This window comes from Streptomyces sp. WAC05374 (assembly GCF_004353505.1).
Lineage (GTDB): Bacteria > Actinomycetota > Actinomycetes > Streptomycetales > Streptomycetaceae > Streptomyces.
This window is the reverse complement of the sequence record NZ_SMNQ01000004.1, coordinates 285,681-339,760: the sequence shown is the minus strand read 5'-3', so window position 1 is coordinate 339,760 and position 54,080 is coordinate 285,681. Positions and strand designations below refer to the sequence as shown.

At 74.0% G+C, this 54,080-nt stretch carries 59 protein-coding genes (2 of these 59 cut by a window edge); 28 read left to right on the top strand and 31 right to left on the bottom strand.

Annotated features, from left to right (window positions below; genetic code table 11):
• Positions 1-224: the start of a 3-hydroxyacyl-CoA dehydrogenase family protein gene (locus E2B92_RS11955; RefSeq protein WP_126884270.1), read on the bottom strand. 1,561 nt of this gene lie to the left of the window's left edge; only the first 224 of its 1,785 coding nucleotides appear in the window; it begins with the start codon at positions 222-224; the stop codon falls past the left edge of the window.
• Between the two features lie 329 nt (positions 225-553).
• On the opposite strand from E2B92_RS11955, the gene E2B92_RS11950 reads away from it, so the two are divergent.
• A complete protein-coding gene (locus tag E2B92_RS11950; protein ID WP_126884269.1) occupies positions 554-1,153 on the top strand; it encodes an adenylosuccinate lyase in 600 nt (199 codons plus the stop codon).
• Between the two features lie 163 nt (positions 1,154-1,316).
• On the opposite strand, the gene E2B92_RS11945 is transcribed toward E2B92_RS11950, so the two are convergent.
• The 4 genes from E2B92_RS11945 to E2B92_RS11930 form a co-directional block, all read right to left on the bottom strand.
• Entirely contained in the window at positions 1,317-1,844 is a 528-nt protein-coding gene (locus tag E2B92_RS11945; RefSeq protein WP_312846111.1) for a GNAT family N-acetyltransferase, read from the bottom strand.
• Positions 1,841-2,254, bottom strand: coding sequence for a RidA family protein (locus E2B92_RS11940; RefSeq protein ID WP_126889394.1), 414 nt, complete (start codon positions 2,252-2,254; stop codon positions 1,841-1,843). The genes E2B92_RS11945 and E2B92_RS11940 overlap by 4 nt, the downstream gene beginning before the upstream one ends.
• 38 nt (positions 2,255-2,292) lie before the next feature.
• Positions 2,293-3,876 carry an alpha/beta hydrolase gene (locus tag E2B92_RS11935; RefSeq protein WP_126889395.1) on the bottom strand — a complete coding sequence of 528 codons (1,584 nt, stop codon included), beginning with the start codon at positions 3,874-3,876 and terminating at the stop codon, positions 2,293-2,295.
• Positions 3,877-3,986: 110 nt separating this feature from the next.
• Positions 3,987-5,033, bottom strand: coding sequence for an Rv2578c family radical SAM protein (locus tag E2B92_RS11930; RefSeq protein ID WP_126889396.1), 1,047 nt, complete (start codon positions 5,031-5,033; stop codon positions 3,987-3,989).
• A 144-nt stretch (positions 5,034-5,177) separates the two neighbouring features.
• Here E2B92_RS11930 and E2B92_RS11925 point away from each other — a divergent pair, with 144 nt between their 5' ends.
• From E2B92_RS11925 to E2B92_RS11910, 4 genes are all read left to right on the top strand, one after another.
• Positions 5,178-5,621: an SRPBCC family protein gene (locus E2B92_RS11925; RefSeq protein ID WP_126889397.1), complete on the top strand. Its 444-nt coding sequence runs from the start codon at positions 5,178-5,180 to the stop codon at positions 5,619-5,621.
• 351 nt (positions 5,622-5,972) lie between these two features.
• Positions 5,973-8,840, top strand: a complete 2,868-nt coding sequence (locus tag E2B92_RS11920; RefSeq protein ID WP_133087505.1) for an MFS transporter — start codon at positions 5,973-5,975, stop codon at positions 8,838-8,840.
• Between the two features lie 134 nt (positions 8,841-8,974).
• Positions 8,975-11,428: an ATP-binding SpoIIE family protein phosphatase gene (locus E2B92_RS11915; RefSeq protein ID WP_133087504.1), complete on the top strand. Its 2,454-nt coding sequence runs from the start codon at positions 8,975-8,977 to the stop codon at positions 11,426-11,428.
• Positions 11,429-11,563: 135 nt separating this feature from the next.
• The gene (locus E2B92_RS11910; protein ID WP_126888579.1) at positions 11,564-12,295 is read left to right on the top strand and encodes a class I SAM-dependent methyltransferase; all 732 of its coding nucleotides are present in this window, start codon (positions 11,564-11,566) and stop codon (positions 12,293-12,295) included.
• A 39-nt stretch (positions 12,296-12,334) separates the two neighbouring features.
• On the opposite strand, the gene E2B92_RS11905 is transcribed toward E2B92_RS11910, so the two are convergent.
• Complete coding sequence (locus E2B92_RS11905; protein ID WP_126888580.1) at positions 12,335-12,898, bottom strand: hemerythrin domain-containing protein; 564 nt, start codon at positions 12,896-12,898, stop codon at positions 12,335-12,337.
• Between the two features lie 188 nt (positions 12,899-13,086).
• Between E2B92_RS11905 and E2B92_RS11900 the strand changes: the two genes are divergently transcribed.
• Both E2B92_RS11900 and E2B92_RS11895 read left to right on the top strand, forming a co-directional pair.
• Positions 13,087-13,602, top strand: a complete 516-nt coding sequence (locus E2B92_RS11900) for a hypothetical protein (protein WP_126888581.1) — start codon at positions 13,087-13,089, stop codon at positions 13,600-13,602.
• A gap of 145 nt (positions 13,603-13,747) precedes the next feature.
• Positions 13,748-14,893: a carboxylate-amine ligase gene (locus E2B92_RS11895; RefSeq protein ID WP_235023791.1), complete on the top strand. Its 1,146-nt coding sequence runs from the start codon at positions 13,748-13,750 to the stop codon at positions 14,891-14,893.
• Here E2B92_RS11895 and E2B92_RS11890 read toward each other — a convergent pair.
• The gene (locus E2B92_RS11890) at positions 14,880-15,623 is read right to left on the bottom strand and encodes a 2OG-Fe dioxygenase family protein (protein WP_126888582.1); all 744 of its coding nucleotides are present in this window, start codon (positions 15,621-15,623) and stop codon (positions 14,880-14,882) included. The genes E2B92_RS11895 and E2B92_RS11890 overlap by 14 nt on opposite strands.
• A 161-nt stretch (positions 15,624-15,784) precedes the next feature.
• Here E2B92_RS11890 and E2B92_RS11885 point away from each other — a divergent pair, with 161 nt between their 5' ends.
• From E2B92_RS11885 to E2B92_RS11870, 4 genes are read left to right on the top strand one after another with little or no spacing between them, the layout of a single operon-like run.
• Entirely contained in the window at positions 15,785-16,618 is an 834-nt protein-coding gene (locus tag E2B92_RS11885; protein WP_126888583.1) for a M55 family metallopeptidase, read from the top strand.
• The gene (locus E2B92_RS11880) at positions 16,611-17,948 is read left to right on the top strand and encodes a M20/M25/M40 family metallo-hydrolase (protein WP_126888584.1); all 1,338 of its coding nucleotides are present in this window, start codon (positions 16,611-16,613) and stop codon (positions 17,946-17,948) included. Before E2B92_RS11885 ends, E2B92_RS11880 begins: the two co-directional genes overlap by 8 nt.
• Positions 17,949-17,965: 17 nt before the next feature.
• The gene (locus E2B92_RS11875) at positions 17,966-19,951 is read left to right on the top strand and encodes a prolyl oligopeptidase family serine peptidase (RefSeq protein ID WP_126888585.1); all 1,986 of its coding nucleotides are present in this window, start codon (positions 17,966-17,968) and stop codon (positions 19,949-19,951) included.
• A complete protein-coding gene (locus tag E2B92_RS11870) occupies positions 19,948-20,880 on the top strand; it encodes a S66 peptidase family protein (RefSeq protein ID WP_126888586.1) in 933 nt (310 codons plus the stop codon). Before E2B92_RS11875 ends, E2B92_RS11870 begins: the two co-directional genes overlap by 4 nt.
• A 282-nt stretch (positions 20,881-21,162) precedes the next feature.
• On the opposite strand, the gene E2B92_RS11865 is transcribed toward E2B92_RS11870, so the two are convergent.
• The 3 genes from E2B92_RS11865 to E2B92_RS11855 all read right to left on the bottom strand — a co-directional run bounded on the left by E2B92_RS11865 (position 21,163) and on the right by E2B92_RS11855 (position 24,606).
• Positions 21,163-22,230 carry an AI-2E family transporter gene (locus tag E2B92_RS11865; protein ID WP_126888587.1) on the bottom strand — a complete coding sequence of 356 codons (1,068 nt, stop codon included), beginning with the start codon at positions 22,228-22,230 and terminating at the stop codon, positions 21,163-21,165.
• A gap of 258 nt (positions 22,231-22,488) precedes the next feature.
• Positions 22,489-23,586, bottom strand: a complete 1,098-nt coding sequence (locus E2B92_RS11860; protein ID WP_126885381.1) for an adenosine deaminase — start codon at positions 23,584-23,586, stop codon at positions 22,489-22,491.
• Between the two features lie 261 nt (positions 23,587-23,847).
• Positions 23,848-24,606 (bottom strand): GntR family transcriptional regulator, encoded by a 759-nt coding sequence (locus tag E2B92_RS11855; RefSeq protein WP_126885383.1) that lies wholly within the window; start codon positions 24,604-24,606, stop codon positions 23,848-23,850.
• Positions 24,607-24,889: 283 nt separating this feature from the next.
• On the opposite strand from E2B92_RS11855, the gene E2B92_RS11850 reads away from it, so the two are divergent.
• The 3 genes from E2B92_RS11850 to E2B92_RS11840 all read left to right on the top strand — a co-directional run bounded on the left by E2B92_RS11850 (position 24,890) and on the right by E2B92_RS11840 (position 27,366).
• On the top strand, positions 24,890-26,350 hold the full coding sequence (locus E2B92_RS11850; RefSeq protein WP_126885380.1) for an MFS transporter: 1,461 nt from the start codon (positions 24,890-24,892) through the stop codon (positions 26,348-26,350).
• A gap of 93 nt (positions 26,351-26,443) precedes the next feature.
• Positions 26,444-26,779, top strand: a complete 336-nt coding sequence (locus E2B92_RS11845; RefSeq protein ID WP_126885379.1) for a hypothetical protein — start codon at positions 26,444-26,446, stop codon at positions 26,777-26,779.
• 20 nt (positions 26,780-26,799) lie between these two features.
• Entirely contained in the window at positions 26,800-27,366 is a 567-nt protein-coding gene (locus E2B92_RS11840) for a GNAT family N-acetyltransferase (protein ID WP_126885378.1), read from the top strand.
• A 52-nt stretch (positions 27,367-27,418) separates the two neighbouring features.
• Here E2B92_RS11840 and E2B92_RS11835 read toward each other — a convergent pair whose 3' ends face one another.
• The 13 genes from E2B92_RS11835 to E2B92_RS11775 form a co-directional block, all read right to left on the bottom strand.
• Complete coding sequence (locus E2B92_RS11835; RefSeq protein ID WP_126885377.1) at positions 27,419-27,592, bottom strand: CsbD family protein; 174 nt, start codon at positions 27,590-27,592, stop codon at positions 27,419-27,421.
• 124 nt (positions 27,593-27,716) lie between these two features.
• Positions 27,717-28,127 carry a gas vesicle protein K gene (locus E2B92_RS11830; protein ID WP_126885376.1) on the bottom strand — a complete coding sequence of 137 codons (411 nt, stop codon included), beginning with the start codon at positions 28,125-28,127 and terminating at the stop codon, positions 27,717-27,719.
• Complete coding sequence (gene gvpJ / locus E2B92_RS11825) at positions 28,111-28,377, bottom strand: gas vesicle protein GvpJ (RefSeq protein WP_126885375.1); 267 nt, start codon at positions 28,375-28,377, stop codon at positions 28,111-28,113. Before gvpJ ends, E2B92_RS11830 begins: the two co-directional genes overlap by 17 nt.
• Entirely contained in the window at positions 28,374-29,219 is an 846-nt protein-coding gene (locus E2B92_RS11820; RefSeq protein WP_126885374.1) for a GvpL/GvpF family gas vesicle protein, read from the bottom strand. Before E2B92_RS11820 ends, gvpJ begins: the two co-directional genes overlap by 4 nt.
• Positions 29,216-29,734, bottom strand: coding sequence for a gas vesicle protein (locus E2B92_RS11815; RefSeq protein WP_126885373.1), 519 nt, complete (start codon positions 29,732-29,734; stop codon positions 29,216-29,218). Before E2B92_RS11815 ends, E2B92_RS11820 begins: the two co-directional genes overlap by 4 nt.
• Before the next feature lie 27 nt (positions 29,735-29,761).
• Complete coding sequence (locus E2B92_RS33795; protein WP_126885372.1) at positions 29,762-30,910, bottom strand: SRPBCC family protein; 1,149 nt, start codon at positions 30,908-30,910, stop codon at positions 29,762-29,764.
• Entirely contained in the window at positions 30,907-31,539 is a 633-nt protein-coding gene (locus tag E2B92_RS11805; RefSeq protein ID WP_126885371.1) for a hypothetical protein, read from the bottom strand. Before E2B92_RS11805 ends, E2B92_RS33795 begins: the two co-directional genes overlap by 4 nt.
• Before the next feature lie 22 nt (positions 31,540-31,561).
• Positions 31,562-31,813 carry a gas vesicle protein GvpG gene (locus E2B92_RS11800; RefSeq protein WP_126885370.1) on the bottom strand — a complete coding sequence of 84 codons (252 nt, stop codon included), beginning with the start codon at positions 31,811-31,813 and terminating at the stop codon, positions 31,562-31,564.
• A 14-nt stretch (positions 31,814-31,827) separates the two neighbouring features.
• Positions 31,828-32,541 (bottom strand): GvpL/GvpF family gas vesicle protein, encoded by a 714-nt coding sequence (locus tag E2B92_RS11795; RefSeq protein WP_126885369.1) that lies wholly within the window; start codon positions 32,539-32,541, stop codon positions 31,828-31,830.
• A gap of 3 nt (positions 32,542-32,544) precedes the next feature.
• The gene (locus E2B92_RS11790; protein WP_126885368.1) at positions 32,545-33,009 is read right to left on the bottom strand and encodes a gas vesicle structural protein GvpA; all 465 of its coding nucleotides are present in this window, start codon (positions 33,007-33,009) and stop codon (positions 32,545-32,547) included.
• A 47-nt stretch (positions 33,010-33,056) separates the two neighbouring features.
• Positions 33,057-33,389, bottom strand: a complete 333-nt coding sequence (locus E2B92_RS11785; protein WP_126885367.1) for a gas vesicle protein GvpO — start codon at positions 33,387-33,389, stop codon at positions 33,057-33,059.
• 108 nt (positions 33,390-33,497) lie between these two features.
• Positions 33,498-33,845: a VOC family protein gene (locus E2B92_RS11780; RefSeq protein WP_126885366.1), complete on the bottom strand. Its 348-nt coding sequence runs from the start codon at positions 33,843-33,845 to the stop codon at positions 33,498-33,500.
• Positions 33,846-33,892: 47 nt separating this feature from the next.
• Positions 33,893-34,699, bottom strand: a complete 807-nt coding sequence (locus E2B92_RS11775) for a methyltransferase domain-containing protein (protein WP_126885365.1) — start codon at positions 34,697-34,699, stop codon at positions 33,893-33,895.
• Between the two features lie 315 nt (positions 34,700-35,014).
• On the opposite strand from E2B92_RS11775, the gene E2B92_RS11770 reads away from it, so the two are divergent.
• Complete coding sequence (locus tag E2B92_RS11770) at positions 35,015-36,385, top strand: NAD(P)/FAD-dependent oxidoreductase (protein WP_126885364.1); 1,371 nt, start codon at positions 35,015-35,017, stop codon at positions 36,383-36,385.
• Position 36,386: 1 nt separating this feature from the next.
• The gene (locus E2B92_RS11765) at positions 36,387-38,249 is read left to right on the top strand and encodes a transketolase (RefSeq protein ID WP_126885363.1); all 1,863 of its coding nucleotides are present in this window, start codon (positions 36,387-36,389) and stop codon (positions 38,247-38,249) included.
• A gap of 64 nt (positions 38,250-38,313) precedes the next feature.
• Here the strand turns inward: E2B92_RS11765 and E2B92_RS11760 are convergent, their stop codons facing one another.
• The gene (locus tag E2B92_RS11760; RefSeq protein ID WP_126885362.1) at positions 38,314-38,850 is read right to left on the bottom strand and encodes a GNAT family N-acetyltransferase; all 537 of its coding nucleotides are present in this window, start codon (positions 38,848-38,850) and stop codon (positions 38,314-38,316) included.
• 83 nt (positions 38,851-38,933) lie between these two features.
• Between E2B92_RS11760 and ligD the strand changes: the two genes are divergently transcribed.
• The 10 genes from ligD (at position 38,934) to E2B92_RS11710 (ending at position 44,258) form a co-directional block, all read left to right on the top strand.
• Positions 38,934-39,845 carry a non-homologous end-joining DNA ligase gene (gene ligD, locus E2B92_RS11755; RefSeq protein ID WP_126885361.1) on the top strand — a complete coding sequence of 304 codons (912 nt, stop codon included), beginning with the start codon at positions 38,934-38,936 and terminating at the stop codon, positions 39,843-39,845.
• 67 nt (positions 39,846-39,912) lie between these two features.
• Positions 39,913-40,281 carry a gas vesicle protein GvpO gene (locus tag E2B92_RS11750; RefSeq protein WP_126885360.1) on the top strand — a complete coding sequence of 123 codons (369 nt, stop codon included), beginning with the start codon at positions 39,913-39,915 and terminating at the stop codon, positions 40,279-40,281.
• Positions 40,282-40,298: 17 nt separating this feature from the next.
• The gene (locus E2B92_RS11745; protein ID WP_126885359.1) at positions 40,299-40,688 is read left to right on the top strand and encodes a gas vesicle structural protein GvpA; all 390 of its coding nucleotides are present in this window, start codon (positions 40,299-40,301) and stop codon (positions 40,686-40,688) included.
• A complete protein-coding gene (locus E2B92_RS11740) occupies positions 40,685-41,401 on the top strand; it encodes a GvpL/GvpF family gas vesicle protein (RefSeq protein ID WP_126885358.1) in 717 nt (238 codons plus the stop codon). Before E2B92_RS11745 ends, E2B92_RS11740 begins: the two co-directional genes overlap by 4 nt.
• A gap of 16 nt (positions 41,402-41,417) precedes the next feature.
• Positions 41,418-41,654: a gas vesicle protein GvpG gene (locus E2B92_RS11735; RefSeq protein ID WP_126885357.1), complete on the top strand. Its 237-nt coding sequence runs from the start codon at positions 41,418-41,420 to the stop codon at positions 41,652-41,654.
• Positions 41,651-41,980, top strand: a complete 330-nt coding sequence (locus E2B92_RS11730; protein ID WP_126885356.1) for a gas vesicle protein — start codon at positions 41,651-41,653, stop codon at positions 41,978-41,980. Before E2B92_RS11735 ends, E2B92_RS11730 begins: the two co-directional genes overlap by 4 nt.
• Positions 41,977-42,825: a GvpL/GvpF family gas vesicle protein gene (locus E2B92_RS11725; protein WP_126885355.1), complete on the top strand. Its 849-nt coding sequence runs from the start codon at positions 41,977-41,979 to the stop codon at positions 42,823-42,825. The genes E2B92_RS11730 and E2B92_RS11725 overlap by 4 nt, the downstream gene beginning before the upstream one ends.
• Positions 42,822-43,034, top strand: a complete 213-nt coding sequence (locus E2B92_RS11720) for a gas vesicle protein (RefSeq protein WP_126885354.1) — start codon at positions 42,822-42,824, stop codon at positions 43,032-43,034. Before E2B92_RS11725 ends, E2B92_RS11720 begins: the two co-directional genes overlap by 4 nt.
• On the top strand, positions 43,031-43,306 hold the full coding sequence (locus tag E2B92_RS11715; protein WP_185923591.1) for a gas vesicle protein K: 276 nt from the start codon (positions 43,031-43,033) through the stop codon (positions 43,304-43,306). Before E2B92_RS11720 ends, E2B92_RS11715 begins: the two co-directional genes overlap by 4 nt.
• 196 nt (positions 43,307-43,502) lie before the next feature.
• Positions 43,503-44,258, top strand: coding sequence for a hypothetical protein (locus tag E2B92_RS11710; RefSeq protein WP_126885353.1), 756 nt, complete (start codon positions 43,503-43,505; stop codon positions 44,256-44,258).
• A gap of 75 nt (positions 44,259-44,333) precedes the next feature.
• Here E2B92_RS11710 and E2B92_RS11705 read toward each other — a convergent pair whose 3' ends face one another.
• From E2B92_RS11705 to E2B92_RS11675, 6 genes are all read right to left on the bottom strand, one after another.
• The gene (locus E2B92_RS11705; RefSeq protein WP_126885352.1) at positions 44,334-45,842 is read right to left on the bottom strand and encodes a bifunctional phosphatase PAP2/diacylglycerol kinase family protein; all 1,509 of its coding nucleotides are present in this window, start codon (positions 45,840-45,842) and stop codon (positions 44,334-44,336) included.
• A 100-nt stretch (positions 45,843-45,942) separates the two neighbouring features.
• A complete protein-coding gene (locus tag E2B92_RS11700) occupies positions 45,943-47,109 on the bottom strand; it encodes a baeRF2 domain-containing protein (RefSeq protein ID WP_126885351.1) in 1,167 nt (388 codons plus the stop codon).
• Between the two features lie 66 nt (positions 47,110-47,175).
• The gene (locus E2B92_RS11695; RefSeq protein WP_126885350.1) at positions 47,176-47,763 is read right to left on the bottom strand and encodes a TIGR03086 family metal-binding protein; all 588 of its coding nucleotides are present in this window, start codon (positions 47,761-47,763) and stop codon (positions 47,176-47,178) included.
• 430 nt (positions 47,764-48,193) lie between these two features.
• Positions 48,194-48,751 carry a type 1 glutamine amidotransferase domain-containing protein gene (locus E2B92_RS11690; RefSeq protein WP_126885349.1) on the bottom strand — a complete coding sequence of 186 codons (558 nt, stop codon included), beginning with the start codon at positions 48,749-48,751 and terminating at the stop codon, positions 48,194-48,196.
• 46 nt (positions 48,752-48,797) lie between these two features.
• Complete coding sequence (locus E2B92_RS11685; protein WP_126885348.1) at positions 48,798-49,172, bottom strand: DUF2795 domain-containing protein; 375 nt, start codon at positions 49,170-49,172, stop codon at positions 48,798-48,800.
• A gap of 477 nt (positions 49,173-49,649) precedes the next feature.
• Positions 49,650-51,440 carry a thiamine pyrophosphate-requiring protein gene (locus E2B92_RS11675; RefSeq protein WP_126885347.1) on the bottom strand — a complete coding sequence of 597 codons (1,791 nt, stop codon included), beginning with the start codon at positions 51,438-51,440 and terminating at the stop codon, positions 49,650-49,652.
• A gap of 291 nt (positions 51,441-51,731) precedes the next feature.
• On the opposite strand from E2B92_RS11675, the gene E2B92_RS11670 reads away from it, so the two are divergent.
• Positions 51,732-52,526: an RNA polymerase sigma factor SigF gene (locus E2B92_RS11670; RefSeq protein ID WP_126885346.1), complete on the top strand. Its 795-nt coding sequence runs from the start codon at positions 51,732-51,734 to the stop codon at positions 52,524-52,526.
• Here the strand turns inward: E2B92_RS11670 and E2B92_RS11665 are convergent.
• The gene (locus tag E2B92_RS11665) at positions 52,504-53,652 is read right to left on the bottom strand and encodes a PAS domain-containing protein (protein WP_126885345.1); all 1,149 of its coding nucleotides are present in this window, start codon (positions 53,650-53,652) and stop codon (positions 52,504-52,506) included. The two genes, E2B92_RS11670 and E2B92_RS11665, sit on opposite strands and share 23 nt — an antisense overlap.
• A gap of 91 nt (positions 53,653-53,743) precedes the next feature.
• Between E2B92_RS11665 and E2B92_RS11660 the strand changes: the two genes are divergently transcribed.
• A protein-coding gene (locus E2B92_RS11660; RefSeq protein ID WP_126885344.1) for an ANTAR domain-containing response regulator crosses the window boundary here: on the top strand, positions 53,744-54,080 show its start. The gene runs 380 nt beyond the window's last position; 337 of the gene's 717 nt are visible here — the first part of the coding sequence; it begins with the start codon at positions 53,744-53,746; the stop codon falls past the right edge of the window.

Genomic DNA, 54,080 nt, shown 5'->3' with positions numbered 1-54,080 from the left:
GTGCGGAAGCGGGCGAGGATGTCGCGCCGCTCCTCCTCGGTGATCCGCTCGCGCGCCACGGAGCGGGCGGTGGCGGCCTCCAGGGTCGTGATCGCGCGGGCGGCGGCGGCCTCACTGATGTCGATGCCGATGACCTCACGGCCGGCCCGGGTCAGGACCTCGGCGATACCGGTGCCCATCGTGCCGAGACCGACGACGGCGATGGTGGAGAGAGGGGTGTCCATCACGGGACTCCAGGGATGAGTGACGACTGATGAGGGTGCGCGCACAGATGCACGGGCGTACGTCCGGGAGGCGGGTACACGGGTGCGGGCGCGTCGCGCGCAGGGCGTGCTGTCGCGGTGAGGAGGACCGACGGACTCTGTCCCGGAGTCACGTCGTACAAGGTGCCGAACCGACAAGGCACTCGCGGCGGCTGCGTCACCAGGCCGCCGTGAGGGGTGCGGGGGGTACCCGCTCACCTGAGATTAACTGGCGGGTAACGAGCGCGCCAGTCCTGGGAAGTGGCCGGAACGTGTGATCTGGATCGCGGTGGCGCTGGATACTGACAGCCATGGACGCCGACGGTACGGACGGTACGGACGAGGAGTTCAGGTCGCTCGCGCACCGGCTGCGCGACGAGGCCGGCGGGTCACCCGCGTACGAGCGGCTGCTCAGCGCCCGGGACCCCGACGAGCTGGCCGCCGTCCTCACCGGGCCGGCGCAGCCGCTGTGGGCCCGGGAGCTCGCCGCCTTCCGGCTCGGCCTCGCGGGTGACCGGCGCGCCTTCGAGGCACTGGTCCTGCTCCTCAACCACCGGGACCCCGAGCGCTGCGTCTCCGCCGCCCACGCCCTGACCCGGCTGGGCGACCCGCGCACCCCGAGGGCCGCGGCCGCCCTCGCCACCAACGAGCTGCGCGTCGCCTACGCCCTGCTGCCGGTCCGGCTGCTCGCGTGCCTGCGCGCACCGGAGTCCGTACCGGCCCTGATCACCGTCCTGGAGCGCCGCCTCCCGGCCGGTGACCCGTACTGGCGGGTGGGCGTCGCCTGCGCGGAGGGGCTGGGCGCCCTGGGCGACCCCCGCGCACGCCCGGTCCTCGAAGCCGCCCTGGCCCACCCCCGCCTGGCCGCCGCGGCCGCCGAAGCCCTGCGCCGCCTGCCGGCCCCGGCCTGACGGGCGGGCGCGGGGGCGGGGCCCCGGGGCGTGCCGGGCACGGGGCGGCCGGGCCGCGCGGTCCCGTCGGCGGCGCCGGGGCGCCGGGGCGCTGGGTCCTGGGGGCGTGCCGCCGGGCCGCGTCGTCCCGTCGGCGGGGCCGGTCCGCCGGGGCGGTCAGCGGTCAGGGGGTGAGGCGGCGGGTGCAGCGGACCTCCGGCACCGTGGTCCCCGCCACGTGCCAGGGCTCCTCCGCCCCGTCCGGCGCGAAGCCGGCCCTCTCGTAGAAGCGCCGGGCACGGGCGTTGTCCTTCAGCACCCACAACCGCATCGCCCCGTACCCCTCGGCGGTGGCACGGCTCACCGCCTCGGCCATCAGCGCCCGCCCCACGCCCGTGGAGAGCTGGTCCGGCCGTGCGTACAGCGCGTACAGCTCGGCCGCCCCGGTCGGGGCCTGCCCGTCCCGGCAGGGCCCGTAGCAGGCCCAGCCGACCACCGAACCGCCGCGCTCGGCGACCAGGTTGACCGCACGGGTGCTGTCCTGGGCGAAATGCTTGCGGCGGGTCTCCGCGTCCGCCTCGACGGTCATCGCCGCCAGGTACCACGCCGGTATCAGCCCCTCGTAGGCGAACCGCCAGCCGTGCACCCGGACCTCGGCGACGGCCTCGCAGTCGGCCACCACCATGTCCCGCACCCGGACGGCGTCCGTCACGGCCGGGGCCCCTCGGGGAGGACCGCGAACGCCTCGATCTCCACCAGCAGTTCGGGCCGGAACAGTGCCGACACCTGGACCGCCGAGCTGGCCGGCGGACGGGTCGTGTCGATCACCTCGTCGCGGGCCGCCCGTACCGCCGGCAGGTGGGCCACGTCCGTGACGAAGTACGTCAGCTTGACCACGTCGTCGAACCCGGCGCCCGCCGCGGCCAGGCACCGCCGCAGGTTGCCGAAGACCTGGCGGGCCTGGGCACCCGGGTCTCCCTCGCCCACCACCCGGCCGTCCGCGTCCAAGGCGCACTGCCCGGATATCGCGATGAACCGGCCGCTGCCCCAGACGACATGGCTGTAGCCGGAACCGGGGGCGACCCCGTCAGGGGCGTGCACATGGGTGAGGTGATCGCTCATGCGCCTCATCCTCGCGCACGCCACTGACAATCGGCCGGTCAGCCCCCGTGGCCCAGCAGCCCGTGCAGCGCCGCGGCGCCGGTCCGGCCCGCCGGAGCCGCGTCCCGTGCCGCCTTCGCCGGCCGCGGGTCGGGCACCGCCGCGCACACCGCGTCCGCCGCCCCCCGGCCGCCGCCCCGGGGCACCGCGCCCGTCTCCAGGTAGCGCACGAGGTACCGGTCCAGGCAGGCGTTGCCGCCCAGCGTGACCGCGTGGTTCCCGCCGCCCTGCTCGACGACCAGGCTGGAGCCGCGCAGTTCGCGGTGGACGGCCACGCCGCCCTCGTACGGCGTGGCGGCGTCCTCCGTCGCCTGGAACAGCAGCACCGGCGGCAGCGCGTCGTTCGCCGGCTCCGGTGCCGACAGCGACTCCACGGGCCAGAAGGCGCAGGGCGCGTTGTACCAGGCGTTGTTCCAGGTGGAGAAGGGGGCCTTGCCGTACACGTCCCAGTTGTCCCGGTGCCAGACGCCCCAGTCCTGCGGCCACCGGGCGTCCCGGCACTGGACGGCCGCGTAGACGGAGTAGCTGTTGTCGCTCGCGGCGTCGGGCGAGGACAGGGTCCGGTGCGCCGCCACCAGGGGGTCGGGGTCCTTGTCGTTCACGTACGCCGAGAAGGCCTCCGCGAGCGTGGGCCAGAAGCCGTTGAAGTACCCGCCCGGCAGGTAGGTGTCCTCCAGCTCGGCCGGGCCGATCTTCCGGCCCGCCGGCTTCTTGCGCAGTGCCTCCCGCATCGCGTACCAGCGCGCCTCCACCTTCGCCGGGTCGGTGCCCAGCCGGTACGTCCGGTCGTGCTTGGCCACCCAGGCCATGAACGCCTTGTGCCGGGCGTCGAAGGCCCGGTCCTGCGCGAGGTTGAGGCGGTACCAGACCGCGTGCGGATCGACCACGGAGTCCAGGACGGCCCGCCGTACCCGGTGCGGGAACAGCTTGGCGTACACGGTGCCGAGGTACGTGCCGTAGGAGTACCCGAAGTAGCTGATCCGCTCCGCGCCCAGGGCCTGCCGGACGAGGTCGAGGTCCCGGGCCGTGCTGACGGTGCTCATGTGCCGCAGCAGGTCGCCGTACTTGTCGCCGCACGCCCGGGCGAAGGACGCGGCCCTGGCCAGGTTCACCCGCTCGTCCCGCTGGTCGCGCGGCACCGAGTCGGGCCGCACGGGCGTGAAGTAGCCCGGCTTGCAGTCCAGCGCGGGCCGGCTCGCGCCCACGCCCCGCGGGTCGAAGCCGACCACGTCGTACTGCGCCGCGACCCGCTCCGGCAGCGAGGCCGCCACGAACCCGGCCATCGAGCGCCCGCTGGCCCCCGGGCCGCCCGGATTGACCAGCAGCGGTCCCTGGAAGGTCTTCGCGGTGTGCGGGACGCGGGACAGGGCCAGGGTGATCCGCTGCCCGCCGGGGTCGTCGTGGTCCAGCGGCACCCGCACGGTCGCGCACTGGAGCCGGGGGTACTGCTTGGTGGCGCACCCCTTCCACGCGAGCGGTGCGGACGGCTCCCCGGCGGACGGCTCGGCCGCCGACGGTACGGCGGTGACCGCGCCCGCCAGCAGCGCCCCGGCGGCGATCAGCACTCCTGCGCGTTTCTGCATACGGCCTCCCGAGCGAGCGGAACGATGGGCTGCGAGGGCGTACCGCCCCCTCGGCGGATCGTCCCCTCATTCCGGCCCGGACGGGCACGGCGCGGGCAGACTTGACCCGATCAGAGGAGGGTGAGCTGGGTGGGCCCGGGCTCCGCGACCCGCCGCTCCGGGAGCGCGGGCGGCGGCGTGCCCCGCCGGTTCGCGCCCCTGCGCCCCGGGCCCATGCCGAACTCGTGGGCCAGTTCGTGCACCTGACGGGTGATCCGGCGCTGGTACCACGTCGGGGCGTAGGCGCCGTCCGCGTACAGCCGCTCGTAGCGCCGCACCAGGTGCGGGTGGTGCCGGTGCAGCCACGCCATGAACCACTCGCGCGCCCCCGGCCGCAGGTGCAGCACGAGCGGGGTCACCGACGTCGCCCCGGAGGCCGCGATCGCGCGCACGGTGGCGCGGAGCTGGTCGGGGTGGTCGCCGAGGAACGGGATCACCGGGGCCATCAGCACCCCGCAGCCGATCCCGTGGTCGGTCAGCGTGCGGACGACGTCGAGGCGGCGCTCCGGGGCGGGGGTGCCGGGCTCGACGGTCCGCCACAGCTCGTGGTCCGTGAAGCCGACGGAGACGGAGATCCCCACCTCGGTCACCTCGGCGGCCTGGACCAGCAGGTCCAGGTCGCGCAGCAGCAGGGTGCCCTTGGTGAGGATGGAGAAGGGGTTCGCGTGGTCGCGCAGCGCGGAGATGATGCCCGGCATCAGCCGGTAGCGGCCCTCGGCGCGCTGGTAGCAGTCGACGTTCGTCCCCATGGCGATGTGCGCGCCCTGCCAGCGCGGCGACGCGAGCTGCTTGCGCAGCAGCTCCGGCGCGTTGATCTTCACCACGATCTGCGAGTCGAAGCCGATGCCGGTGTCGAGGTCCAGATAGCTGTGCGTCTTGCGGGCGAAGCAGTACACGCACGCGTGCGTGCAGCCGCGGTAGGGGTTGACGGTCCACTCGAACGGCATGCGGGAGGCGCCCGGCACCCGGTTCAGGATCGAACGCGCGCGCACCTCGTGGAAGGTGATCCCGCTGAACTCCGGGGTGTCGAACGTACGCGTGGTCACGGCGTCCGTGCCGAACAGCGCGGTGTCGCCCCCGGGTGCGGCGGGGCGGTCGTTCAGGTTGTCCCAGCGCATGGACGCCTCCTCGGTAGCACTGGACCACACAATAGAACACCTGTTCCCATGATCGCCTCCGCCGGGCCGTCCCGGATTTGGGCGGCCACGACACAGGTGGTTGGCTTGTGCCTCCCCTTAGGAACGAGTGCTGGAGGACATGGCATGGCGCAGGTCGAGGCCACGACGGAACGGGTCATCGCGGCGGACGCGGAGACGGTGTTCGACGCGCTGGCCGACTACAAGGAGACCCGCGGGAAGATGCTGCCCGAGCACTTCAGCGAGTACGAGGTGCGCGAGGGTGGCGACGGCGAGGGCACCCTCGTCCACTGGAAGCTCCAGGCCACCAGCAAGCGCATCCGTGACTGCCTGCTGGAGGTGACCGAGCCCAGCGACGGCCGCCTCGTCGAGAAGGACCGCAACTCCTCGATGGTCACCACCTGGACCGTCACCCCGGCCGGCGAGGGCCGGTCGAAGGTCGTCGTCACCACCGTCTGGAACGGCGCGGGCGGCATCGGCGGCTTCTTCGAGCGGACCTTCGCCCCCAAGGGCCTCGGCCGCATCTACGACCAGGTGCTCGACAAGCTCGCCGCCGAGGTCGAGAAGTAACACCCGCTGGTCACCGGTTCGGGTGGTCTTCCCGTCGGCTTCCCGGCGTGCCCGCACGGCCCGGCGCGCGGGGAGCCCTCGGGAAAGCGCCTGATGAGCGCCGGGGCACTCCCTCCGCCCGGCGCCGGACCGGGCCCGTGACCCCGTAATGCCCCGCTTGCTCCCCCTCGGCGCCCAATGCGAAGAATGGCGCGCCGCGTAGGCGCGACCGAGGGGAGCAGGTTCGTGGGTGGGAGCACGCTGGCGGACGACGGCCACACCACACCGCCCGCCCGCCGCCGGTCCGGACCGGCGGCGCAGGGGCCGGGTGTCCGGCCCCCCTCCCATGGGCCGGGTCCACACCCCCCCTCCATGGCACCGGATTTCCCCGCCGTCTCCGGTTCCGGCCCCGGCCTCCCGGCCACCCCCGGCCCGGGTTCCGGCCTCCCCGCCGCCCCTGGCCCGGGTCTCTCCGCGACCTCCGGCCCCGGCCTCCCCGCCACCCCCGGCCCCGGTTCCGGCCTCCCCGCCACGCCCGGCCCCGGTTCCGGCCTCCCCGCCACGCCCGGCCCCGGCCTCCCCGCCGAACCCGTCCCCGGGCTCGTTCCCGAGCCGTGGGATCACGTGCCGGGCGGCCGGGGGCCCTGGGACCGGGTTCCGGGCGGCGAGCGGGTTCCGGGTGGCGACCGGGTTCCGGCCGGTGCCCCGGCCGGCGATCAGGAGCCCTGGGACGCGGCCGCCGCCGGTACCGAGCCGCCGGACGACCCATGGCGGGGCGCCGGGACGGCACCCTGGGAGACGGCCACCGAGACCGCGCCACCGGAAACCCGCACCGCCGCACCGGAGGCCCCGGGGCGGGGAACAGGCAGCACGAACCGGTCCGATGAGCCGGCCGCCCCGGACGGCGGGGCCCCCGGCGCGGGCGCGCCCGGCCCGGTGGCCGAGCCCCTCGCGCCGCGCCGCGTGCGCGTCGCCTTCCTCGGCCTCGTACTCGCCCTGCTGCCGGCCCTGCTGCAACAGCTCGTCACCCTCACCGCCCTCCCGGCGATCCGCAGCGACCTGCCGGGCCCGGACACCGCGCCGGGAAGGGCCCTGGGGGTGGCCACCGCCTACCTGCTCGCCGCCCTGGTCACCCTGCCCGTCCACGCCAAGCTCGGCGACCTCCACGGGCGCAGGCGCCTGTTCCGGTACGCCCTGGTCGTCTTCGTCGCCGGCTCGGCCCTGGCGGGCTGGTCGCGCACCATGGACCAGCTCATCGCCTGCCGGGCCCTCCAGGGCGCCGGTGCGGGCGGCCTGCTGGCCGGCGCGCACGCCATCGCCGCGGACCTCGTCCCGGCCCGCCGGCGCGGCCGGTTCCTGGGCCTGACCGGCGCCGTTCTCGGGCTCGCCGTACTGGCCGGTCCGTCGGTCGGCGGGCTCGTCACCGAGCAGGTGTCCTGGCGCTGGTGCTTCTGGTCCGCCGCCTGCCTGGGCCTGGTCGCCCTGCTCCTCGCCGGCACGGCGCTCCCGCCGCTCCGGCCCACCGCCCGGGGCCGCCTGGACGTCCTCGGTGCCCTCCTGCTCGCCGCCGCCTCCACCTTCCTGGTGCTGCTGGTCAGTTGGGGCGGCAGGGACCACCCGTGGGACTCCCGGGTCGTGCTGGGGCTCGCCTGCGGCGCGGCGGGCAGCCTGCTGCTGTTCGTCGTCGTGGAGAACTACGCGCCGGAACCGATCCTCCCGCTCCCCCTCCTGCGCGACCCCACCTTCGTGGTCGGCGGACTCGTCGGCACCCTCACCGGTGTCGCCCTCTTCGGGGTCGCCGGCTGCCTGCCCTTCTACTTCCGGCTGACCGGTGGCGCGGACACCGCCGAAGCCGCCCTGCTGACCCTGCCCCTGGCGGGCGGCATCGTCTGTGCCTCCCTCCTGTCCGGACACGTCATCAGCCGGACCGGCCGCTACACGGTCCACCCCGTCCTGGGCGGCGCCGTCTCGGTCGTCGGCATGTGGCTGCTGTCCCGGCTCGAACCGGACACCCCGCGCCTCACGCACAGCGTCTGGCAGGCCGTCCTGGGCGCCGGTATCGGCCTCGTCCTTCCCGCCCTCGTCCTCGCCGTCCAGAACGCCGCGCCACCCGCCGCCCTCGGCACCGTCACCGGCGCCCACACCCTCGTCCGCTGGATCGGCTGCTGCGCCGGAGCCGCCGCCCTCGGCGCCCACGCCGCCCACCGCCTCGACCTCGCCCTCGCCGACCGGCTCCCCGCCGGCACCGGCCTGCCCGGCCCGTGGTGGGACGCCCCCCACGCCGTCCGGGCCGTGCCGCCCGCCCTCCGCGACGCGTACCTCGGGGCCTACGCGGAGACGATGCCGCGGACCTTCCTCCACCTGGTGCCGGTCCTCGGCCTCGGCCTGCTCATCGCCTTCTTCCTCAAGGAGAAACCGCTGGTGACCCAGAACGCCTCCACCGCCGCCCTGCCCGCGCCCCGCACCGAGCCGGCGCCCCACGCGGGCGTGCCGGTCTGCGGCACCGTCCAGCACCACGACGGGACGTGTGTGCCGCGCGCCGCCCTCACCCTCATCGACGTGCACGGACAGCAGGTCGGACGCGGCGCCACCGGCGAGGACGGTCGCTACGCGCTCAGCGTGCCGGGCACGGGCTCCTACGTGATGATCGCGGCGGCCGGGGGCCACCAGCCCCAGGCCGTGCCCGTCACCGTCGGTGACCGGCCGGTCGAGATCGACGTGGTCCTCGGCGGCGCCGGCCGGCTCGCCGGAACCGTCCGCACCGCCGACGGGACGCCGGTGCGCGACGCCACGGTCACCCTCACCGACGTACGCGGCGAGGTCGTCGCCAGCACCCGCACCGGACGCGACGGCGCGTACGTCCTCACCGCGCTCGTGGCGGGCGAGTACACGCTGGCGGCGAGCGCCCCCGCGTTCCGGCCCGTCGCCCTGCCGGTGAGCGTCCAGGCGGCCCGCGAGACCCGGCAGGACGTCGAACTCGCCGGCGGGGCCGTGCTGCGCGGCACGGTACGGGCGCCCGGCGGGCGGCCCGTGGAGGACGCGCGCGTGACGCTGCTCGACGCCGCCGGGAACGTCGTCGACACACTCACCACGGGCCCCGACGGCACATTCCGCTTCCTGGACCTCTCGTCCGGCCAGTACACCGTGATCGCGGCCGGCTACCCGCCGGTCGCCACCGTGCTGCACATGGCGGGCGGCGGGCGCACCGAGCGCGACCTGCGCCTGGGGCACGAGGACTGACGCCGCGTCGGCGCCGGGCCAGTTCCCTCGATGCCCGGCGCACAACGGCGCACGCGCCGTACGGTGGAACACGGCCGGGGGGTCCGCAGCGCGCGGGGGACATCCGCGGCGCACGGGGAAGGAGCCTTCCAACCATGGACAGTGGCGTTCCGCGGCCGAGGGCCGCGACGGACGCGGCAGGCGCAGTCGGCAGGATTCCGCTTGCCGTGGTCGTCGTGGACGGCGACGGCCTCGTGTCGCACTGGTCGACCGGCGCGCGCGGACTGTTCGGCCACACCAAGGAGACCGCGCTGGGGGAGCCCGCCACGGAAATCCTCCCCGTCTCCGGCGCCCTGGAACAGGACCGTCCGTTCGACACGGACGACGGCCCGGGACCGGCCCTGGACGACTCCGTCGGCGGGCTCACCTCGTACCCCGCGGCCGGCCGGGCCCGGATCTCCCGGCACGGACCGGAGCGCACCGACGTCCTGTGGTGGGCCTACCCGCTCGTCGGCCCCGGCCCCGAACGGCTGCTCGTCCTGGCGGCGGACGCGGCACGGCTGCACGCCGACACGGCCGGACAGGAACGCTTCGAGCGCATCGCACCCGGCTTCGCCCTGCACACCGACTTCCCCGGCTCCGACGAACTGGCCCGCCGGCTCCCCGAGATCCTGCCGAACATGAGCGTCCGCCAGTCCGCCCGGATCGTCTCCCAGGTTCTCGAACTGGGCTATCCGGTCCTGGAATTCAGCCACCACGCCCGCGTACCCGTCACCCCCGACTGGGGCGTGCCGCGTCGCGCGGAGCGGGCCGCACGCGCGCGTGGCGACGCCCAGGACACCGGTGCGGCAGGCGCGGAGGCGCCCCGGGACGGCGCGGACGCCGGTACGGGCAGCTCGCCGGACCGGGACATCGAGCACGCCGCCGTGCGCGAGCGGCTGGAGTTCCTCAACGAGGTCAGCGGCCGCATCGGCTCCTCCCTGGACCTTCCCCGTACGGTCCAGGAGGTCAGCGAGGCCGTCGTGCCCCGCTTCGCCGACTTCGCCGGCACCTACCTGCGGGAGCAGGTCGTCGCGGGCGAGGGCTTCCCCGACGGCACCCCGGACGCGACCACCTGGTGGCACCGGGTCGCCGTCGAGCACGTCGACCCGCCCGGCCGGTGGGACGACGTCGTACCGGTCGGCGAGCCCATGCAGGTCCCCGCCCACACCCCGTTCTTCCAGTGCATGACGACCGGCGAGCCCGTCCTCGTACCGACGATCGGCGAGGAGGCGGGTACCGCCATCGCCTCGCAGTTCGACAAACGCGACATCCGTCCGCTGGTCATCGGGCGGTCCATGCTGGTCGTCCCCCTCAAGGCCCGGGACGTGGTGCTGGGGTTCATGATCCTGCTGCGCCACCCCGGCCGGGCCGTGTTCAACGACATGGACCGCGTGACGGGCGCGGAACTCGCCGCCCGGGCCGGGCTCGTCCTCGACAACGCCCGCATGTACGCGTACCAGGAGAGCGTCGCCGAGCTGCTCCAGGACTCGATGCTGCCCCAGGTCACCCCGCGCCTGGCGGGCTGCGACACCGCCACGCGCTACCTGCCCGGCACCCTGCTGGGCCGCGTCGGCGGCGACTGGTTCGACGCCGTCAAGCTCCCCGGCTCCCGGACCGCCCTCGTCGTCGGCGACGTCATGGGGCACGGCCTGAACTCGGCCGCCATGATGGGCCAGTTGCGGACGGCCGTCCAGACCATGGCCGGGCTCGACCTGCCGCCCGCCCAACTGCTGCGCAACCTCGACGACCTGGCACAGCGGCTCGGCGAGCACTACCTGGCCACCTGCCTGTACGCCGTGTACGACCCCGTCGCCGGTGAGCTGCTGATGGCGAACGCCGGCCATGTGCCGCCGGTGATCATCCGCGCGGAGGACGGGTGCGGCGACGTCCTCGACCTGCCGACGGGAGCCCCGATCGGCGTCGGAGGGGTGCCGTTCGAGACCGTGCGCGTGCCGGTCGCGCCCGGCGACCGGCTGGTGATGTGCACCGACGGGCTGGTCGAGGTGCGCGGCGAGGACCTCGGCGCGGGCCTCGCCGCCCTGTGCGAGTCGGCCGCCCACCCCGCCGCCTCCATGGACGACGCCTGCGACGCCATCATCAAGGCCCTGGGGGCCCGGGGCGGGGGCAGGGACGACGTGGCCCTGCTGATGGCGCGGCTGAACGGCATCGCCGCCGAGGACGTCGCCCGCTGGGAGCTGGCCCCGCGCCCTGCGGAAGTCGGACGGGCACGCCGGCTGGTCCGGGAACGGCTGGCCGGATGGGGACTGGACGAGCACGCGGAGACCGCGCGGCTGCTCGTCAGCGAACTCGTCACCAACGCCGTACGGCACGCGGACGGCGCACGCCGGATCGAGGTGCGCCTGGTCCGGGCGGACGCGCTCCTGTGCGAGGTCACCGACGACGGGCACACCCTGCCCACGCTGCTCGAGCCGATGCCCGCCGACGAGTACGGGCGGGGACTGCGCGTGGTGAGCGCCCTGGCGGGCGAGTGGGGCGTGAGCCGGGCGGGCCGGGGGACGTCCGTGTGGTTCGAACTGCCACTGCCGGGGGAGAAGGCCGGGCCGTGACCGCGACCGGGCCGGGTGGGGAGCGCGACCGGGCCGGGTGGGGAGTGCGACCGGGCCGGGTGGGGAGCGCGACCCGTTGCCGAGGAGAGCGGCGGGCCGTGAGGGTGATCCATCGCCGAGGGAGAGGACCACGCCATGAGTGTGACCCGACGCTACCGGGACGCCTGGGAGGCCTTCTGGGAGGAAGCGCCCCCTGAGGAGGGGGCCGTCATCTGGGACGCCGCCCCGTCGCTGACCGCCGGCCGCCACCTGGAGCTCTTCGCGCCCCATCTGACGGCACCCGGCCTGCCACTGGTCGACCTCGGCTGCGGCAACGGCACCCAGACACTGTTCCTGGCCGGGCGGTACGCGCGCGTGGTGGGCGTCGACGTGGCGGCCGCGGCGATCGGGCACGCCCGCCGGAGGGACGGCCGGGCCGGCGCCGCCGCCCGGTTCCGGGTGCTCGACGCCGTGGACACGGCGGCCGTGCGGGACCTGCACGCCGAGCTGGGCGACGCCAACGTCTACATGCGGGGCGTGCTGCACCAGGCCGAGCCCCGGGACCGGCAGGCCCTGGCCGATGCCATAGCGGCCCTGGTGGGGGAGCGGGGTCGGGCGTTCGTCGTGGAGCTGGCCGAGGCCGCCGGAACGGCCCTGCGCGGCCTGGCCGGGAGTCCCGCCGGTCCGCCCCCGAAGCTCGAGCCCGTGCTGCGGCACGGCATCGCCCCGGCCGGGGTGGTGGACGCCGACATACCGGAGTACTTCCGCACGGCCGGTCTGGGCGTCCTGGCCTCCGGCGCGATGCCCCTGGCGACGACGGAGCACGCCCCGGACGGCACGCGCGTCGACCTGCCCTCGCTCTGGCTGGTGGCGGGCCGCGACGCCTGACCGCCCGCCCACGAGTGGCCGGGGCGGGGCCCGCCGGCCTCAGGAGGTCGTGCCGCGGCCCGTCATCGCGTCGCGCAGGCGGTCGACCATGCCGACGCCGGGGGCGAGGAGCTTGTTCGCCGGGGGCTTGTCCGGGGCGGCGGGATGGGGCCGGGTCGGAGCCGTCCGCTTGGCCTGCCGCACCTTGTCGCCGAGGTCGTCGAGCATGTCGGGGGAGCAGGCGTCCAGCAGGCGCGGGAAGAGGTTGTTCTCCTCGTCCGTGATGTGCGACCGGATCTCCGTCATCAGCCGGTTCACCAGGACGTCGAATTGCGGGTGTCCCGCGTCGCACCCCTCCAGCTCCTTCATGAGGCGCTCGGCGGCCGCGTGATCGGCCAGCTCCTTCTCGGCCAGGGCCTCACCGCCGGGCACGTGCTCGCGCACCGCCGGGTACAGGTAGGCCTCCTCCGCGACGGAGTGGCGGACCAGCTCCATGGTGACCTGGTCGGCGTACTCCTTGCGCCGGTCGTCGCCGGGCGGCAGTTCCTCGATGGTGGTGAAGAGCTCCTCCACCTCCTCATGGTCATTGGTCAATTCCGTGATGACGTCTCCACCGTGTGCCATGCCGTCGCTCCTTCGCGCGGGTCTCGCCGAATCGCCGGATTCCCCATGAAACGCCGCCGCGCCCGTCCCCCGCGTATTGCCACGGGCTCAGCGTGTCGTGCCACGTGAGGTGCGTCATTTCCTCCCCGGAATTCCGGCGGTACCGTTTCGGTCCAATCCGCCCCCTCCCGCATTCGGATGGATCAGCCGTGCCCGCAGATTTCTCGCTCTCCCCGCTCATCGCGGCGACCGCGCAGTGGCTGACGCGCGCCTACCCGCCCGGCGGCGGTGCGCTCGACCACGCCCTGGCCGAGGCGCAGGCCCGGCAGGCCGTCACCGTCGCGGCATGGCTGCGGTACCCGACCGCGATGGACGCCGCGCTGGTCGCCGTGGCGGGGCCGGGCGGCTCGTCCGGGCTCGACCGGGTCACCGGCGCCGACGGCACCGAGGCCGCGGCCGGGGAGCCCGACCCGTGGCGCACCTGGGTGGACGAGGTCGTCGCGAGCTGGGCCGCGTCCCTGCTCAGCACGCCCGGGCTGGCGGCGGCCGCCATGGAGGCCCTCGCCGGGTCCCCGCACCTGGAGGGGGCACCGGTGGAGTTCCGGCGGCTGGTCGACCCCGACGAGCGCGACCGCCGGGCCGCGCCGCTGCTGCGCCACCCCGACCTGCTGGCCCCCATAGCGGCGCTGCACCGCGACCAGCTCCTCCTCCGCCTCGCGGCCTGAGGCGCCGCACCGGCTCCACTCCCGCCTCGCGGCCTGAGGCGCCGCACCGGCTCCACTCCCGCCTCGCGGCCTGGGCGCCTCCGGACGTGCCGCCTCTCTTGCCGCTCCCCGCGACACGGCCGCCGCGGCGCGTGATGCTGAAGCGGTGGACGGTCAGGAGAAGCGGGAGAACCACGTGTGGAACGGCGACGCGCCCACGCTCGGGGTCGAGGAGGAGTACTTCCTCGTCCACCCCGGCACGCGCGGCCTGGAGCCCGCCGGCGCGCGGGTGGTCGCCCGGGCCGCCGCGACGGCCGGTGAGGCCGTCACGGGCGAGTTCACCCAGTACCAGGTCGAGGGCAGGACCGTGCCGTGCCAGGGCACCGAGGAGCTGCGCGAGGAACTGCGCCGGGTGCGGGCGGCGGCCGTGACGGCCACCCGGGCGGAGGGCCTGGGCCTGTGCGCGTCCGGTACACCGGTCCTGGGCGCCTCCCGCCGGGAGGACATCGGTGACCACCCCCGCTACCGGGCCGGATCCGACCAGTACCGGGCCATGCTCGACGACTTCGCCGTCAGCGCCTTCCACGTCCATGTGCACCTGCCCGAGCGGGAGCTCGCCGTCCTCGTGGGCAACCACCTCCGCCCGTGGCTCCCGCTGCTGGTGGCGCTGAGCGCGAATTCCCCCTTCCACGAGGGCCTCGACACCGGCTACGCGAGCTGGCGGGCCGTGATCAGGGGCCGCTTCCCGTGCCTGGGGCCGCCGCCGTACGCCGAGTCGCTCGACCACCACGAGCGGCTGGCCACCGCCATGGCCGAGTCCGAGGCGATGCTGGAGCCCGGCATGCCGTTCTGGGACGTGCGGCCCAACCCGCGCCTGCCGACGCTGGAGGTCCGCTCCATGGACGTCCTCGCCGACATCGACGACACGGTCGCCCTGACGGTGCTGATCCGGGCGCTGGTGGTGACGGCGGCCGACCGGGTGGTACGCGGCGACCCCGGCCCGCGTGTCGGCGCCGAGCTGCTGCGCGCCGCGTACTGGCGGGCGGCCCGGGACGGCTGGCCGGGCAGCGGTGTGGACGCCCTGAGCGGGCGCGTCCTGCCCGCCCCCGAGCAGGCGGAGCGCCTCGTCCGGCATGTGCGTCCGGTTCTGGAGGCGTACGGGGACATGGGCGAGGTGTCGGCGTTCCTGCGGCGGCTCGCGGCCCGGGGGACCGGTGCCGAACGGCAGCGCGCCTGGGCCCGGGACGGCGCGGGGCCGGCCGGGGTGGTGGACGCGCTGGTGCGCGCGACCGACTGCGTCAGCGTGCCGTGAGCGTGATGACCAGGACGTCCCGGTGCGCGGGCCTCGCCGTGTCGAGCGGCCGGACGGGCGACACGCCGTGGAGGGTGGCGCGGTCGTCGCTCAGGAGCAGCGTCCCAGGCTCGGTGAGCGTGGTGGTCAGCACTTCCCCGCCGCCCGGGTCGTACACCGTGCTCTCGCCGCCGGTGACGTTGTCCCTGCCGACCAGTAGTGACGTCACCAGCGTCACCCCGTCGCGGTGCCTGCCCTCCGGGGTGGGCGCGCCCTGACTGTCGGCCGAGGCGACGACCCGGAAGGGGTGGACCTTCACGCTCCACTCGGCGGCGTCGTCCAGGCAGGACGCCACGTCGCCCAGCATCCTCAGCAGCGGTGTCAGGAGCGGATCGGACAGGAACGCGTCGGTCAGCGGCTCGAAGTGCCGGTCCACGTCGACGTAGAGCGGGTTGGTGTCCTCCGGCTGTACGAAGGCGATGTGCGGCTGGAGGGCCAGGTCCCCGGTGCGGGAGAGGAGGAAGTGCCCGTAGCGGCGCAGCCGGCGCGTTCCCCGCTCGGCCGCGTAGGCGTCCGGGGCCAGGTCCTCCCAGTGGGCGGCGAAGCACGCCCACCCGTGCGCGTCGGTGCCGAGGCACTCCGAGACGGCCGCCGGTGGCATCACGTACGCACCCGTCGACAGCAGGGCCTCACGGGCGTCGGCGACCGGGGCGGTGTGCGCCACGGCCCGGTCATTGACCACGTCGTCCATGGGTCCATGTTCCGGTGAGGCGCCCGACTCCGCATCCGGCGCCCGGCCGGCACCCGGCACGGCGCCCGGCCGGCACATGCCCCGGCGGGCGGCCGTCCACCCGGCCGACAGTTATCCACAGCCCTGGGCAGGCGGGGCGGGACCGCGTACGGTTTCGAGGCATGAAGATCCTTGTCAGCGCCGACATGGAAGGCGCCACCGGTGTGACCTGGCCGGCCGACGTGCTGCCCGGCACGCCCCAGTGGGAGCGGTGCCGGTCCCTGTTCACGTCCGACGTCAACGCGGCCGTGCTGGGGTTCTTCGACGGTGGCGCCGATGAGGTCCTCATCAATGAAGCGCACTGGAGCATGCGCAATCTGCTGCTCGAAAGACTGGACGAGCGGGCCGAGATGCTCACCGGCCGGCACAAGTCCCTGTCCATGGTGGAAGGGGTGCAGCACGGGGACGTGGACGGCATCGCCTTCGTCGGGTACCACACCGGCGCGGGCGCCGAGGGGGTCCTCGCCCACACCTATCTGGCCAACACCATCACCGGCGTCTGGCTCAACGGCGTCCGGGCCAGCGAGGGCCTGCTGAACGCCCACGTCGTCGCGGAGTACGGCGTGCCCGTCATCCTCGTCACCGGCGACGACCTGACCTGCGAGGACGCCCTCGCATACGCGCCGGAGGCCCGCAAGGTCGCCGTCAAGGACCACGTCTCGCGGTACGCGGCGGTGTGCCGCACCCCCACCCGGACGGCCGCCGACATCCGCGCCGCAGCCAAGGACGCGACCTCTCTCGCCGTACGGTACGAACCGGTGCGCGGCGGGCCGTTCACCGTGGAGCTGGAGTTCGACGCGGCGCATCTCGCGGCGGCCGCCACCGTCGTGCCGGGTGTGGCGGTCAGCGGGGAACGGCGCGTGGCGTACACCAGCGAGACGATGTACGAGGCCATTCGTGCCTTCAAGGCGGTCACCACGATCGTCTCGGCCGCAGTGGAGGAGCAGTATGGCTGACGTGACGCCCTTCGACACGGATTCCCAGGCTCTCGACGAGGTGGTGACCTTCACCTCCGAGCTCATCCGGATCGACACCACCAACCGCGGCAACGGCGACTGCCGGGAGCGGCCCGCCGCCGAGTACGTCGCCGAGAAGCTCGCCGAGGCCGGGCTCGAACCGGCCCTGCTGGAGCGCACACCCGGCCGCAGCAACGTGGTGGCGAGGATCGAGGGCACGGACCCGTCCGCCGAGGCCCTCCTCGTCCACGGCCACCTGGACGTGGTGCCGGCCGATCCCCAGGACTGGGACGTACACCCCTTCTCCGGGGAGGTCCGCGACGGGCTGGTGTGGGGCCGGGGCGCCGTCGACATGAAGAACATGGACGCGATGATGCTGGCGGTGGTCCGCGAATGGGCCCGCCACGGCATCCGGCCGCGCCGCGACATCGTCATCGCCTACACCGCCGACGAGGAGGCCAGCGCCGCCGACGGCGCCGCCTACCTCGTACGCCGCCACCGGGATCTGTTCGAGGGCTGCACCGAAGGCATCGGCGAGTCCGGCGCGTACACCTTCCACGCCGGGCCCGACCTGGAGATCTATCCGATCGGGGCGGGGGAGCGCGGCACCGCCTGGCTCAAGCTCACCGCGGAGGGCAGGGCGGGACACGGCTCGAAGGTCAACCGGTCCAACGCGGTCAGCAGGCTCGCCGAGGCCGTCGCCCGCATCGGCAACCACCAGTGGCCGGTGCGCCTCACGCCGACGGTGCGCGCCGCCCTGACGGAGCTGTGCGCGCTGCACGGCCTCGATCCCGACCTCGACGCCGACGACTTCGACGCGGACGTGCTGCTGGCCAAGCTCGGCCATGCCGCCGCACTGGTCGAGCCGACCATCCGCAACAGCTCCAACCCGACCATGCTGCACGCCGGTTACAAGGTCAACGTGATCCCGGGGACGGCCACCGCCCACATCGACGGACGCGTACTGCCGGGCGGGGACCTGGAGTTCGCCGAGACGATGGACATGCTCACCGGGCCGGACGTCGAGTGGGAGTTCCAGCACCAGGAGATCCCCCTCCAGGCGCCGGTCGACTCGCCGACGTACGCCAAACTCCGCGCCGCCCTGGAGCACTTCGAGCCGGACGCGCACGTGGTGCCGTTCTGCATGTCCGGCGGCACCGACGCCAAGCACTTCGCCCGGCTCGGCATCGTCGGCTACGGCTTCGCGCCCCTGCGGCTGCCCGTCGGCTTCGACTACCAGGCGCTGTTCCACGGTGTCGACGAGCGCGTCCCCATCCAGGCGCTGCACTTCGGCATCCGCGTCCTCGACCACTATCTCCAGACCGCATAAGAGGGGGAGCATCCGGCATGGTACCCACGGGGGCTTACGGAACGTGGCCGTCACCGATCGACGCCCGCCTCGCCGCCGCGCACGACGGGCGTCCCGAGTACGTCGGTGTGGTCGGCGACGAGGTGTGGTGGACCGAGCCGAGGCCCGCCGAGGGCGGCAGACGAGCCCTGGTGCGCAGGCACCCGGACGGCACCGAGGCACCGGTGCTGCCCGCCCCGTGGAACGTGCGCAGCCGGGTCGTCGAGTACGGCGGGCAGCCATGGGCCGGGGCGGTGCGCGAGGACGGCGCCGGACCACTGGTGGTCTTCAGCCACTTCCCCGACCAGCGGCTGTACGTGTACGCGCCGGACGGCGGCGGCGACCCCGAGCCGCTCACCCCGGTGTCCGGCGTGGGGCACGGACTGCGCTGGGTGGACCCCGTCGTCCACCTGGACCGGGGCGAAGTCTGGTGCGTCCTGGAGGAGTTCACCGGACCCGGGTCCGGTGACGTCCGGCGGGTCATCGCCGCCGTACCGCTCGACGGGTCGGCGGCCGGGGACCGGGGCGCCGTACGGGAACTGACCGACGACCGGCACCGGTTCGTCACCGGCCCGCGGCTCTCACCGGACGGCCGGCGGGCCGCGTGGCTCGCCTGGGACCACCCGAGGATGCCGTGGGACGGCACGGTCGTGATGACCGGTGACGTCACGGACGGCGGACCGTTCACCGGTGTGCGGGCCGTCGCCGGGGGCACGGAGGAGTCGGTCTGCCAGGTCGACTGGGCCCCGGACGGCTCGCTGCTGTTCGTCTCGGACGCGTGCGGCTGGTGGGAGCTGCGGCGGATGAGGCCGGGCGACGCCGAGGCGGCGGGCCTGTGCACCGGGCGGGCGGAGGAGTTCGGCGGCCCGCTGTGGAAGATCGGGCTGAAGTGGTTCCAGCCGCTGGCCGACGGGACGATCGCCGTCATCCACGGCAGGGGCGCCACCGGCCTGGGCATACTCGATCCCGAGACCGGCGAGGTGGTCGACGCCCCCGGGCCGTGGACGGAGTGGGCCTCCACACTCGCCGGCCACGGGTCGCGCGTCATCGGCGTGGCGGCCAGCCCGCGCAGCGGCTACGAGGTCGTGGAGCTGGACACCAGCACCGGCCGCACCCGCGTCATCGGCTCCGCGCACGACGACTCCGTCGACCCGGCGTACTACCCGGAGCCGCAGATCCGCACCTTCACCGGACCCGACAACCGCGAGATCCACGCCCACATCTACCCGCCGCACAACCCCGACCGGATCGCCCCCGACGACGAGCTGCCGCCCTACGTGGTGTGGGCGCACGGCGGGCCCACCGGGCACGCCCCGCTCGTGCTGGACCTCGCGATCGCGTACTTCACCTCGCGCGGGATCGGCGTCGCCGAGGTCAACTACGGCGGCTCCACCGGGTACGGCCGCCCCTACCGGGACCGGCTGCGGGAGCAGTGGGGCGTCGTCGACGTCGAGGACTGCGCCGCCGTCGCGGAGGCGCTGGCCGCCGAGGGCACCGCCGACCCGGACCGGCTCGCGATCCGGGGCGGCAGCGCGGGCGGCTGGACCACGGCGGCGTCACTGGCCGCCACCGACGTCTACGCCTGCGGCACACTGCTCTACCCGGTGCTCGACCTGTCCGGGTGGGCGGAGGAGACCCACGACTTCGAGTCCCGCTACCTGGAGTCGCTCATCGGGTCGCCCACCGACGTCCCGGGCCGCTACCGGGAGCGCGCGCCGATCTCCCAGGTGGAGCGGATCTCCTCGCCGTTCCTGCTGCTCCAGGGGCTCGACGACGTGATCTGCCCGCCCGTGCAGAGCGAGCGGTTCCTGGCGGCGATGGCGGGCCGCGGCATACCGCACGCGTACATCGCCTTCGAGGGGGAGGGGCACGGCTTCCGGCGGGCCGACTCCGTCGTCCGGGCCCTGGAGGCGGAACTGTCGCTGTATGTGCAGGTGTTCGGGATCGACCGGTCCGACGTGCCGCCGCTGGAGCTGCGGAAGTGACGGTCGTGCCGCTGGAGCGGCCGTCGCGTCTGCGGCCGGGCGACCGGGTCGCCGTCGTGGCGGCCAGCGGCCCCGTGCCGGAGGACCGCCTGCGGGCGGGCCTCGACGTCCTGCGCGGCTGGGGACTCGACCCCGTGGTCATGCCGCACGTCCTGGACGTCCACCCTGAACTGCCGTACCTCGCGGGCACGGACGAGGACCGCGCCCGCGACCTGACACGGGCGTGGTGCGACCCCTCGGTGGCCGCGGTGATCTGCGCTCGCGGCGGATACGGCGCGCAGCGCATGGCCGACCTGCTGGACTGGACCGCGATCCGGGCCGCGGGGCCCAAGGTGTTCGTCGGCTACAGCGATGTGACGGCGCTGCACGAGGCGTTCGCCGTACGGATGGGGCTGGCCACGCTGCACGGTCCGATGGCCGGGGTGCTGACGTTCCTCAAGGACCCCGTCACCCGGGAATCGCTGCGGGCCACGCTGTTCGAGCCCGAATCGGTGCGCGTCCTGGGGCTGGAGGGCGCCCGTCCGATGGTGCCCGGCCGGGCCCGGGGCGTCACCCTGGGCGGCTGCCTCGCCCTGCTCGCCGCCGACCTCGCGACCCCGCACGGCCGCCCCTCGGCGCGCGGCGGACTGCTGCTGCTGGAGGACATCGGCGAGGAGCCGTACCGGCTAGACCGCATCCTCACTCAGCTCCTGCGCGCAGGCTGGCTGGAGGGCGTCCACGGCGTCGCGCTCGGTTCGTGGGAGGAGTGCGGGCCCTACCCGGAGGTCCGGGCCACGCTGGCGGACCGCCTGGGCGGGCTCGGCGTGCCGGTCGTGGAGCAACTCGGCTTCGGCCACGGCCCGACCACCCTGACCATCCCGCTGGGCGTGCCCGCCACTCTGGACGCGGAGGCCGGCACGCTCACGCTGGACGAGCCCGCACTGCGCTGACGGGCAGCCCCCCTCTGCGCCGTCGCACTCAACCGCCGACGGTGGCGAGTTTCGCCGCGAAACCGAAGAACACGACACCGGCGCCCGTGGTGAGCCCGGCGGACAAACGCCTGCGACGGCTGAACTGAGCGGAGTACCCAGCGCATGGGTGGGCAGGTTCGCCACTCCCAGCATCAGTACCACTCCGCTCCCCGGCTGTCCGGTCGGCCGCCGGACACCAATGAGCGAGTCCTGCTACGGCTTCCCGCCTCAACCGGGGCCTGTATTCCGGGGCGCACGCCCTCAGGGGACGCCCGCGGCCGGTGACCGGTGCGCCTCGCGCAGCGTCGTGTACACCGCCCACCCCACCGACACCAGCGGCACCGCGACCACCGCCCCCACCACACCCGCCGCGATGGCTCCCCCTACCACCGAGATGGCCACCACCAAGGGGTGGAGCCGGACCGCCCAGCTCATCACCAGCGGATGCAGCAGGTGCCCCTCGATCTGACCGATGATCACGATCAGGGCGACCACGATGGCCGCCGTCAGCGGGCCCTTCGCCGCCAGGGCGACCACCGCCGCCACCGCCAGCGCGACCGGTGAGCCGATCAGCGGCACGAACGCGGCGAAGAACTCCAGCAGCGCCAGCGGTACGGCCAGCGGCACCCCGAGGAAGTAGAGCGCCACGCCGACGAGGATGGCGTTGGTCGCGGCGACGAGCACGATCCCGCGCGTGTAACCGGTGAACGTGCGCCAGGCCGCCTGCCCCGCGAGGGCCCAGCGGGGCCGCGACCGTTCCGGCAACTGCGCGCAGAACCACGCCCACTGCCGGTCGCCCGCGTGCAGGAAGAACACCGAGGCGAACAGGCCGAGGGCGACCGCTGTCAGCACGTGCACCGCTTCGCTCGCGCCGCTGACCGCCTTGCTCAGCAGCGTCGAGCGGTGGCTGGAGAGGAACTGGGTCACCCGGTGGTGCAGGTCGGACAGGACGTCCGGGTTCAGCCGGAACGGCGGCTTCTCCAGCCACCTCTCGATGCGGTCGACACCGTCCCGGAACTCCCGCACCAGCGTCGTGGACTCGCCCGCCACGGCCTCCCCGACCAGCGCCAGCACCCCGAACACCAGCGCGATCCCGCTGATCAGCGTGACGGCCACCGCGACCCCGCGGGGCAGTACCCGGGCCACCAGGTCGGCGAGCGGGCGCAGCAGCGCGGTGACGACCAGCCCCAGGAAGAGGGCCACCCCGATCTCGTGGAACCGGCCCAGCAGCGCGAAGACGGCGTACACGGCGGCACCGACGACGAGCAGGCGCCACGCGCGGGCCGCTGCCGTACGGAGGAACGGGGACACCTGGGGCTCCATGCCCATGCAGGTACCACCGCGCCCCCGACGCGCCGCGCCCCCGGGCCCCACGTTCGCCCACCCGGGCGCCCCACCAGCCCCGTACGGCCGCGCGCGGGCCGGCCACGGCGGTGCGGCGGTGCCGGCGGTACGGGGCGGCGGTGGTGCGGCCACCGTGCTTCCGGCCCCGTCGGGCGCGCGCCGTGCTCCGGCGCGGCGCGGGCCGTGGCGCGGCGCCGGGGCCCCGGCCCGGCGCGGCGGCCCGCTGCGCGGCGGAGGTGTCGCCTAGAGGGCGGCGTAACCCGGGCGGACGACCTCGTCGATGATGCGGCGGCGCTCCGGCAGCGGCAGGAAGGCGGCCTCGACGGCGGCGACCGTGAACTCCTCGAAGACCTCGGGGCCGTACCCGAAGGCGTCCACCATGTGCTGGAACTCCTGGCTCATCGTGGTGCCGGAGACCAGGCGGTTGTCGGTGTTCAGCGTGACGCGGAAGCCGAGGCGGCGGAGCTGGTCGATCGGGTGCGTGGCGTAGTCCTTGGCGGCGCCCGTCTGGAGGTTGGAGGTCGGGCAGACCTCCAGCGCGATGCGGTTGTCGCGGACGTAGGCGGCAAGGTGGCCCAGCGTGGCCGTGCCGTCCTCGTGCACCTGGATGTCGTCGGTGATCCGCACGCCGTGGCCGATCCGCTCGGCGCCGCAGACCTGCACCGCCTCGTGGATCGACTCCGCGCCGACGGCCTCGCCCGCGTGGATGGTGAAGTGGCAGTTGTGCCGCTTCAGGTGCTGGAAGGCCGGCAGGTGACGGGCCGGCGGGTTGCCGATCTCGCCGCCCGCGATGTCGAACCCGGCCACGCCCCGCTCGCGGTGGGCGACGGTCAGCTCGGCTATCTCCAGCGAACGGTCCGTGTGGCGCATGCCGGTCAGCAGCGTGCCCACGGTGATCCGCCCGCCGGTGCGGCGCTCACCCTCACGGAAGCCGTCGTTCACGGCCTCGACGACCTCGTCCAGGGTCAGGCCGCCCGCCAGGTGCTGCTCGGGGGCGTACCGCACCTCGGCGTAGACGACCCCGTCCGCCGCCAGGTCCTCGGCGCACTCGGCCGCGATGCGGAACAGCGCCTCGCGGGTCTGCATCACCGCACAGGTGTGGGCGAAGGTCTCCAGGTACCGCTCCAGCGAGCCCGAGTCGGCGGCGTCGCGGAACCAGACCGCGAGCTCGGCCGGGTCCTCGCTCGGCAGGCCGGTGTAACCGCACGCGCGGGCCAGCTCGATGATCGTGGCGGGCCGCAGGCCGCCGTCCAGGTGGTCGTGGAGGACCGCCTTGGGGGCGCGGCGGATCCAGTCGGCGGTGGCGGGAGCGTCGGCGGGGACGTTGTCAGACAAGTGCATGGAGCCGGAGTGTACGGCACGCCCGGGACGGGCGCCGTGACGCAGCCGACAGGCCGGGACGGGGGCAGCGGGCGGGCCGCGCGGGCGCGGTGGTGCGGCTGCTCCGGCTGGGGCGGTGGCGGGGTCGGTACGGCCGAAGGAGACCGGTGGCGTCCGGCCCGATCGGGGGCGCGGTCGACGACCCGGCCGGCCCGCCCGACGGGCCGGTGCCCGCCCGGTGGCGGCGGCACCGGTGGCCGGCCCAGCCCGGTGGCCGGCCGGTCAGTTCGACTGGAGGACCGGCAGGGCGGCCGCGCCGGTGGGCAGCATGTGCTTGGCCGCCAGGACCGGCGTGTCCCCGGCACGGACCACCTGGGTGATCAGCACGGCCGGGGTGTCGGCCGGCCGGCCGAGCTGCTCGCCGCGCCGCTGGCCCACCAGCGTGGCCGTCACGCTGCTGTGGGCGCTCAGCGGCACACCGCGCGAGGCCCCGGCAAGGACGGCCAGCATCGACGTACGCCCGGCGTCAGGCCCGTCCGCGACGGCTTCCAGTGCCCGGGCGAACGCCGGGTGGGCGGCGTCCAGGACGTCCTCGGCGGCCGCCCACTCCTGGCTGAGCGCCGCCGCCGCGCCGTCCGCGGCCAGCAGCGACTCCCAGAACAGCAGCCGGGCGCGGGCTGCCGCGAGCAGGTGCTGGGCGGTGAAGTCGGTCGGCTCCTCCACCGCCCGCAGCAGCGCGCGTACGCGGACGGGGGCGCCCGCGCCGATCAGCTCCTCCAGCGGCTGGATGTGCTCGAAGCCGCGTCGCGGCGGCCGGTCCGCCACGGTGCGGCCGACGCCGCGGCGCACCGACAGCAGCCCGTCCTCCTGGAGCAGCAGCAGCGCCTCGCGCAGGGCGGGCCGGCTCACCCCCAGTTCGGCGGCGAGCTTGGGCTCGGAGGGCAGGGTGGAGCCGGGTGGGTAGGTGCCGGCGTGGATGGCGTCCACGATCCGCTCGTACAGCACGACCACCGGCCGGCGCTGCTCGGCGCTGCTGACCACCACGGCTCCTCCTCGGTTCACTTGTCTGCAAGTTATGCCCACCCCGGCGGGCCGGGCAACGGCCGTGAGGTCTCGATTCATCCGTGCTGAGCTGGGGTGATCGAGATCAATCGGAAAAGTTGGCCGAAGGGTATTGACGTTTACGCGCGTAGATTCCAATCTGGCTCAGCGGTACTTGTCTGACAAGGTCGTCCATGACGTCGCCGTGTCGTCCATGACGTCGCTGTGCCGCCGCACGACCACCGCACGAACCCGACATGACATCCGAGGCAAAGGGGCCGACATGTCCATCTCGCTCGGCCGGACGCGTTCCGGGGCCGAATCCGACCTGGCGGGCCGCGGCCCCATGCTGCTGGCGATGGTCATGGCCGTACTCGGCTACCAGATCAACGCCACCATGCTCAGCCCCGCGCTCCCCGACGTGATCGAGCGCCTCGGTACCACCACGGCCGCCGCCGGCCTGTCGCAGACCCTCTTCTTCCTGATGGCCGCCATCGGCCAGGTCACGCTCGCCCGCCTCAGCGACCAGCGCGGCCGCAAGCCGATGATGATCGTCTGCGCGTTCGTCCTGATCATCGGCAACCTGCTCTGCGTCTTCGCGCCGAACATCGAGGTCTTCATCGCCGGCCGCGTCCTCCAGGGCATCTCCGCCGCGATGTTCACCCTCGCCTTCCTCACCCTGAACCAGCTCCTCACCCCGGCCGGCTTCGGCAAGGCGGCGGGCATCATCACCGCCGTCAACGGCGGCCTCGCCGGTGTCGACGCCATCGCCGGCGGCCAGATCGCCGACACCATCGGATTCCGCGGCATCTTCGTCTGCTCCACCCTGATCGCCGTGGCCGGTCTGATCGGCGTACGCCGCTACGTCCCCGACGTCCCGCCCACCATCGACGCCGACGCCCGCTTCGACTCGCGCGGCATCGCCGCCCTCGCCCTCGGCCTCACCGGCGTCCTCGTCGGCCTCGCCCAGGGCGGCGCCTGGGGCTGGACGTCCGTGCTCACCCTCGGCTTCCTGCTCGGCGGCCTCGCCTCGCTGGTCTTCTTCGTCGTCTCGCAGAAGAGCGCCCCGAACCCGGTCATCGACCTCGACGTCCTCGCCTCCCGCCGCGCCTGGCCGCTGCTGCTCACCACGGTCTGCACCCTCGGCGGCGCGTTCGGCGCGATCGCGCTGACGATCCCCCTCTTCTCCCAGGACGCCCGCGTCGGGCTCGGCCTGAGCGCCGTCACCGCCGCGGTCCTCTTCCTCACGCCCATCCAGCTCATCGGCGTCATCTCCGCCCCCCTGACCGGCCGCCTCGGCCCGAAGATCGGCTGGCGCACCATCGTGGTCACCGGAGCCGTCGCCAACTTCGTGATCTTCGTCTTCGCCACGCTGTTCCTGCACAGCGAGTGGATTCTGGTCGCGGCCCTCGCCGCGCTCGGCGTCACCTACGGCGGCTTCATGCTCACCGGCCTCAACGGTCTCGCCGTCACCACCGCCCCCAAGGACAAGCCCGGCTCCCTCTCCGGTCTCAACGGTGCCTGTTTCGGCATCGGCGCCTCGCTCGGCATCGCCCTCGCCTCCGCCATGATCAGCGCGGGCAGCGACGCCCGGGGCGTCACCGAGGCCGGCTACCAGCACGCCATGTACGCCGCGCTCGCCCTGCTCGGCATCGGCGTCGTCACCGCGCTGCTCATCCAGCGCCCCGACCCGGCCGAGACCGCCGAGGCCGAGGAGCCGCGGCTCGTCGTCAGCCACCACTGATCACCCGTACGGCCCGCTCCACCGCCCCCGCCGGCCAGGATCGACCCATCCTGGTTGCCGGGGCGGCGGCACGGGCGCATCCGGGAGGCGACAGTGAAGCGTGCGGCGACGGTGACGGCGGCGATGGCGCTCGCCCTGACGGGTGCGGGCGCGGCACCGGCGGCCGCCGCCGGCCCCCCGCTGCCGGACTTCACCGGCAAGGGACTCATGACCGTCTTCACCACCATGGACCACCGCACCAGGGTCGACGTGCGGGACGCCAGCGGCTACGGCCGCACGGTCCTGTGGCCGGTCAACTGGAAGGTCTGCTCCCAGCACCCCGCCCCCGGCACGGACCTGGACGGCCGCACCCTCTCCGTCGACGTGATGAAGAAGGGCGAGAAGTGCCCGGCGACGAGCGCGGCGGCCCGCCCCAAGCGCCCCCGCTGACACCGTCGTACTCTGACGGGATGTCTGCGAACGGCCCCCACACCCCGTACCTGGCCCACGGGCCCCGCGTCGGCATCCGGCACTTCACCGACGAGGACGCCGACGAGTTCACCGCACGGGCCCGCGAGAGCCGGGAGCTGCACCGGCCGTGGCTCTTCCCGCCCGACACCCCCGAGGCGTACGCCCGGTACGCGCGCGCCCGCATCGAGAGCCCGGACACCGAGCCGCTGCTGGTGTGCGAACGCGACGCCGGCGGGGCGATCGCCGGATTCATCAACATCAACAACATCGTCCGGGGCGCCTTCCTCAGCGGCGCCCTCGGCTACGGCGCCTTCGCCCACGCGGCCGGCCGGGGGCTGATGGGCGAGGGTCTCGCCCTGGTCGTCCGGTACGCCTTCGGGCCGCTGCGCCTGCACCGGCTGGAGGCCAACATCCAGCCGCAGAACGAGGCGTCGATCGCCCTCGTACGCCGTGCCGGTTTCCGGCGGGAAGGCTTCTCCCCGGCGTTCCTCTTCGTCGACGGCGCCTGGCGCGACCACGAACGCTGGGCGATCACCGCAGACGACCCGGCGCCCGGCCCGTCCTGACGGGCCCCGGCCGGCGGGTGGCCGTGCCACCCGCCGGCCGGGAGGACCGACGTCAGTGCTTGAGCGTGTCCTTGCCCTTTTCCACCGTCTGCTTGGCGTCGCCCTTCATCTGCTCGAGCCGTCCCTTCGCCTCGAGACTCTCGTTGCCGACCGCCCTTCCGGTGGCTTCCTTGGCCTTGCCCTTGGCGGTCCGCGCCACATTCTTGGCCTTCTTGCCCGTGGCCATCTGTGTCACCTCCTGGGCGGTCACCAGCACCGGCGGGCGCCGTGCGGAACACGCCCCACAGAGCGCGCTTACCCGCCGTCCGCAGTGCCAAGCGGGCAAATAGCCATATTGGAGATATGTACGACTAGTACTCCTCGGGGGGCGGAAGCAGCGTTCCCAGAGGGCCGAGATCCAGGTTCAGGTCCTCCATGGTGAGGCCGTACCGCGCGCACAGCCCGGTCATCCGGTCGTGCAGCACCATCAGCGTCGCTCCCAGGCGCTCTTCCTCCTCCTCCGTGAGGTCACCGGCGTCCACCCGGTGCAGGGCCTGCCGCTCCATGAGCTGCCGGAGGAGTTCCACGAGGGTCAGCACCAGCTTCATCAGGTCGCGCTCCACGCTGTCCGGGTCGGTGTTGATCCGGCGGGCGGGGTGCGGCGCCGAGTCCGCCCTGCCGGGCCGGGGCAGCTCGCCCGGGGCCGCCGGGAGCAGCCGGAACGCACGGGTGGCCGCGTCGGCGACCTCCCGGTAGCGGGCCGGGTCAGGATCGGGCGGCATGGGGATCACGAGGGGCGGCGGTGGCGGCACGGCCCCAGGGGGAGGGGTTCTCCTCGCTGATGGACACGATCAGCGCGCGCAACGAGACCCGTACGAGGTCGATGTCGGCGATCGACAGGACGACGTCGCCCGTGACGACCACCCCACCGGTCAGCAGCCGGTCCAGCAGGTCGATCAGGGCGACCTGCCGCTGTGGCAGGGCGTCGGGGCCGGAAGGGCCCGACGTGCCGGACCGGGCGTCCAGGGTCATCCCGGGGTCGCCTCCTCCTCCGGTTCCACCGCCGCGTCGGCGGCGAAGGAGTAGGGCGCCCACGGTCCGGTGACCTCGGCCCGCACGGCGGCGTCGCTCCCGGCCGCCTCCCGGACCGCCGCGAGGAACGCCTCGGAGGCGTCCACGGGGACCAGGTACGCGTCATTGCCGATGTTCTCGCCGCGCTCCCGCACCAGCGGACCGTGCTGGACCCGGTGGCGCACGTGCTCGACGGCGTGGGCCCGGGCCGCCTCATGGATGCGCCCGGCGGCCTCCGCGGCCGCCCGGTGGGCGTCGTCCCTGGCCGTACGCTCCCGACGGCGTCCGAGCAGATACGCCCGCCCCGGACTCAGCTCCTCACCCCCGGGCCCACCGCCCTCGGAGCGCTCGGAGCCCCGGGAGCCCGCGGAGCCGGTGGGCGCGGGCGCCGCCGCCGAAGGGTCGGCGTACACCTTCACGCCCCACTCCACGTGACCGGCCAGCCGGGACAGGCGGGAGCGGAACGCGGCACGGCCCGTCCGCAGAAGGTCGCGCACGCGCTCGTCGTCGCGGTAGATGGTGGCCAGCCGCAGCGGAAGCACGGTGGCGCGGCCCGCCACCGCGTCGACGACCCCGTGGTGGGCCCGGGCGACGGCCTCCAGCCACTCCAGGTCCTCCAGGTGGGCCGCCAGCGGCCGCTCCTCGAAGTCCGCGGCGGGCACGGCGCTCACCACGCCCGCCAGGTCCTCCTCCGCCACCACGCGCACCGGCGCCCCGGCCACGCCCGTGAGGCCCGCCACCACGTCCCCCAGCGCGGGCAGGGCCTCCGCGACCCCGTACAGGTAGGTGACGCTCCCGCTCATCGGCCGTCCTCCGCCGACCGCCGCCGGCCGGTCCCGCTCCCGGTCCCGCTCCCGGTACGGGACGACGTACGCCGCGTTCCTTCATCCGCTTCGCGCGCCCGGCGGGCGGGCCGGCGGCGTTCCGCGGCCTCGTCGGCGGGCCCGGCCGCTTCGAGCGCCCGCTCCTCGCGCAGGGCGTCGATCTCCGCACGCAGCCGCCGGTTCTCCTCCGCGAGCTCCCGCCGGTTCTCCTTGGCGAGCCCACGGTCACCGGCCCGTGACGACAGCGAGGGGTCGTGCTCCCACCAGTCGATGCCCATCTCCTTGGCCTTGTCCACCGAAGCCACCAGCAGCCGCAGCTTGATGGTCAGGAGCTCGATGTCGAGGAGGTTGATCTGGATGTCACCCGCGATCACGATCCCCTTGTCGAGCACCCGTTCCAGGATGTCGGCCAGGTTCGCCGACGAGCCCTGTCCGTACGGGGGCGCCGCCCGGGACGGGAAGGAGCCGAGCCTGTTGGAGACGGGTTCATTCACGGCCGGTCGACCTCGATTCGGCGTCGGTCAGCCCCGGGTTCCGGCCCGGCGGCGTGGGCGGTCCTCTTCGTAGGTTCCTTCGTCCTCGGCGTCGTCCCAGCCCTCGTCCTCGTCGTCCTGACCCGGCCGGTCCTCCTCGTCCCAGTCGTCCTCGTCGGCCTCGTCCTCCATGTCCCGCTCGTACGCCTCGTCGTCGTCCTCGTACCGGCCGCGACGGCCGCCGCCCCTCGGCGCACCCCGGTCCTCGTCCTCCTCTTCCACCTCGTCCCCGTACTCCTCCTCGTCCTCGCGGGCCTCCTGCCCCTCCTGGTCCTCCTGGTCCTCCTGGTCCTCCCGCTCCTGCTCGTCCTTGACCGCCTCGTCGTGGTCGCGCACCACTTCGCCGTCGCGGATCTCGCCGCGCCAGCCCTCGGCGGGTTCGCCCTGCATGGTGACGAACTTGCGGAAGAGCTTGAGGTCCAGGCGCGCCCGCCTGCCCTGCGCGCGCCAGATGTTCCCGGTCTTCTCGAAGAGCCCCTTGGGGAAGTACTCCAGGACCAGCAGCACCTTGGTGAGGTTGTCGCCCAGGGGGTGGAAGGTCACCACACCCTTCGTGGTGCCCTTGGCGCCCTCGGACGTCCAGGCGATGCGCTCGTCGGGGAGCTGCTCGACGGTGGTCGCCTTCCAGCTCCGGTTGGACTTGGCGACCTTCGTCTGCCAGGAACTCGTGATGTCGTCGGACTTCTCGACGTTGACCACGCCCTTGGCGAAGCGTGAGAACTCCTGGAACTGCGTCCACTGGTCGTACGCCTGGCGTACGGGGACGCCCACGTCGACGTCCTCGATGATGACGACGCTCTTGCCCCGGGTCTCCCCCTTGCCGCCCTTGCCGGTGATCTTGCCGACCAGCCCCTTGACCTTGTCCTTCACCCCGCCGGTGACGTGCGACATCGCCATGGACGCCACCGCGCCGCCCGGGGACTTGCCCTTCGACAGGGCCTCGCCGCCCTTGGCGAGGGTGCCGAGGGCGCCGCCCAGGGACTGGCCCGGGTCGCCCAGTTGCCTGGTGGCCTCGCCGAGGCGCTCACCGAGCGTGCCGACCGCCCGCTCGGCCCGGGCCTCCAGGTATCCCCGCAGCTCTTCCTTGAGCCGGTCCGTCGCACCGGCCGCCATGTCCGTGCCCTTGCCGCCGGTCATGCCCGTGACCTCCTCGCCGTGCCGGTCGTGTCCTTCTCACGCGCGCCGGCCTCCTTGTCCGAGGACCTGCGGCGCGGCCCGTCGGACCCGGCCTTCGCCGACCGCTTGCGCGGCTTCGGACGCCGGTCCTCACCGGCGGCCCCGCCCGCGTCCTCCCCCGTGTCCTGCCCCTGGTCCTCGCCCTCGCTCTCGTCCTCGAGGCCCTCGTCGTCCCGGTCCTTCGCGCGGCTCTTCTTCCGGCCCTTGTCCCCGTCCTTGTCCCGGTCCTCTTGGTTCTTCTCCTCGTTTCCGTCCTCGCTGTCCGCCTCCTCCGCGGCCTTCCCGCCCTTTCCGGAGGGCAGGCCCTCCCGCAGGTCGGCGGTGCGTGAGTGCAGCGTGTCGGCCAGCCGGTCCGCCCGGGCGGCGACGGCCGTCGTCGCGGCCTGCTTGCCGGCCGTCATGAGGTCCTCGCGGATCTGTTTGCCGAGGGCGTCGATGGCCGGCGACCCGGCGACCGCCGAGGTGATGTCCTTGGCGTTGATCTTCTTGCGGAGCATCCACGTCGCCATCGCGATGGCGAGCTTGCCCTTCTTGGTCCGTCCCAGCACGTAGCCGCTCAGCAGCGCAGCGCCGGTCGTCGCGTTGTTCATCGCGGGAGATCCTCCTCGCACGTCATGGTTCGCGGCCTTCCCAGAAGCGCTGGATCTCCTCGAGCCGGTCCAGCAGCTCGTCCTCGCGCCGGTCGAAGGTCTCCTGGTCGATCCGTCCGGACGTCAGTTCCTGCTCCAGCTCGGCGAGCGCCTGCACCACCGGCCGGGCGTCGTAGTACTCCTGCTCGGCGGCTTCGGTGACTCGCTGTACGACCCACCCGACCCCCCGGACCGGGGCCAGTGGGAGGGTGACGAGCTGGGTGAAGAGGCCCATGAGCCATGCGCCCCCTAGACGAAGCTGTAGGGCGGCAGCGGCCCGTGCAGCCGGAAGGAGAACTCGTCGCCGAACTGCTCGGCGAGGTCCGCCTCCCGCTCCAGGAAGGCGTTCTGGCGCTCCCGCTCGACGAGGAAGGACACGCTCACGAAGTCGTCGCCGGAAGCGTCCGCCTCCCGGATCTCGCGCGCCATCGGCCTCAGCGCCTCGACGACCCCGGCCGCCAGGGACTCCCGGCGGGCGTCGACGCCGGCCGCGACCAGCTCACCGAGGGAGACCTTCAGGTCCTGGCCGCCCTGCCCGCTGCGGATCTCCTCGTTCATGCGGCGCGCCTCGTCCGACTGGCGCAGGACGTCCCGCAGCAGGACGTCCTCGTCGCAGGACGCCTTCAGGTGGAACTCCGTGCAGCCGTGCAGGGCCGCCAGCCGGTCGCGGTAGTTGTCGGCGCGTTCCTTCAGGGCGTCGCGCACCGCGTCGTCGTCGGGCGCCAGGGCGCCGAAGCGCAGCGGCAGCACCCCCGCCTGTCCGAGGAGTTCCTGGAGGACCGTCTGGTGCGCGATGACGTCACGGCGCTTGGCCCGCAGGCCGTCCGGTGCGTCACTGACGACGGCGGCGAGGTCGCCCTCCGTCACCACCCGCAGCTCCTCCGCCGGCTCGCCGACACCCGTGATCCCGTCCAGACGCAGGGGATGGGTCGCCGGCGTGATCGCGTACACGTAGACCGCCATGGCTCACTCTTCCCGGCGCCGGGGAGGACGGCGCGGCCGTGACCTCTCCCGCTCCTCTACCGGTTCGGGTTCTTCCTCGCGCTCGTCCTGTCCCTTGCGGAACGAGTCGGTGAAGGAGTCGGAGATGGCCTCCACCGCTCCCGTGAGCGCTCCCTTGCTCTTCCCCCGTGCCCCGCCCTCGGTCATCTCGCCCACCAGCTCGGGGAGCTGTGTGGGGGCCTTGCGCCCGCTTTCGAGGTCGAGCCGGTTGCAGGCCTCGGCGAAGCGCAGGTAGGTGTCCACACTGGCCACCACGATGCGGGCGTCGACCTTGAGGATCTCGATGCCCACCAGGGACACCCGGACGAAGACGTCGATGACCAGTCCCCGGTCCAGGATCAGTTCCAGGACGTCGTACAGCGATCCGGTCCCGCCGCCGCCCCCGCCCCGGGCGACAGGACCTCCGCCTCCTTGTGGCACCACCGTCATGGTGCCTCCTCTCACGGACCGCCCGCTCGCACGGTCCGGGCCGGCGCTCAGGTGCGCCGGTCGATCTGCCCCCGCGTGTAGCGGCGGATCCGTTCGTACGCCATGAGCTCACCCTCGGTGTCGAGCGTCACCCGGTAGCTCGCCAGCACACTGGTCGTCTCGGGGATGCGCTCCAGCTCCAGCACTTCCACCTCGGCCTCCCACCCGTCCTCGGTGGGCCGGAGTGCCGAAACGGACTCCGGGGGCCTGCCCAGCAGCTCCCGGAGCTGCTCGGCGGCGGAGCGCATGGCCTTCGGCGCCGACACCCGGCGGGGACGGGCGTCCCCGCGGTCACCGCGGCGCTCGCGCCGCGGCTCGTCGCTGTGCCGTTCCGAAGGCATCGTCGTCTCTCACCTACTGCCGTAACGGACATAGGCGTCACAAGCCATCGAATTAAGCATATAGGACGAGGGGTGGGTGCCCCTCGTCCTCCGTACCGCACCGAGGAGTCAGCGGCGCTGGTCGACGTACTCGAAGACCGAACCGTCGGGATGGACCGCGATCAGGTTGCGCCCCACCGGCGTCGCCACCGGGCCCGCCACCACCTTCGCGCCCGCCTGGGTGAGCGTGTCGTGGGCCGCGTCCACGTCCTCGACCGCGATCGTGGCCGCCACCTTGCGCAGGATCTCCAGCTCGGACTCCGGACCGCTCATCAGCAGGAAGCAGCCGATGGCCGCGACGGACACGCCGCCGCGCTCGAACCGGAGTGCCCGGCCGCCGGTGAGCCGTTCGTAGAAGACCACCGAGGTCTCCAGGTCGTCGACGCAGACGCGCAGCGTGGTACCGAGGATCTCCATACGGGCGAGGGTAGTTGACGCGGTGGGGGAGTGAGATCCGTTCGGGCTCACGCCCGGCACAGCACCTCGCCGTGCGGCACCAGGAACCAGCCGTCGTCGTGGCGCCCCCACGTGCGCCAGCCCTCGGCGATGGCGGCCAGCCGCGAGGCGGTGGCGTGCCCGCCGTCGACGGCGAGCCTCGCGTACACCGACGCGGTGGTGCGGTCCGCCCACAGCCCGCTCCACCAGGCGCGTTCCCCGGGCGTGGCGTAGCACCAGGTGCCGGCGCCGGCGGTGATGTCGGTGAACCCGGCCCGCCGGGCCCACGACAGCAGCCGGCGGCCCGCGTCGGGCTCGCCCCCGTTGGCCCGGGCGACCCGCCGGTACAGCTCCCGCCACTCGTCCAGCACCGGGGAGCCGGGGAACCAGGTGAAGGCCCCGTAGTCGCTGTCGCGCGCCGCGACGACACCCCCGGGCCGGCACACCCGCCGCATCTCGCGCAGCGCCAGGACGGGGTCGCCCACGTGCTGGAGCACCTGGTGGGCGTGGACCACGTCGAAGGAGCCGTCGGGGAAGTCCAGCGCCTGGACGTCCCCCACCGCGAACTCCACGTTGTCCAGGCCGCGTTCGGCCACCGTGGCGCGGGCCTGCTCCAGGACGTCCCCCGCCGCGTCGACCGCCGTCACGCTGCCGCCCGGTGACACGAGCGCGGCCAGGTCCGCCGTGATGGTGCCGGGGCCGCAGCCCACGTCCAGCACGTGCAGCCCGGGCCGCACCTCGCCGAGCAGGTACGCCGCCGAGTTGGCGGCCGTCCGCCACCGGTGCGAGCGCAGGACCGATTCGTGGTGCCCGTGCGTGTAGACAGCGTCGGCCATCGCCGTACTCCCTCTGGTGACGGGGTCGTTGGTACGGTCACGGTACGCCGCCGTGTCGCATGATGATACGTCGATCTCGCATATTGGTACGCCCGTCACGTGGGCGGCCCCTGCGGCAGAGCCGCGGCGAGGGCCCCGTCCCGCCTGGGGAACCGGTGCCGGGACCCGGCCGTAACCCGGTGCCGGACCGGCCGTAACCCGGTGCCGGACCGGTCCGGTGACCGTAATGCCGCGTTTGGGAGGCAGGCTCCGGGGCACCGGGAAGGTCCGTCCGCTTCACGCGGCCGTGCACGCAGACATGACGCTGGAGGCCCTGTGACCCCGTCCGTCAGCCCGTCCGGCCACCCCGGCGGCTCCCGCGCCCGCGCCCTGCCGCGCGTCGTGATCGTGGGAGCCGGCTTCGCCGGATACCAGACCGCCCGGAACCTCTCCCGCAGCCTGCGCGGCCGCGCGGAGATCGTGCTGCTCAACCCCACCGACTACTTCCTGTACCTGCCGCTGCTGCCCCAGGTCACCGCGGGCGTCCTGGAGCCGCGCCGGATCACCGTCTCCCTGCCCGGCACCCTCCGCCACGTACGGCTGGTGCTCGGCCAGGCCGACCACGTCGACCTCGACGGCCGCGCGGTCCACTACACCGACCCGGAAGGCACCGAGGGCACCCTCACCTACGACCGGCTCGTGCTCGCCGTCGGCAGCGTCAGCAAGCTGCTGCCCATCCCGGGCGTCGCCGAGAACGCCACCGGCTTCCGCGGCCTGCCCGAGGCCCTGTACCTGCGCGACCACATCACCCGGCAGATAGAACTCGCCTCGGCCGCCGGCAACCCCGCCGAATGCACCTCCCGCTGCACCTTCGTGGTCGTCGGCGCCGGGTACACCGGCACCGAACTGGCCGCGCACGGGAAGATGTTCACCGACGCCCTCGTCCGCCGGCAGCCCGCCTGGCCGTCCGGCGTACGGCCCCGGTGGATGCTCCTCGACGTCGCCGACCGCGTCCTGCCGGGCCTCGACGAGAAGCTCTCCCGCACCGCCGACGAGGTGCTGCGCGCCCGGGGCGTCGACGTCCGGACCAGGACGTCGGTCAAGGAGTCCAGGCCCGACGGGGTGCTGCTGGACGACGGCGAGTTCGTGGAGACCCGGTCGCTGATCTGGTGCGTCGGCGTACGCCCCGACCCGCTCGTCTCGGAGCTGGGCCTGCCCGTCGAACGCGGCCGTCTCGTCGTCAGCCCGCAGCTCGGCGTCCCCGGCCACCCGGACGTCTTCGCGTGCGGCGACGCCGCCGCCGTACCGGACCTCGCCCGGCCCGGCGAGTTCACCCCCATGACGGCCCAGCACGCCTCCCGGCAGGGCAAGGTCGCAGCCCGCAACGTGGCCGCGTCCCTCGGGTTCGGCGAGGCCGTCGCGTACAAGCACAACGACCTCGGGTTCGCCGTGGACCTGGGCGGGGTGAAGGCGGCCGCCAACCCGATGGGCGTGAAGCTGTCCGGCCCGGTCGCCGGCGCCGTGACCCGCGGCTACCACCTGGCCGCCATGCCCGGCAACCGGGTGAGGGTCGCCGCCGACTGGCTGCTCGACGCCGCCCTGCCGCGCCAGGCCGTCCAGCTCGGCCTGCTCCGCTCCTGGCAGGTGCCCCTCGACACCGCCTCGCCCGAACTGGCCCGGATCCCCGGCGGACCCGGCAAGGAGTGACATGCACCACGAAGAACTGGCGTCCCTGGGGCAGCAGTTGCGCGTCGACGCGGTACGGGCCGCCGACGCCGCCGGCTCGGGGCACCCCACCTCGTCCATGTCTGCGGCCGACATCGCCGCCGTCCTGCTCGCCCACCACCTGCGGTTCGACTTCGACCACCCCGAACACCCCGGCAACGACCGGTTCGTGCTCTCCAAGGGGCACGCCTCACCGCTGCTGTACGCCATGTACAAGGCCGCCGGGGCGGTCGGCGACGACGAACTGCTCACCTTCCGCGAGCTCGGCAGCCGCCTCGAAGGGCACCCCACCCCGCGGCTGCCGTGGGTGGACGTCGCCACCGGCTCGCTCGGGCAGGGCCTGCCCGTGGGCGTCGGCATCGCGCTGGCCGGCAAGCGCCTCGACGAGATCCCGTACCGCGTCTACGTGCTGTCCGGCGACAGCGAGATGGCGGAGGGGTCGGTGTGGGAGGCGGTCGAGCACGCCGCGTACAACCACCTCGACAACCTCACCCTCGTCGTCGACGTCAACCGGCTGGGACAGCGCGGCCCGACGCGGCACGAGCACGACCTGGCCGCCTACGAGCGGCGGCTGCACGCCTTCGGCTGGCACACCATCGAGGTCGACGGCCACGACGTGGAAGCGGTCGACCGGGCGTTCGCCGAGGCCCGTTCCACCATCCGGCAGCCGACCGCGATCCTCGCCGCCACCCACAAGGGCCGGGGCGTCGCCGCCGTCGAGGACCTGGAGGGCTTCCACGGCAAGCCCATCAAGGACGCCGAAGGCGCCGTCGCGGAGCTGGGCGGCCCCCGCTCCCTCCACGTCGCCGTCCAGAAGCCCACGGAGGACACCGGGCGGAAGACCACGCCCCACGGCGAGAGCGAGCCGCCCGAGCCCGAGCTGCCGCGCTTCGACGTCGGCGACTCGGTCGCCACCCGCACCGCCTACGGGCACGCCCTGGAGGCCCTCGGCTCGGCCCGCGCCGACGTCGTCGCCCTCGACGCGGAGGTCAGCGACTCCACGCGCACGGAGTTCTTCGCCAAGGCCCACCCCGAGCGGTACTTCGAGTGCTACATCGCCGAACAGCAGCTCGTCGCCGCGGCCGTCGGTCTCCAGACCCGCGGCTACCTGCCGTACGCGTCGACGTTCGCGGCCTTCCTCACGCGCGCCCACGACTTCATCCGCATGGCGGCCGTCAGCCGCGCCGGGATCAACCTCATCGGCTCCCACGCGGGCGTCGCCATCGGCCAGGACGGGCCGTCCCAGATGGGCCTGGAGGACCTGGCCATGTTCCGCTCGGTGCACGGCAGCACAGTGCTGTACCCGTGCGACGCCAACCAGACGGCCAGGCTGGTGGCCACGATGGCCGACCTCAAGGGCGTGCGCTACCTGCGCACCTCGCGCGGCGACACCCCCGTCCTGTACGGGCCGGACGAGACCTTCCCGGTCGGCGGTTCCAAGGTGCTGCGCGGCCACGGCGACGAGGACCGGGCGACCGTGGTCGCCGCCGGGATCACGGTCCACGAGGCGCTCAAGGCCGCCGACCTGCTGGAGGAGTACGGCATCCCGGTACGGGTCGTCGACCTGTACTCGGTCAAGCCGGTCGACACCGACACGCTGAACGACGCGGCCGCGGCCACGGGATGCATCCTCACCGTGGAGGACCACCACCCGGAGGGCGGCCTCGGTGACGCCGTCGCGGAGGCCTTCGCCGACGGCCGGCCCGCGCCGCGCATGGCACGCCTCGCGGTACGGGACATGCCGGCCTCGGCGACTCCGGAGGAGCAGCTCCACAAGGCGGGCATCGACGCGGAGTCGATCGCGGCCGCCGTACGACTGCTGGTGGAGCGCGTCGTGGCGCCCTGACCGGTCGGGGCGGACGGCCCGGGCCCGGACGGCACACGGCGCCGTTCAGGCCCGGGCCGCGCGTTCAGGCCCGGGCCGCCCGCCACCGGTCCACGGTCAGGGCGTACTCCACATCGCCGTGCTCGGACCCCTCGATCACCTCGGGCCACTCCTCGAAGAACGTCCGCACGTACCGCAGCCCGCACTTCTCCAGCACGCGCCGCGACCCCGTGTTGACCGTCATCGTCCGCGCCACCACCCGCCGCACACCCAGCTCCCCGAACCCCCGGTCGATCAGCGCGCGGGCGCCCTCGGTCGCGTACCCCGCGCCCCACGCCGCCCGGCGCAGCCGGTATCCCAGCTCGGCCTCCCCCTCCCGGGCCGTCGGCTCGAGCTGGAACCAGCCCAGCCACGCGCCCGTGCCCCGCTCCCGCGCGGCCCAGAAGCCCGGGCCCATCAGCCGCTCCAGCGCCCCTTCCCGCACCTCCTCGCGGGTGACGGGCCGCCCGCCGTTGAGGTACCGCATGACCTCGGGGTCGTTGTCGAGCGCCACCACGTCGTCCAGATCGGCGGCGGTGACCGTACGCAGCACCAGCCGCGGCGTCTTGAGGAACACATCCATGGTCCGGATGCTGTGCCCGCGCACCGCCGCCCCGCAAACGGTTTCCGGCGTGTGGCGGGTGAGCGCCCGGGTAAGCGGACACGATGAGTACGAGCAGCACCAGGGCCGTACGCGCCGGCCGCCGAACCGTCGACATCCACCGCCCCGACAAGGTCCTCTTCCCCGGTGACGGCATCACCAAGGCCGACCTCGCCGGCTACTACCACTCCATCGCGCCCTTCATGCTGCCCCAGCTCCGCGGCCGCCCCCTGATGCTCGAACGGCACCCCGACGGCATCGACGGCCCCCGCTTCATGCAGAAGGACACACCCGCCGGCTACCCGGACTGGGTGCACCGCGTGACGGTTCCCAAGGAGGGCGGCACCGTCACCCACACCGTGTGCGACGACACCGCCACGCTGCTCCACCTCGCCGACCAGGCGTGCGTCACGCTGCACCGGTGGCAGTCCAGGGCCGGCCGGCCCGACCACCCCGACCGCATGGTCTTCGACCTCGATCCCCCCGCCGACGACTTCGCCGCCGTGCGCCGCGCGGCGCACCACCTCGGCGAACTCCTCGACGCGCTCGGGCTGCCCTCCGCCCTCATGACCACCGGCTCCCGCGGCCTGCACGTCATCGTCCCGCTCGACGGGCACAGCACGTTCGACGACGTCCGCGCCTTCGCCCGCGACGTCGCCGACACGCTCGCCGCCGCCCACCCGGACGAACTCACCACCGCCGCGCGCAAGCAGGCCCGCGGCGACCGGCTCTACCTGGACATCCAGCGCAACGGCTACGCGCAGACGGCCGTCGCGCCCTACTCCGTGCGGGCCCGGCCCGGCGCCCCCGTCGCCACGCCCCTGCGCTGGGACCAGCTCGACGACCCGGCCACGCACGCCCGCCGATGGACCGTCACCACCGTGGCGGACCAGGCCCGCAGCACCCCCTGGGACGGCTCCAAGCTGCGCCCCCGCGCCCTCGGCCCGGCCCGCCGGCGCCTCGACGCACTGCGCTGAGACGACGCCGACATCAGGCCAAGGGTTTGCGGAACCGAGTCACGGCAACCCGAAGAGCGAGGCAGTTATGGCGAATACCCCCGAAAACACTGACAAGAAGACCACCGCACGCAAGACCACAAGCACGACGAGCGCCCGGGCGAAAAGCGCCCGGGCACAACAACAGCCCCGGGAACAGTCGCCCGGCCCCATGCAGGTGCTGCGCGGCGCATGCGCCCAGCTCGCCGAACTGACCGGCATGGAAGCCGAGTCGGTGTCGTCGTTCGAACGCACCGAGGACGGCTGGAGCCTGACCGTCGAGGTCCTCGAACTGGCCCGTGTCCCCGACACGATGAGCCTGCTCGCCTCGTACGACCTCACGCTCGACGCCAACGGCGAGCTCAGTGGCTACCGGCGCGTCCGCCGCTATGAACGCGGCAGGGCCGACCGTTCCTAGGGAGGGAGGCACCCACCATGACCGTTGTCCCGGCACAGCAGGGCGGAGGCGGTGCCCGCGGCACCAGCGGCCTGTACGACGTCCTCGAACTCGTCCTGGACCGCGGACTCGTCATCGACGCGTTCGTCCGTGTGTCCCTGGTCGGCATCGAGATCCTCAAGATCGACGTACGGGTCGTCGTCGCCAGCGTCGACACCTACCTCCGCTTCGCCGAGGCGTGCAACCGTCTCGACCTGGAGGCGGGTCCCCGCAAGGACCCCGGACTGCCCGACCTGGTCGGCGAGATGACCGAGGCAGGCGCCCGCGGCAAGTCCAAGGGGGCGCTCTCCGGCGCCGCCGAGACCATCTCCGACGCCCTGAAGGGCCCGTCCAGCCGTTCGACCCGTAAGAAGGAGGAGCAGGAGTGAGCACGTACGTCTACGGGATCGCGCGCAGCTCACACCCGAGCCTCCCCGAGAAGATGGGCGGCATCGGCGAACCGGCCCAGCCCGTCCGCGTCCTCACCCGCGGCGCCCTCGCCGCGCTCGTCAGCGACGCGCCCGACGACCTCAGGCCCAAGCGGCGCGACCTGCTCGCGCACCAGAACGTGCTGGCCGAGGCGGGCGCGGGCGGCGCGGTGCTGCCCATGCGGTTCGGCGGCGTCTCGCCCGACGACGACGCGGTCCTCGCCGTGCTCGGCGAGCGCGAGGAGCACTACCTGGAACGGCTGCGCGCCCTCGACGACAAGGTCGAGTACAACGTGAAGGCCAGCCACGACGAAGAGGCCGTCCTGCACCGGGTGCTCGCCGACAACCCCGAGCTGCGCGAGCTCAGCGAGGCCAACCGCGCGGCCGGCGGCGGCAGCTACGAACAGAAGCTGGCGCTCGGCGAGCGGGTCGCGGCCGCCGTCCAGCAGCGCGAGGCGAACGACGCCGTACACGTCCAGCAGACCCTGGAGGGCCTGGCCTCGGACGTCCGCCCCGGCCCGGAGAGCGGTGGCTGGCTGGCGAACATCTCGTTCCTGGTGGAACGGGACCGCGCCGACGCGCTCATCAGCGCCATCGACGAGCTCCGGCGGACCCACCAGCACCTGGTCCTCCAGGTGAACGGCCCGCTGCCGCCGTACAGCTTCGTGGAGTGAGAGGACCGACCCGAGCATGGGCCTGCTGGGAGAACTGCTGCTCCTGCCGGCCGCCCCCTTGCGCGGCACCGCCTGGGTGCTGCGCCAGGTGGTGGCCGAGGCCGAGCGGCAGTACTACGACCCCGCCGCCGTGCAGCGCGAACTCGCCCGCCTCAACGAACTGCTCGAGGCGGGCGAGATCGACGAGGCGGAATTCGACCGCCGCGAGGACGAACTCCTCGACCGCCTGGAGAAGGGCCCGAGACAGACATGACCACCCCACGCCCCGCACCCACCGGCAGCCTGCCCAGCCCGTACGCCTCGGAAGGCAGCAGCGCCAACCTCGCCGACATCCTGGAACGCGTCCTCGACAAGGGCGTCGTCATCGCCGGCGACATCAAGATCAATCTGCTCGACATCGAGCTGCTGACCATCAAGCTGCGCCTCGTCGTCGCCTCCGTCGAACGGGCCAAGGAGATGGGCATCGACTGGTGGGAGAGCGACCCCGCCCTCTCCTCCCGCGCCCGGCACGGCGAACTCGCCCGCGAGAACGCCGAGTTGCAGCGCCGCATCGCCGAACTGGAGGAGCGCACCGCATGAGCACCGACCGGCTGCGTTACGTGTACGCCGTGACGCGCCCCTTCGACGGTGTCCTGCCCGAGGGGGCCCGCGGCATCGACGGCGAACCGCCCCGGCTGCTGCGCCACGGGGACCTGGTCGCCGTCACCGGCACCGTCCCGGCCGACGAGTTCGACGAGGCACCGCTGCGCGCCCGCCTGGAGGACCTCGACTGGCTGGCCGGCACGGCGCGCGCCCATGACGCGGTGATATCCGCCCTGTCGACCGTCACCTGCCCGCTCCCGCTGCGGCTGGCGACCGTCTGCCGCGACGACAGCGGCGTGCGGCGCCTCCTGGAGGAGGGGCACGACCGGTTCGTACGGGCGCTCGCGCGGCTCGACGGCCGGGTCGAGTGGGGCGTCAAGGTCTACGCGGAACCGGGCGCCGCACAGACGACCGCCGAGCCGGAACCGGCACCGCCCGCCGGCTCCGGGGCGTCCACCGGCTCCGCGGCGTCCGGACGGCAGGCGTCCGGCCGGGAGTACCTGCGGCGGCGCCTGCACGCCCGCCGCAGCCGCGAGGGCGACTGGCGGCGCGCCGACGAGCTGTGCCGGCGGCTGCACGCCGAGCTGTCCCGGTACGCCGAGGCCGGCACCGTCCACCGCCCCCAGGACGGCCGGCTCTCCGGCGCCCCGGGGGTCAACGTGCTCAACGCCGCCTACCTGGTGGACCGGGCGCGCAGCGAGCGGTTCGTCGAGCTGGTCGACGCGGCGTCCGAGCCGGGCGTGCGCGTCGAGCTGACGGGGCCGTGGGCGCCCTACTCCTTCGCCGGCATCGCGGACGACGAGGCCCACGAGGCGCGCGAGGCACGGGGGGCCGGCCGATGAGCACGGTGGAGCCCCTGGCCGAGCGGCGCATCGCCCTCGTCGACCTGCTGGACCGGCTGCTCGCGGGCGGCGTGGTGCTGACGGGCGACCTGACCCTCCGGATCGCCGACGTCGACCTCGTACGGGTCGACCTGAAGGCGCTCATCAGCTCGGTGAGCCAGGACGTCCCCTCGCCCTGGGAGCCGCTCATGGAGGAGGTGCGCCCATGAGCGCCTCGCGCCGCACGGTGGAGCTCGACCCGGACACCGTCGAACGGGACCTCGCCTCGCTCGTGCTGACGGTCGTCGAGCTGCTGCGGCAGCTCATGGAGCGCCAGGCGCTGCGGCGCGTGGAGAGCGGCGACCTCACCGAGGAGCAGGAGGAGCGGATCGGGCTGACGCTGATGCTGCTGGAGGACCGTATGGAGCTCCTGCGGACGCGCTTCGGGCTCGAACCGGAGGACCTCAACATCGATCTCGGACCGCTCGGCCCCCTCCTGTAGACCTCCCGCGCCCCGCCGCGCCACCGCCGGTGGCGCGGCGGGGCGCGGCGCTACGTGGACCGGGGGAACTTCACGCGCGTCGCCCCCTCGCCACCGGGTACGGGCAGCCGGATCAGCAGATCATCATCCCGTGGTCGAGGTCCGTGCCGCACGGCCGCCGGCGATGAGCGGCCGGCGATGAGGGAAAGGCTCCGACATGCCCGTCGTCAACAGCGCAGGACGTCTCGTGCTCACCGCCGCGGTGTGCGCCGGGCTGCTCACGGGATGCGCCGAGGAGCCACCCGCCGCCCGGAGCCCCCGCGGCGCGGCGGCCGCGACGGCGGCGCCGCCCGTGGCCGGAGCGCCCGCGCGGCCCGCGCCCGCCGAGATCCCCGGCCTCGGCCCCGCCACCCGCTCCCACATCCCCGCCACCAGCACCCAGGCGCTCGTCGTCAAGGGCGACGGGCCGCACTCCCACCAGTCGACCGCCGTGCTGTACGAGCGCGACCGGGCGACCGGCTGGAAGGCCGTCAGCCAGCCGTGGCCCGCGCACAACGCGCTGCGCGGCTGGACGGCCGACCACCGCGCCGGGGACCTGCGCACACCCATCGGCGTGTTCGCCCTGGGGGACTCCGGAGGACGCCTGCCCGACCCGGGCACGCTGCTGCCCTACGACCAGAGCGAGGAGTTCAACATGCCCGGTACGGGCTTCCTCGGGGAACCGCTGGAGGGCTCCTTCGACCACGTCGTGGCCATCGACTACAACCGCGTCCCCGGTACGTCGCCCCTCAACAAGGTCCGCCCCCTCGGACCCGGCAAGGGCGGCGGCGTCTGGATCCACGTCGACCACGGGGGCCCCACGCGCGCGTGCATCTCCCTCCAGCGGGACGACATGCGGCAACTGCTGCTCGCCCTGGACCCGGCGAAGAAGCCGGTGATCGTGATGGGTGACGCGGGCACGCTCGGCCGGTGAGAGGGCCGTCATGGTGACGCGGGCACGCTCGGCCGGTGAGAGGGCCGTCATGGGGGGCGCCGCGCGCCCGCCGGGTCAGGCACCCGCCCGGGGGCGGTAGACCGTCAGCGCCTCGTCGGCCTTGTCCACGAACAGCTCGGGCGGCGCCTCGGTGACCTCGCCGTCGTACGCCAGCGGCGTCCCCGGCGCCAGCCCCGAGACCCGTACCCTGCGGAGCTGCTCCGCCGCGTGCACCGGCGACTTGCTGAGCGGACCCGCGAGCGCCGCCGCCAGCAGCCGCAGCCCCGGCAGCCTGCCGCCGTGCACCACCCGGACGTCCAGCAGACCGTCGGCGAGGTCGTGACGGCGCCCCGGCGTGGGGCCCATGCGCCGGTACACGCAGTTCCCCGCGAACAGCAGCCACAGCGGCCGCCGCCGGCCGTGCACGTCCGCCTCCAGCGGATGCTCACCGCGCAGCACCCGCCACGCCGCCAGGACACCCGCCGGCCAGCCCCCGACCCGGGGCGCCCACCGTTCCCGCAGCCGCACCAGCTCCGGATACACGCCCAGGCTGAAGGTGTTGAGGAAGTACCCGTGCGGCGCCCCGTCCGGGCCCGGGGTGAACCGGCCCAGGTCCACGCGGACCGCGTCGCCCGAGGTGAGCGCGCGGCACGTGTCGTGGACCGACTCGACGCCCAGGTCGTAGGCGAAGTGGTTCAGGGTGCCGCCCGGGAACACCGCGAGCGGCAGACCGTGCTCGGCGGCCACCGCCGCGGCCCGGTTGATGGTGCCGTCGCCGCCCAGGACACCCAGGGCAGCGCAGCGGCCCGACGCCGCCGCCTTCTCCAGCGCCCGCGGCACGTCGTCCGGCGCGCACTCCAGCACCTCGGCGCGCGGCAGCGCGTTCCGCACGAGGGCGGTCGTGTCCCCGGACCCCGCACCGGTGTTGGCGACGACCACCAGACCCTCGCCGGCCGGCAGCGCGGGCGCGGTCGCGTGCGGGCGGCCCGGCGCGGGGAGCTGCGACCGGGTCGGCACGATCCCGCGCACGGCGTAGGCGGCGCCCACGCCGAGCGCCGCGCCGACGAGCACGTCGCTCGGGTAGTGGACGCCCGTGTAGACGCGGGAGAGGGCCACGGCGGCGGCCACCGGCGCCACGGCCGCGCCCCAGCCCCCGGACTCCAGCAGGACGCCCGTGGTGAACGCGGCGGCGGAGGCGGAGTGCCCGGACGGGAACGACGTGGTGAACGGCTGCTTCTTGAGCTGCCGCACCAGCGGCACCGCGTCCAGCACCGGCCGGGCGCGGCGTACGGAGCGCTTGGCGACCGTGTTGATGGCCGCCGAGGCCAGCGCCAGGGACGCCACCCCGCGCACGGCGGCCCGGCGCGACGGCCCGCCGCGCCCGAGCAGTGCGATACCGGCCGCCGCGCCCAGCCACAGCACCCCGTGGTCGGCGGCGTGGCTGAGCCGGGGCAGCACCCGGTCGCCGCCCGGCCAGTGGCGGGTGGCGACGCGGTGGAAGACCTCGCGGTCCCAGGCGCTGAGCCGGGCGGTCACCCGGCCCCGTACGGTCTCGGCAGCATGGATGCCGTGGGAAGCGGACATGTCCCGCGCGTACCCCGCCCGCCGCCCGCCCACGCGCACCCCCGTCACCGGGGGCCGTGAACGGCCGGCGGGCTCGTGCCCGGTCATGGTGCGCGGGGCCTCAGGCCGGCTCCGCCCGGCGGTCGCGCTCCTTCTCCGCGTACGGCCAGCGCAGCAGCGCGCCGAGGCCGCCCACCGGGACCTCGTCGTCGATCTCGGGGCTCACCCGCAGGACGTCCGCGCCCGTCATGACCGCCGAGCGGAGCAGGGCGTCGTCCGCGCGGGCGGGGAGCGGGTCCCGTTCGCCCAGGTAGTGCGTCTCGCTGCGGCGCACGGCGATCTGGTCCGGCTCGGCGCCGACCCACACCTCGCGGTGCGCGTCCGGACCCTCCGGGCGGATGAGCAGCTCGGCGATCCGGTGCTCGCGGGCCGCCTCGATCAGCGCGGGCACGCCCTCGGCCGCGGCCGGGCGGCCGCCACCGGTGGAGCGCGCGGCCCGGAAGCGGTCCAGCTCCTGCTCGGCCGTCCGCCGCAGGTGGTCCTGGCGGGCCGCCTCCACGTCCTCGTCCAGCAGCCGCACGCTCGCGCCCGCGCCCGGCGCGCGGCTCCCGTGCTCGCTCTCCACGGCCAGCGGGCGGAACTCGGCGGGCAGCCGCTCGTGCACGGAGTGCCGTTCGCGGACGTCACCGGCCAGCACGATCAGATCGGCGCCGGTCTCCTCCTCGCACTCGGCGACGGCCTCGGCGATCCGCGCCGCGTTCTCCTCCCAGGTGTTCTCCACGCTGAGCTGGAAGTGGCGCTCGGACCAGTCGGCCGAGCCGGTGCGGTGGATGGGCCAGTCACGGCCCTCCACGTGGCCGGCGGGGCGGCCGCCCAGGGGGCTGCGCAGCTCCAGGTCGGCGCCGGTGCGGTCGATGTAGGCGACCAGGCAGACCGGCTCCCGCGCCGCCAGGTCCAGCAGCGGGGCCAGCCGGGGCAGCGCGGCCCAGGTCACGTCGGCGGGGGCGAGGGGGCGGCGCGTCAGCGGCGGGTCGAGGACCACCTCGCCATGGGCCGCGAACACCGCGCGTCCGGCCTCGCCCGGTGGGCGGGTCCCGCTCGTCAGCGCCTCGTACACGGCGCGCTCGGTGGCCGGATCACACCCTTGGGCGGTGAGCGCCCGGCAGGCTTCCCTGGCTTGCAGTTCCCGCCGCTCCCGCGTGGACTCGTCGACCCGGGACGTGTCCAGATACACGCTGGCCCAGGGCCCGGGGCGGTCGAAGAGGGGGGTGAGAAAAGCGAGTTGCATGGCTCCCTCCCGGAGGCCGGAGTGTGCGTCCGCACCGGGTACCCGACCGACCACGGGCCACACGGGTCACACCGCGCGTCCGACCATCGCCAGCAGCCTCGTCTGCTCGTCGGCGTCCGGCGGCGGCTCCAGCCGGGGGGCGAACAGGCCGCTTTCGGCCAGGCTGTCCGCGTACGGGGACACCGCGTCCACGGTGAAGCCGACCAGGTCGCCCGGCAGCCGCTCGTCCGCGCCGATCCCCCGGGACAGGTCCCAGGCGTGGATCACCAGGTCCGAGGTCATCTGCGAGCAGTACGCGGTCGCGGGCGTCGGGCCGGAGGAGAGCTGGACCGTACGCTCCATGGCGCCCGGCTCCAGGAACGCCTCGCGCGACTCCGCCGCCGCCCGGTCCCACGCGGCGACCGGGTCGTCGCCCAGCACGTCGCCCTCGAAGGCGTCACCGAGCTCGGCGATGGCGCGCCGCTCCCGCACCAGCGGCACCACCCACAACTGCTCGGCGGTCAGGTGGTTGACCAGGTCGCGGACCGTCCAGTCGGTGCAGGGCGTCGGCGCGTCCCACTGGTCCGGGCGGACGGCGTGCACGCGTGCGCCGAACAGGTCGAGGGCCTCGCCGTGCCGGGCGAGGAGCGTGCCGGGCACATGGGGATTGGGCATCCGGGTCACCTCCGTGTGAGCCGCTGACGTCACCCGGTCCACTCTTCCCCGGCACGGCTCCGTGCGCGACCGGGACGGGGACGCGTGCGGTACGGGCAGGGCCGGGGCGGCGGGCCTGGGCCGTGGCGGCGGCCGGCGCGGCGCACGACGAGGCTCCTCGTCCGCCGCGCGGGACGAGGAGCCGGCCTGGGGTGCGGTACGGATACCGCCCCGGCGAGGCCCCGGGTCGTGTCCGCGAAGTCCCGTCTGCCTGGCGACGCCTGGCACGCGCGCTCGCCGCGTTGTCGTCAGTCGCCAATGTCCCCCGTAGCCCTGCGGGCACGGGAGGTGCCCCCACCGCAGTGGCTCCTTCCTCCGCCTTGCGAATCGCACGCACCAGACGCCGCCAGGCCCGCCCTGCGGGCGGACGACGCTACTTCGCGGACACTCCCTAGGCCGTCTGCATGGTCCTGGCCGCCTTGGCGAATTCCTCCGTGAAGGCCTCGCAGAACGCCTTGAGGTCGTCCGGCTTGCGGCTGGTGATCAGCGTGGCGGGCTTCGCCCCGCACACCTGCACCCGCTCGTCGACCCACTCACCGCCGGCGTTGCGGATGTCGGTCCGCAGGCTCGGCCACGACGTGAGCGTCCGGCCGCGCACCACATCGGCCTCCACCAGCGTCCAGGGAGCGTGGCAGATCGCCGCGACCGGCTTGCCCGCCTCGAAGAAGCCCCGGACGAAGGAGACCGCCCGGTCGTCCATCCGCAGGAAGTCCGGGTTGGCGACGCCGCCCGGCAGCACCAGGCCGCCGAAGTCCCCGGCCGAGACGTCGCCGACGGTCCGGTCGACGGGGAAGGTGTCCGCCTTGTCGAGGTGCTGGAACGCCTGGATCTCGCCCGGCTCGGTCGAGACGAGGACGGGCGTGTTCCCGGCGTCCTTCACCGCCTGCCAGGGGTCGGTGAGCTCCACCTGTTCGACGCCTTCGGGCGCCACGAGAAACGCGATCTGCACAGTGGTTCCTTTCTGTCTCTCATCCGGTCTCGGTACCGGTGCCCCGTTACGCGGGGTGCGGCGGCCGTACCAGTGCCACGGCCACCTCCTGCACGCTGCGGTAGGTGCGGTCCCCGGGCAGCGCCTCCACCCGCTCCGTGAGCGGATCGGGCGCGTGGCGCTCCCGCAGGATGCGCAGGAGGTCGCCGCGGTGCGCCGGGAACGGTGTACGCGCCAGATGCCGGCCCAGCTCCAGGCGCAGCGCCTCGAACGGGTCGGTGTGCACCCGGGGCGGTGCCAGTTCCGGGTCGTCCTCGGCGACCGGCTCCGGGTCGTGCCACTCCTCGGTCCTGGTCGGATGCCCGGACCGGAGCAGCCCCTTGAGCTGGTGTTTCATCTCATCGTCCTGGCGGCGGCTGAGCCGGTCGCTGCCTCGCTGCATGGCGCCCTCCACGATCTTCCGTGTGCGGTCGCCGGGCGGGTACCCGGCCCGGCGCGGGCAAACCCGGGTTTGGGCACGGGGGAGCGGGGGACTCGCGGGTGCGGCCGAGCGGCCAAGGGGTGACAGGGAAGAAATGGTCTCGGGCGCGGGCGGCGGTCCGCGCCCGAAGGCATGCCCGGAGCCGGGCGGCGGACCTCCGGGTCGTCCGCGGCCGGTGGCCGGAGCGCGTCGGGGGAGCGTCCTGTCCGGGCCCGCGCTGTGGCGGGCCGCTCGGTCACGGCGGGTTTGTCCTCCCTCACGCGGGAGACCCGGCCCCCGACGGAAGGACCGGGTCAATGGGACTGCTATCCGTACTGGTTCCCCTCCTGCTGCCGCCCGCGATGCTCGGCGTCGTCGTGGCGATGGGACGCTACGAGGAGCTCATGCTCACCGGGCCGGAGGCCGAGGCCCCGGAGCCCCGGGAGGGGGCCGCCGGTGTCACGGCTTCCCGCCCGGCAGGAACTCCTGCACCTTCGCCTTCAGCCCCTGTTTCACGACGGCGCCACGCTCGGCGTCGCCCTTCACGAGGGCGGCGGCGGTCGACTCCAGTTGCTGCCAGGTCGCATGCGGCGGGATCGGCGGTACGGACGGGTCGGTGACGAACTCGACCACCGCCGCACCGTCCGCCGCCAGCGCCATCCGCCAGGCGCTCTCCACCTCGTCCGGCTTCTCCACCCGCAGCCCCGTCAGCCCGATCGACTCCGCGAACAGCGCGTACGGGACGTCCGGCAGCTCCTGGGACGGCAGGAACGACGGCGCGTTGCCCATGGCGCGCAGCTCCCAGGTCACCTGGTTGAGGTCCCGGTTGTTCCACACACCGATCACCAGGCGCGGATCGTCCCACTGGTGACGGTACTTGGCCGCCGTGATCAGCTCGGCCAGCCCGTTCATCTGCATCGCCCCGTCGCCCACCAGCGCCACCACCGGCCGGTCCGGGTGGGCGAACTTGGCGCCGATCGCGTACGGCACCCCGCACCCCATCGTGGCCAGGGTCCCCGACAACGAGCCGCGCATGTCACCGCGCATGGTGATGTGACGGGCGTACCAGTTGGCGACCGACCCGGAGTCGGACGTCAGCAGCGTACGGTCGGGCAGCAGGGGGGACAGCGCCCGTGCCACGTGCTCGGGGTTCACAAGAGCGGCGCTCACCCCCGCGCGGCGTTCCATGACCTCCTCCCACCGGCGCACCGACTTCTCGATCTTCTCCCGCCAGCCGCGCTTCCGGTTCCGCCGCAGCAGGGGGATCAGGCGGCGCAGCGTCGCGCGTGCGTCGCCGATGAGGTTCACCTCGTACGGGTAGCGCATCCCGGCCATGTGGGGGTCGAGGTCGATCTGCACCGCCCGCGCCTGCCCGTACTCCGGCAGGAACTGGCTGTAGGGGAAGCTGGAGCCGATCGTCAGCAGGGTGTCGCAGCCCTGCATCAGCTCCCAGGAGGGCCGGGTGCCCAGCAGGCCGATCGACCCGGTGACGTAGGGCAGTTCGTCGGACAGGGCGTCCTTGCCGAGCAGCGCCTTGGCGACGCCCGCGCCCAGCAGTTCGGCGACCTCCGCGACCTCCGCGCGGGCCGCCGCGGCGCCCTGGCCGATCAGCAGGGCCGGCTTCTCGCCGGCGTTCAGCACCTCGGCGGCCCGCTCCAGGGCGTCGTCGGCGGGCACGGCCGTCCAGGCGCTGCGGTCCAGGCTGGAGGGCACCATCTTGAATTCGTGGGTGGGCGGGGTGTATTCGAGCTCCTGCACGTCCCCCGGCACGATCACGACGGTGGGGCAGCGGCGCGCGTACGCCGTGCGGATCGCCCGGTCCAGGACGTTGGGGAGCTGCTCGGGGACGTTCACCGTGGCGATGAAGTCGGAGGCGACGTCCTTGAACAGTGAGTGGAGGTCGACCTCCTGCTGGTACGAGCCGCCCATGGCGCTGCGGGCCGTCTGGCCCACGATCGCCACCACCGGCACGTGGTCGAGCTTGGCGTCGTACAGCCCGTTCAGCAGGTGGATCGCGCCCGGTCCCGAGGTGGCCACGCACACGCCGAGCCGGTGCCCGAACTTGGCGTACCCGACGGCCTGGAAGGCGGCCATCTCCTCGTGCCGGGCCTGGATGAAGCGGGGCTGGTTCTCGGCGCGGCCCCAGGCGGCGATCAGTCCGTTGATCCCGTCACCCGGATAGCCGAACACGTACTCGACGTCCCAGTCGCGCAGCCGCGCGAGAATCCGGTCGGCGACATCCATGCTCATCTGCGGTCCTCCTGGAATCGGTGCCGTTTCCTACCCGTCGGTAACAGCCGCTGCGTTCCGGCAGCACAGGCCCGGGTACCGGGCCCCGAAGAGCGGAAACGCCCGAGTGCGGCCAGCATGGAATGAGGAGTTTGCCGGGGTCCGCCCCGGGCATGCGCAACTCGTGCTTCGGACCGGAGGCACGTCCGTGGGAGCGGCCATCCGCTCCGGGCGTGTCGGCTGCCCGGAGAAAGGAGCTCTCCTCGGGGTGACAGCCAACCGTCAGCACCGTTCAGGGAGCTGAAACGCATCATGCCTACCCTCGCTCACACGAAGCATCCGCACGACGACGCCCCCGACACCGCCGAGGCGTTCCAGCGCCTGGCCACCCTGCCCGAGGGTGAGGAGCGGGAAGCCGTACGGCAGGACATCGTCCGTGCCTGGCTGCCCATGGCGGACCGGCTCGCCGGCCGCTTCCGCAATCGCGGCGAGTCGCTGGAGGACCTCAAGCAGGTCGCCGCCCTCGGCCTGGTCAAGGCCGTGGACCGGTACGACCCCGAACGCGGCGCGGCCTTCGAGAGTTTCGCCGTCCCCACCATCACGGGCGAGATCAAGCGCCACTTCCGCGACCACATGTGGACCCTCCACGTCCCCCGCCGCGTCCAGGACCTGCGGGGCCGGGTCCGCGCCGCCTACCAGGAACTCTCGCACTCGGTCGGAGGCCGCGCTCCCACCGTGTCCGAGATCGCCAAGAAGGCGGGCATGACCGAGGAGGAGGCCGTCGCCGGGCTCGAGGCCCTGGACAGCTTCACCGCCCTCTCGCTGGACGCTGAGCTGCCCGGCACCGAGGACGGCTACACCCTCGTCGACGCGCTCGGCGGCCCCGACCCGGCTCTCGACGTCGTCATCGACCGCGAATCGGTCAAGCCGCGCCTGCGCAGCCTGCCCGAACGCGAACAGAAGATCCTCTACATGCGGTTCTTCCGCGACATGACGCAGAGCCGCATCGCCGAGGACCTCGGCATCTCCCAGATGCACGTCTCCCGGCTGATCAGCCGCTGCTGCACCCAGATGCGGGAGGACATCATGCGGGACGTCGCCGCATAGCCAGCGCGATGTGGCGGGACATCACATCGGCGGCCTGCCCCTCGGCCATCGAGAACGCCCGTCCGGCACCCGTACGCAGCAGGGTCAGCACCCCCGCCACCCCGCCGCCCTCCAGGGGCAGCGGCAGGCACAACAGCGAGCTCACCTCGGCCCGCACCAGCACCGGCGCGCCCGAGGCGTCCTCGCCGAACGCGAGGACGTCCTCGGGCCGCACCTGCAACGAGGCGGAGCCGCCCCGCGCCGCCTCCACCACCAGCGGGCAGCCGGCCGGGTCCTGCCGCGCGACCTCCTCCACCAGCGGCGCCCGCACCGCGTCGGCCGGGCCCAGCACCACGGCCCGGCGCAACGACCGCGCCCCGGCCGTGTCGGCGACCACCCAGTCCGCGAACCGCCCGTGCAGCACCCGTGAGGCCGCCCGCAGCACCGCCTCCGCGTCCCCCGGCGGGCACGCCAGCAGCGCGCACGCCATCGCGTCCACCAGATCCAGCATCCCGGCACGCTGCGTGGCCTCCGCCAGGTCCGGCGGCGGCAGCCGCCGCCCCGCCACCCCGCCGGCCGCCGGCGCCGCCGGACCCGACACGCCCGGCTGGAGCACCACCAGCACCGTGGGCTGCGGCTCGCCCGGCAGCGGCAGGGCGACCAGCGACGCCCGCACCGGCTCGTCCGGCCGCTGCTGGAGGCGTACGGTCAGGCTGCGGGCGCCCTCGCCGCGCGCCGTGGCCGCCGCCTGCGTCCGCAGCGGCCCCCGGTCGCCTGAGACCAGCAGACCGGCCAGGGGACGGCCCGTGGCGTACCCCGCGCGCATCCCGGTCAGGCCCGTCGCGGCGGCGTTCATCCGGCGCACCACCGTGTCCCGGTCGACCAGCGCCACGGGCAGTGGAAGCCGCTGGAACAGCGTCTTCAGCAACTGCCGCTCCTGCCGGTCGGCCGGCGTGCCGTCCGGGGCGCGGGCCGCGAGCCGCTCGTAGCGCGGCCAGAGCGACTCGGCCGCATGCTGGAGTTCGAAGAGCGCGGCGTCCAGGACGCCCCGCTGTTCGCCCGGCGGAAGAGCGCGGGCGGAGCGCAGCTCCCCGACCCGTCGCACGAAATCCGCGAGGTCCTCGCCGAACTCGTCCGTCTGCGTCATGAGAGCACCGTAACCGGACGCGGAAGACGGCGGGTACGGCCGTTTCACGCCGCGGGCACGGGGCAGCCGGAGCCTGAGAGGAGAGCGCCGCATGCTTCCCGAGCAGGAGTACGAAGGCCCGGAACCGGCATCCACCGCACGGAAACTCCAGCGACTCGCCGAACACGGCGCACGCTCCGTCCCCGCCTGCTGCGGAGCCGTCGCCACCCTCAGCGACGGCGGCGGCGAACGCCGCAGCAGCGCCACCCACCCCGACCTCGCGGCCCTCGTCTCCCTCCAGCTCGACTCCGGCGACGGCCCCATACGGACCGCACTCGACAGCGGCGAACCCGTCGGCGCCGAGGACCTCCTGACGGACGAACGCTGGCCCGACTACCGGGCGACGGCGCTCGGCTCCGGCGTACGGAGCAGCGTCACCCTGCCCTTCC

What these genes read in the sequence shown, in the direction of transcription:
- E2B92_RS11805 (WP_126885371.1), bottom strand. Translation starts at nt 31,539, where the DNA reads ATGAACAACGCGACGACCGGCGCTGCGCTGCTGAGCGGCTACGTGCTG.
- E2B92_RS11745 (WP_126885359.1), top strand. Translation starts at nt 40,299, where the DNA reads ATGACCGTTGTCCCGGCACAGCAGGGCGGAGGCGGTGCCCGCGGCACC.
- E2B92_RS11665 (WP_126885345.1), bottom strand. Translation starts at nt 53,652, where the DNA reads ATGACGCAGACGGACGAGTTCGGCGAGGACCTCGCGGATTTCGTGCGA.
- E2B92_RS11940 (WP_126889394.1), bottom strand. Translation starts at nt 2,254, where the DNA reads ATGAGCGATCACCTCACCCATGTGCACGCCCCTGACGGGGTCGCCCCC.
- E2B92_RS11700 (WP_126885351.1), bottom strand. Translation starts at nt 47,109, where the DNA reads ATGCAACTCGCTTTTCTCACCCCCCTCTTCGACCGCCCCGGGCCCTGG.
- E2B92_RS11730 (WP_126885356.1), top strand. Translation starts at nt 41,651, where the DNA reads ATGACCACCCCACGCCCCGCACCCACCGGCAGCCTGCCCAGCCCGTAC.
- E2B92_RS11915 (WP_133087504.1), top strand. Translation starts at nt 8,975, where the DNA reads ATGGACAGTGGCGTTCCGCGGCCGAGGGCCGCGACGGACGCGGCAGGC.
- E2B92_RS11775 (WP_126885365.1), bottom strand. Translation starts at nt 34,699, where the DNA reads ATGGCCGACGCTGTCTACACGCACGGGCACCACGAATCGGTCCTGCGC.
- E2B92_RS11785 (WP_126885367.1), bottom strand. Translation starts at nt 33,389, where the DNA reads ATGCCTTCGGAACGGCACAGCGACGAGCCGCGGCGCGAGCGCCGCGGT.
- E2B92_RS11725 (WP_126885355.1), top strand. Translation starts at nt 41,977, where the DNA reads ATGAGCACCGACCGGCTGCGTTACGTGTACGCCGTGACGCGCCCCTTC.
- E2B92_RS11865 (WP_126888587.1), bottom strand. Translation starts at nt 22,230, where the DNA reads ATGGGCATGGAGCCCCAGGTGTCCCCGTTCCTCCGTACGGCAGCGGCC.
- E2B92_RS11905 (WP_126888580.1), bottom strand. Translation starts at nt 12,898, where the DNA reads ATGGCACACGGTGGAGACGTCATCACGGAATTGACCAATGACCATGAG.
- E2B92_RS11795 (WP_126885369.1), bottom strand. Translation starts at nt 32,541, where the DNA reads ATGGCGGTCTACGTGTACGCGATCACGCCGGCGACCCATCCCCTGCGT.
- E2B92_RS11685 (WP_126885348.1), bottom strand. Translation starts at nt 49,172, where the DNA reads ATGCAGCGAGGCAGCGACCGGCTCAGCCGCCGCCAGGACGATGAGATG.
- E2B92_RS11760 (WP_126885362.1), bottom strand. Translation starts at nt 38,850, where the DNA reads ATGGATGTGTTCCTCAAGACGCCGCGGCTGGTGCTGCGTACGGTCACC.
- E2B92_RS11860 (WP_126885381.1), bottom strand. Translation starts at nt 23,586, where the DNA reads ATGCACTTGTCTGACAACGTCCCCGCCGACGCTCCCGCCACCGCCGAC.
- E2B92_RS11890 (WP_126888582.1), bottom strand. Translation starts at nt 15,623, where the DNA reads ATGGACGACGTGGTCAATGACCGGGCCGTGGCGCACACCGCCCCGGTC.
- E2B92_RS11715 (WP_185923591.1), top strand. Translation starts at nt 43,031, where the DNA reads ATGAGCGCCTCGCGCCGCACGGTGGAGCTCGACCCGGACACCGTCGAA.
- E2B92_RS11885 (WP_126888583.1), top strand. Translation starts at nt 15,785, where the DNA reads ATGAAGATCCTTGTCAGCGCCGACATGGAAGGCGCCACCGGTGTGACC.
- E2B92_RS11925 (WP_126889397.1), top strand. Translation starts at nt 5,178, where the DNA reads ATGGCGCAGGTCGAGGCCACGACGGAACGGGTCATCGCGGCGGACGCG.
- E2B92_RS11735 (WP_126885357.1), top strand. Translation starts at nt 41,418, where the DNA reads ATGGGCCTGCTGGGAGAACTGCTGCTCCTGCCGGCCGCCCCCTTGCGC.
- E2B92_RS11835 (WP_126885377.1), bottom strand. Translation starts at nt 27,592, where the DNA reads ATGGCCACGGGCAAGAAGGCCAAGAATGTGGCGCGGACCGCCAAGGGC.
- E2B92_RS11935 (WP_126889395.1), bottom strand. Translation starts at nt 3,876, where the DNA reads ATGCAGAAACGCGCAGGAGTGCTGATCGCCGCCGGGGCGCTGCTGGCG.
- E2B92_RS11910 (WP_126888579.1), top strand. Translation starts at nt 11,564, where the DNA reads ATGAGTGTGACCCGACGCTACCGGGACGCCTGGGAGGCCTTCTGGGAG.
- E2B92_RS11790 (WP_126885368.1), bottom strand. Translation starts at nt 33,009, where the DNA reads ATGACGGTGGTGCCACAAGGAGGCGGAGGTCCTGTCGCCCGGGGCGGG.
- E2B92_RS11750 (WP_126885360.1), top strand. Translation starts at nt 39,913, where the DNA reads ATGGCGAATACCCCCGAAAACACTGACAAGAAGACCACCGCACGCAAG.
- ligD (WP_126885361.1), top strand. Translation starts at nt 38,934, where the DNA reads ATGAGTACGAGCAGCACCAGGGCCGTACGCGCCGGCCGCCGAACCGTC.
- E2B92_RS11800 (WP_126885370.1), bottom strand. Translation starts at nt 31,813, where the DNA reads ATGGGCCTCTTCACCCAGCTCGTCACCCTCCCACTGGCCCCGGTCCGG.
- E2B92_RS11850 (WP_126885380.1), top strand. Translation starts at nt 24,890, where the DNA reads ATGTCCATCTCGCTCGGCCGGACGCGTTCCGGGGCCGAATCCGACCTG.
- E2B92_RS11875 (WP_126888585.1), top strand. Translation starts at nt 17,966, where the DNA reads ATGGTACCCACGGGGGCTTACGGAACGTGGCCGTCACCGATCGACGCC.
- E2B92_RS11710 (WP_126885353.1), top strand. Translation starts at nt 43,503, where the DNA reads ATGCCCGTCGTCAACAGCGCAGGACGTCTCGTGCTCACCGCCGCGGTG.
- E2B92_RS11705 (WP_126885352.1), bottom strand. Translation starts at nt 45,842, where the DNA reads ATGTCCGCTTCCCACGGCATCCATGCTGCCGAGACCGTACGGGGCCGG.
- E2B92_RS11840 (WP_126885378.1), top strand. Translation starts at nt 26,800, where the DNA reads ATGTCTGCGAACGGCCCCCACACCCCGTACCTGGCCCACGGGCCCCGC.
- E2B92_RS11820 (WP_126885374.1), bottom strand. Translation starts at nt 29,219, where the DNA reads ATGAGCGGGAGCGTCACCTACCTGTACGGGGTCGCGGAGGCCCTGCCC.
- E2B92_RS33795 (WP_126885372.1), bottom strand. Translation starts at nt 30,910, where the DNA reads ATGACCGGCGGCAAGGGCACGGACATGGCGGCCGGTGCGACGGACCGG.
- E2B92_RS11670 (WP_126885346.1), top strand. Translation starts at nt 51,732, where the DNA reads ATGCCTACCCTCGCTCACACGAAGCATCCGCACGACGACGCCCCCGAC.
- E2B92_RS11780 (WP_126885366.1), bottom strand. Translation starts at nt 33,845, where the DNA reads ATGGAGATCCTCGGTACCACGCTGCGCGTCTGCGTCGACGACCTGGAG.
- E2B92_RS11830 (WP_126885376.1), bottom strand. Translation starts at nt 28,127, where the DNA reads ATGCCGCCCGATCCTGACCCGGCCCGCTACCGGGAGGTCGCCGACGCG.
- E2B92_RS11880 (WP_126888584.1), top strand. Translation starts at nt 16,611, where the DNA reads ATGGCTGACGTGACGCCCTTCGACACGGATTCCCAGGCTCTCGACGAG.
- E2B92_RS11920 (WP_133087505.1), top strand. Translation starts at nt 5,973, where the DNA reads ATGGCACCGGATTTCCCCGCCGTCTCCGGTTCCGGCCCCGGCCTCCCG.
- E2B92_RS11765 (WP_126885363.1), top strand. Translation starts at nt 36,387, where the DNA reads ATGCACCACGAAGAACTGGCGTCCCTGGGGCAGCAGTTGCGCGTCGAC.
- E2B92_RS11675 (WP_126885347.1), bottom strand. Translation starts at nt 51,440, where the DNA reads ATGAGCATGGATGTCGCCGACCGGATTCTCGCGCGGCTGCGCGACTGG.
- E2B92_RS11695 (WP_126885350.1), bottom strand. Translation starts at nt 47,763, where the DNA reads ATGCCCAATCCCCATGTGCCCGGCACGCTCCTCGCCCGGCACGGCGAG.
- E2B92_RS11950 (WP_126884269.1), top strand. Translation starts at nt 554, where the DNA reads ATGGACGCCGACGGTACGGACGGTACGGACGAGGAGTTCAGGTCGCTC.
- gvpJ (WP_126885375.1), bottom strand. Translation starts at nt 28,377, where the DNA reads ATGACCCTGGACGCCCGGTCCGGCACGTCGGGCCCTTCCGGCCCCGAC.
- E2B92_RS11720 (WP_126885354.1), top strand. Translation starts at nt 42,822, where the DNA reads ATGAGCACGGTGGAGCCCCTGGCCGAGCGGCGCATCGCCCTCGTCGAC.
- E2B92_RS11930 (WP_126889396.1), bottom strand. Translation starts at nt 5,033, where the DNA reads ATGCGCTGGGACAACCTGAACGACCGCCCCGCCGCACCCGGGGGCGAC.